Here is a 57,671-nt window from a genome sequence, read left to right on the forward strand (position 1 = left end):
GTTGTAGCTAAGATTCTTTAATCTAAGCAAACCAAAGCATAAAAAGAAGGCGCTCATTTGAGCGCCTTTTTTGTGTCCGTAGGTTTAGTCGCCAGTAGAAGCCCATGTGAAACGCGGCGTGAATCCATCCATGGAGCCTCCGCAGCAGCATCCATGCTGCTGAGGGTTTCACATGGGCTTCTACTGCCGCCTCTGTCAACACAGTAGACTGTTTTTGGTATGATAAAGGTAACGACGTAAACCCATCTATGGGGCCTTCGCTACAGCATCCATGTTGTAGAGAGTTTTCGAGGCGCACAAAGCCCTTCCTTCTAAACGTGCCATCGTACTCAGATAGTGATTAATCCCATCAGAAATGCGGCGTGAATCCATCAATGGAGCCTGTGCAGTCGCATCTATGCTGTGGAAGGTTGTAGATGGGGGATACTCCTTCCTTGTAAACGCTAGCATAAACTATTGGAATAGTAGGGATAACCCATCCATGGGGCCTTCGCTACAGCCCGCATGCTGTAGAGAGTTTCCGAAGTGCACAAAGCCTTCATTCTATGGTGCTACTCACCAGTTAACTCTTCAAGTTTTGTGCGGTTGCGGCGGGACAACGTGAGTGTATCGCCAGAATTTAAAATAACTGAATAATCCCCTTTTTCATTGGGGCGGAGTTCAGAAATAGCGTGGCGTTTAACTATAGTCGAGCGATGGATGCGAATAAAATCGTCTGGATTCAGTTGCTCTTCCAGAATGGTCAGCGTTTCACGGTGCAAAACGATATTACCGTCTTCGAGGTGAAGCTCTGCATAATTTCCGGCTCCATTAATATATAATATGCAGTCAACGTCAACTAGCCGAATTCTACCTGGATCACGAATGACTAATCGTTGCCGGTAGCTATTTTTATTATCAATAATCTCTTTGATTACTTCGCCAATCTGGCTGAAATTACTTCGGCTTCCTTCAAGGAACTTTTGCTTCACTTTACTCAGTGTTTTTTCGAAGCGTTCGTCATCAAAAGGCTTCAAAATATAATCGATGGCATTAAGTTCAAACGCGGTAACTGCATAATCGTTAAAGGCGGTAACAAAGACAATAATGCTATTGCTCGGAAGTTCTCGAGCCACTTCAATGCCGTTTGATATTGGCATTTCGACATCCAGAAACACCAAGTCGGGTGAATGCAGTTTTCCGAGCTCTATAGCTTGTCGGCCGTCACTCGCTTCCCAAATATTTCCCACACCTGGGGCATTAGCTAGCAGCAATTTAATCGTTTCTCTGGCTAGTCTTTCATCATCTGCAACGAGTACATTAAACATCCATTTCTCCCGTCGGTATTGCTAGTTGAGTTTCAAACATGCCATTTTCAAGCGTACGCTGTTCAAGGTTAAAGTTATCAAACATTTTGCTAAGGCGTTCTTTGGTTGTGGTTATGCCTATCCCGTATCCTTGATGCTTGTCTTGCTCACACACCGCATTTAATAGGTTTATTTGCAACATGCCTTTCAATTTCGTTATACGAAGTTGAAGCGGGTTTTTCTTTGTATCGGATTGCGCCCCGTGTTGCACCGCGTTTTCAACTAAAGGGTGTAATAACATGTTTGGAATTTTCAAATTCATACAGTCTTCTGAAACCTGTATGGAAATATCCAATTTATCTTCGAAACGTAGTTTTTGGAGTGCGAGGTAGTTTTCTATGAATACTATCTCGTCTTTAACCTTAATGTTTTTGTCACCTTTGTGTCCAAGTATGGAACGTAACATCACACTCAATGAAGACAGTGCTACGACTGCTTCTTGTTGATGTTGCAATCGCACTAAGCTAGAAATTGTGTTTAATGCGTTAAATAAAAAATGGGGGTTTAGTTGAGTGCGAAGTGACTTAAGTTGCTCCTCTACCAATTCAACTTCAAGTCTTCCAATTTCCATGGTGGCGTTGAGATTTCTTTGATAAAGGCGTGTGCCAAATGCAATGCAAAGAATACTACCGTAAATAAGTAAATCGATGTGCGCACTACCAGATAACACTTTTTGTAGCGAAGTAATATTGTCGTCCCAACTCCTTGATACCAATAATCCGCGTATAAAAGTAGATGCAGTGAAATAAGCGAGCAGGAGCAACGTTCCCCCAATGAGATGTCCGACAATTTGATGTAAGGGTTTTACATCGTCCTTATCTAGTGTTCTTGTCAGAATAAATACAGCAGCCGTCAACCAAATCCAATTTAAGTACCAAGGGCTTAACAGTACCCAAGTTTTGCCCCAACTTAAAGCATACTCCGTTCCCAAAGCACTATTGTACTGCACGTAGGTGACTACGCTTAGTAGCGCAAACCATGTACAAATACAAGCGATCCAAAAATACCTCCCTAATAGGGGAGCCTGGGTATTTTTTTGCATTCCAATTTGGCCTCTACAATTATTTCGCTTAGTAACGTATTTAGCAGAAATACGTTTTTGCTTTAATTGGCGCGAAGAGTAGTCAAGTTGCCCGGTTACGGAGTCAACCGCATCATTTTCTTGTGAGAAATTTGAATGTATTAGCTGTGCATTATAATCACCGCCTTAGGGATTCATGCAATACGTTTGTTGTTAATTTTCATGTTTTTTGTAAAAGAATGTATCTTAGATAAGTTGGGGGGAATGCTATATAATTGATATATATTACTTTATTGTCTTTTTAGCTCCTGTTTACAATCTAATTTCCATTTGTCCCTCTGTTTCCGCCTTTTGTCACACGATAGTGGCACTTTACGTATATCACGTAGCGCAAAACAGTATTTCTCCCTAGGTTCACTTCAGATAGCTGTGCTATCGAAAAAACACAAAAAATGAACTACCAAAGGTAGTCTCCCAGGGAGCTAAATATGTACACAAAAACCAAGTTGGCCAATACGATAAAGATGTCCCTAGCTATTGGAACCGCATGCACGTTAGCAATACCTATCAAAGTACTGGCGCAAGACACTGCTGAACAAGAGCAAGCCATCGAAAAAATCGCGGTTACAGGCTCAAGAATTAAGTCAGCGGAACTCGCCTCAGCCTCGCCATTGCAAATACTCGACGCAAGCGATATTCAAGCGTCGGGGGTGGCAAATATTCAAGATTTATTACTCGAAAATCCGGCGTTTGGTACACCTGCTATCAGTCGAACGAACTCGAACTTCTCAACGGCTAGTGCCGGGGTATCAACAATCGATCTACGTGATCTGGATACGGCGAGAACGCTTGTTCTGGTTAATGGTCGCCGCTTTGTATCAGGTGTGCCTGGTAGCTCAGCGGTTGATTTAAATACTATACCTGCCCAGTTTATCGAACGTATCGAAATACTCACTGGGGGGGCATCAGCGGTTTACGGTTCTGATGCTGTTGCAGGGGTTGTTAACCTTGTGATGAAAGATGAATTTGAAGGCTTAGAAATGAATGCCCAGTTTGGTCGTTCTGCAGAAGGTGATGCAGAAGAGCGTCAAATTGCACTGACCACGGGAACCGAGTCCTCGGACGGTCGCGCGAGTATAATGGCGCATATTTCTTATACTGATCAAGGCTCGGTATTCTCAAGAGATAGGGAGCGCTCTGCAATTGACCAATTATCTGGAATCTATTTTGAAGATGATCCTGTTGCTAACCCAGATTCTATTTTTGATGCGGTTCAGCCTTTCTTTTCTTCGTTCCCTCCACAAGGACGATTTGATGCCGGCGGCACCCGCTATACGTTTGATTCTGATAATAATCTTCAAGAAGGTTTTTCAACTAATGGAGATGGTACGATAGGACCAGATGGGTTTAATCGATCTGCGTTTAGAACTATTGCAATCCCAACTGAGCGCTATTTGATGGCAGTAAATGGGAAATACGAGCTCAATGATGAGCATACCTTATTTTTTGAGGGGACTTACTCGAACGGTTCTACCACCACCGAATTAGAACCTTTTCCTTTTGCGTCTGACAACATCTATTCAGATGGGCTTGTGCCTTTAGAGTTTCTGGTGAATGGTCAATTGGTGGCAAATCCATATGTTCCTGACGCCATACTTAATTCGGCTGTTGATGGTAACGGCGATGGTGTTAAGGACTTATTTTTTGCTAAACGTTTACAAGACGTAGGTAACCGTGGAAATACAGCCCAACGAGACACATTTAGAGTACTGGTGGGAATGGATGGCGAGCTTTTCGATGATTGGTACTACGATGTATTCTACTCGTACGGTCAAACGAAAGAAGCGCAAGTTTCGAATGGACTGGTTAATGTTCAAAACTTCCGATATGCATTGGAAGCAATAACAGATGTAGATGATTTTGATGGCGATGGTATTACCGATGAAGCCATTTGCTTAGATGAAACAGCGCGGAGTTTTGGCTGTGTGCCGATTAATATCTATGGATTCGATTCTATTTCTGCAGAAGCAGCAGCCTATGTTTCGGCCCCAGCATTATTGTCTACAGAAGTTACGCAAGAAGTCATCGGAGGAAACTTATCTGGTGAAGCGTTCCAGCTTCCCGCAGGCCCCTTGGGAGTGGCGGTTGGTTTTGAGTATCGAGAAGAGTTCTCGCGCAGTGAGTTTGATGCATTGCAACAAGCGGGGCTGAATGCTGGGAATGCAATACCTGCTACTCAGGGTGAATTTGATGTGACAGAGTTTTATGTGGAAACACATATTCCTGTGTTCGAAGGGTTTAACATTAAAGCTGCCGTTCGGGCGTCTGACTATTCTACGGTGGGCAGCACGTCTAGCTGGAATGTAGGCTTCAATTATGCGCCAAACGATCAAATACGCTTTAGGGTTATTCAAGCTCAATCAACGCGAGCGCCTAACATCGACGAGCTTTTCCAACCTGATAGTCAAACATTTCCGACTGGCTTAATCGACCCGTGTGTGTCAAATACGTCATCGCGCTGTTTAGCCGATACGGGTGTGGCTGCTAATATTGCTGAAAATGGCAGTTTTACGTTGAACCAATCTGATATTCAAGGGATCAGTGGTTTCGATCGAGGTAATCAAAGTGTGACCGAAGAGGTTGGCACATCTACCACCGTAGGTGTTGTGTATACGCCCGAAAATATCTCAGTATTAGAAGATTTTGATTTCACAGTCGATTACTTCGATATCGAGATTGAAGACGCTATTGTATCGACACCTAGGCAATTCATTCTTGACCAGTGTTATGGCGGAGGCGATGAATCTTTTTGTGATTTTGTGACGCGTCGTCCAACTGCAGTGGGTAACAATAGTGCTGGATCTATCGAGTTCATAGATAGTGCGGTTTCAAACAGTGGTGGCGTTACCTTAGAAGGTGTGGATGTTACGGTGAACTACAGTACTGATGTGGGTGGCGGTGATTTATCAGCAAGACTCGCCTACACCTACTTAATAGATGGCGCAACCACGCCATTACCTGGCGCGGCAGAAGATCCGTTCGTGGGCGAAATAGGAACCTCAGAGCACAAAGCGTTCTTTAATTTAGGTTATCGTTACGACGATTTGAACGTGGTTGCTAGACTTACCTACATTGGCGCCGCGGATTTTGATGATCAGTTTTTGGCTGGATTTGACATCGCGCCTGGCGGTGTAGGCATCGATGCAGTCACGTACGTTGACCTGCAAGCAAGCTATCAACTGACTGATATTATAGAAATATACGGCGGTGTTGATAACTTATTCGACAAAGAGCCGCCTAAAATTTTATCTGGGGTAACCGGTAGCGATACGGGTACAGAAACCGACGCAGGTACTTACGACCCTATTGGGCAAGAGTTCTATTTAGGTGTGCGTGCTACGTTTTAATACTTTGTTTTAAAGGAAGTTAGTGTTTTTGACTAAGGTTAAATTCACTTTTAAAAGCCAGCACATGTTGCTGGCTTTTATGATTTTTATAAGTCGTAAAAGCAGGTTACCTCGCGAAAAATACCCTTTATCACACTAGATGGTAGGTTTATCACAACACACTGGTTAACTATTGCGATTCTTTTACACTGGTCAGCGTCGAAATGCAGTTTCGGCAAATACATTACCAAGTAGGTATGTATGTTAAACTGGACCTTCGGGCTGAAGTGAAAAACTTCAGCCCATTTTTTTGCCCGCCAATACATTCCCACCTTTGGGCATTTTCTAATGGGTCAGCCCCACTTATCGAATAAGTTTGAGAATAAATCTCATTTGCATTGAGTCGCTGTGTAAAATCTGTATTATCAACCACCTCGAACGATTGAATAGCCATGAATAAGGAATAGTAAAACATCTATGCGCTTCTCATTAGGCAGTATTAGACAATGGCATTGGATAAGTGGAGCGTGGTGTCTTGTCGGCATATTACTGTTTTCCTTAACGGGTATAACACTTAATCACGCTGCAGATATTCCTGCCAATAAAAAAGTGACTGAAATAGAAGCTACGTTGCCTGCATCTGTAATAGATGACTTTGTGGCGTTGCCAGAGGGTGACGCTGTTATTCCTTATGTCTTGGTGGATTTCGTATCTGATAAGTATGGTGTTGCTATCCCTGCTTCGGTGGTGGGTGAATGGGACGGTATTGAATATTATGCGTCGTGGCCCGGTCCGGGTACAGATAGTTGGGTGGCTGTAGATAGTGAACTTAAAATGGTCACTTTTGAGAGTGTGGATAGAGGATGGATTTCGTATTTCAACGATCTGCACAAAGGTAGAAATACAGGAGTAGTGTGGCCTTGGTTTATCGATATTTTTGCTGTTGCCTGCATTATTTTTAGTGTCACGGGTTTGCAGTTACTTATGCGTCATGCACCCAGTAGAGTATCAACTTGGCCTGTAACTGTTCTGGGCGTATTAATTCCATTTGTCATTTTGCTGTTATTTGTACATTAGCGGTTTTGGGACGTGAACTTGAAAAGGAGTGAAAAGATGAAAGTGCGAAATGGTCTTGCGATAGCGTCTGGTGCGCTAGGGCTTATGTTAGCCTCGCCAGTCTCTATGGCTGCGCAGTCAGTAACGCTTGATATAGCCTTACCTCAGCTAGATGTAGCTGAGTATCATAAACCGTACGTGGCTGTATGGATTGAAAACAGTAAGCGTAAATCGACTCAAGTCGCGGTGTGGTATGACGTCGATATGCGTGAGCACGAAGGTAAAGAATGGCTTAAAGATCTTAGGCAATGGTGGCGTCGTGGTGGTAGAAGTTTAGATTTACCTTTCGACGGTTTAACCAGCGCGACGAAAGGTCCTGGTGCGCACGTCATCGATACTCAACTTAATAGCGCCTTAGCGCAGTTGAGTGACGGAGATTATACCCTTCGTGTAGAAGCATCACGTGAAGTGGGTGGCAGAGAAGTATTGTCTATTCCATTTAGTCTCCCTTTATCAGCAGAAATACTCCCCGTTACGGTGGAAGGCAAATCAGAAATTGGGCGCGTTTCATTGCGTCTGGAAGATGAATAAACTCTCAGAGGACATTATGAAAAAATTATCAGTTACTACATCAATCGTGGCAATAACCGCAATATTAGCCGTGTCATTTTCTGCCAGCGCTCACCGCGCATGGATATTGCCAAGTTCAACAGTGCTATCAGGTGAAGATTCTTATGTAACGTTTGACGCCGCTATCTCAAATACTATCTTTCACCCAGATCATTTTGCAATGAATACTGACAACTTAGTCGTGACCGCGCCAAACGGGGAAACGATTGAGACTGAAAATAGAACCCGTGGAAAATATCGCACCACTTTCGACGTAAAGTTGGAAGAGGAAGGGACTTTTAAGATCACGTCTTTCAGTTCGGGTATACGTGCCTTTTGGAAAGATGACGAGGGTAAACGCAAAATGTGGCCTGGTCGTGGTGAGGCTTATGTAGCTGAAGAGTTTGCTTCATCAGTACCGAAAGAGGCATCAGAATTACGTATTACCCAAGGCTCTCGTCGAGTGGAAACCTTTGTAACCCTTGGTGAGCCTTCAGAAAAGGTATTTACACCAACTAACGAAGGCTTAGAACTTATTCCAGTAACTCACCCGAATGATTTGTTTGCTACAGAAGCCGCTACCTTTACTTTGCTTATCGACGGCGAACCTGCAGTGGGTGCAGAAGTTGAAGTTGTTCGTGGTGGTATGCGTTACAGAAATGACCAAGAAACGATTTCGGTAACCTCTAACGACGAAGGTCAGTTTGAAGTTATTTGGCCAAAAGCAGGCATGTATTTTGTCGAGATTGGTTATAAAGATGATAAAGCTGAAAAGCCAGCAACGGTAAGAACGGGAAGTTACTCAGGTACTTTCGAAGTGCTACCGCTATAAGCTTAAGCATTTACTGAGATACTTTAAAAGTACTATGACTGAAACTCACCGTTTACTTATTGCACTATCTAGCATCACGCTTTATGTGTTGTGGGTAGCGGTGATTTTTTATAGTAATAGGAAAAAGCGCTCCGTCACCGATCCCCTAACAGACAATACACATGTAAAGAGCCGCGATAGTAAAAATCAAACCCTTATTGTTTATGCCAGCCAAACCGGCACCGCCGAAAAGATTGCGCGGGCTAAAGCGGCAGCATTGGCTGAGCATGAAATGATTACTTTGGTTTCCATGGCTTCGTTAAATCTTGCGATGCTCGGCAACGTATCGAAGGCGCTGTTTGTAGTTAGCACTTATGGTGAGGGTGAGCCGCCGGATGCAGGCACTCGCTTTTATCACGCTTTGCAGCGAGCCAAAAAGAGTGGGGCCACACCTTTATCGAACTTGTCATACGAAGTTATCGGTTTGGGAAGTCGGGAATACAAACAGTTTTGCCGTTTTGCAGTGGCTCTTTATGAGAACGTAAGCTTACTGGGCGGTACGCCATTAACATCACTCACCACATTAGATAGTGGAAAAGGTGAACATTTAGTCCATCTTGATTCTTTAACGACTGAACCATCTGAACAAATGCAACCTTGGGTATTAGAACACCGAAAACAGCTCAATCAAGACGATACCCGTGGCTTATATGCAATAACCTTAAAGCAGCCGCCATCAGCCCGTGAGGCTGGTAAAGTGCCAATAGCTTGGGAAGCGGGGGATATCATTGATATTTACCCTGCCATGGCGCATGGGTACCTTTCTATGAAAGAGCCTTCGAGCCGGAACTTAAAAGAGCCTTCGAGCGAGAACTTAAGAGAGCCCTCGAGCGAGCACTTAAAAGAACCCTCAAGCGGGCACCCAAGAAAACGAGTCGGACGTTCGTACACCATAGCCTCGGCACCGCAAGAAAATGACTTGAAGCTGATAGTAAGAGAAGTACGAAAAGAGCATGGTGAACTAGGCTATGGCTCTGGTTTTTTAACGAGCAAATTGGCGATGAACCAGCCCGTATATGCGCAAATACGTAAAAACACGAATGCGGTTATCACCGATACGCAGTGTCCATTAGTGCTTATAGCGGCCGGAAGCGGTATTGCAGGCGTTAGAGCGCAACTTGCTAAACGAGCCATGCTTAAAGATGGCGGGCCAGTGTGGATTTTTTACGGTGAACGAAGCCCAGAAAAAGATGACATTTTGCCCAAAGCGCTATCTCCTTTTCACAATGCATCGTGTATTCATAAACGCTCGGTGATTTTTTCAAAGCCTTCTTTAGAGCCAAATATTGCACCAAATCAATATGTACAACACTTGATAGTAGAACAAGCTGATGCTTTGAAGGTATTCCTAGGTGTTAATGATAGTAGCGGTGTCAATTCCGAGGCTAGTCGCAACGCGCAAATTTATGTGTGCGGTCATTTTGAAGGAATGGGTAAGGGGGTTGATGCTGCCTTACAGGATGTACTTGGTAAACAGTACTACAGTATGCTTGTCGATAAAGGTCGATATCACAGAGATCTTTATTAAAACTAAAAATCCGCTTATCACCGTCAACATCTCCTATGCGTTTATAACTATTAAAAGTTTACCTCCGAAATATGCCAGCCAATTGCGTCTTTAACAAACGCATTAGGAAGTTGTAGATAATACTATTGCGGATAGCTATGAGTAAAAATACACAGGGTTGATTGGTATGGAGGCTGAAGGCATAACATAATGAGTTAACATTAAATTAACAAGCAAGTGTTATGGCTAAGATCCCGCGAAGCAAATCCAATGACCAGAACTCCAGCGAGTACAGCACAGAGATGGCGGCAACTCGGCGTCAATTCGTGAAAGATAAGACTGGCGCTGAAATGAATCATGTCGGTACATTTTCAATCGAGCCAGATACTTTGCCGGGCAATATAGAACACTTCACCGGTGTCGCCCAAGTGCCTATTGGGTTAGCAGGCCCATTGGTCATCGAGGGCGTAGATGCTCACGGGGAGTTTTATGTTCCAATGGCAACTACTGAAGGGACGCTAGTTGCCAGTTATAACAGGGGTATGCGGTTAACTGCTGAATCGGGGGGCGTTAAAACTACCGTTATTGATGATGCCATGCAGCGGGCTCCCGTATTTGTGTTTGAAGATGCGCGCGCTGCACTAGCTTTCGGGAAGTGGGTAACTGACAACTTCGAATTAATCAAAGCCAAAGCAGAGGAAACGACTTCGGTTGGTAAGCTGCGTGATATCGAGCAGTATGCCGTATCAAAAATGCGTTGGTTACGTTTTAACTTTACCTGTGGCGATGCGGCAGGGCAGAACATGGTTAGCAAGGCCACGCGACATGCTTGCCAATGGATGCAAGCGCAACACATAGCTGGGCTTGAACACTTTGCCCTATCGGGTAATTTAGATACCGACAAGAAACACTCTTTTGTGAATTCCCTACATACCCGAGGTAAGCGTGTGGTTGCCGAGGCCACTATTCCTGCTGATTTAATGAAATCATTAATGCATTGCTCGCCTGAAGCGCTATTCAAGCAACGCCAGTTGTCTAACATGGGGGCATTTGTGGCAGGCAGCGTGAGCAATGGAGCCCACTTTGCCAATGGGATTACTGCACTGTTTATAGCCTGCGGCCAAGATGTCGCAAATGTAGCCGAATCATCAGCAGGGTATACCTACAGTGAAATTACCCCGAATGGCGATTATTATTTTTCTATTACTATCCCTTCACTCGTCGTAGCATCTTATGGCGGTGGTACTGGGTTAGCTACGCAGCGAGAGTGCTTAGAAACGCTAGGGTGTTATGGCAAAGGTGGCGTGAATAAGTTGGCTGAGATCATTGCTGCTACTGTATTATGCGGCGAGCTATCGTTAGGTGCGGCGGTAGTGGCAGATGAGTGGGTATCCAGTCATGATGAATATGGTCGCAATCGCCCATAGCTTTTTTCGTGCAAGCCACTCGCGTAACTATTAATAATAGTGATTATTGTTGAAAAGTAACAATATACGGGTGAGTCTATCGGTTATAACAATCTTGATAATATAAAAGCGTTTTACGCATGAACCTACTTACCTTTTCCTTCGCCTTTTTCATTTTGGTGGTATCAATGACCTTTTCGTCTTCTACATCTGGGGCTTCTGACCACAACACTGATACGGCCAGTGCGAGTAAACAAAAGGCCGATACAGTCAAAATGTCAAATGAATCTCCATTAACAGTGTCAGCTAAAACGGTACCGCTGCCAAGTGCCGCAAGCGATGAACTTAAAAGCGCTATTTCCCAATACCCGATGCCATCGGTTGATGAAGTCAGTAGGAATACTCCTGAATCTGTAGCGCAGTGGCGTGAAATGATTCAAACAAGAAATGGGGAGCAAAAAAAGAAAATCAAAAAAATGCGCAAGCAGTTTGATGTTGATGTGTCTTTGGAAAAAATTAATGGCGTACCGGTCAGGCGACTTACGCCAAAGACAATTGCCCCTGAATTTAAAAACAAGGTATTTATTGACGTACACGGTGGCGCTTACGTGTTTTTTTCCGGGCTGCCCAGCATAGAAGAAAGCTTGTTAATTGCCCATAGAGTGGGTATTACAGTGATTAGTATCGATTATAGCATGCCACCTCATGCGCCATTTCCAGCAGCACTTAACGATGTAGTGTCGGTTTATAGCAGCGTGGCTGCAGAACATGGCGCACAGAACCTTTTTATAGGTGGCACATCTGCAGGAGCAGGCTTAGTGCTTGCTGCCGTGCAAACGCTTATTGCTGACAAACAACCGTTGCCATCAGCAGTGTATGCCGGCACCCCATGGGCTGATTTGACGAAAACCGGCGATACCCTTTATACCAATGAAGGTGTTGATCGTATTTTGGTGACATACCAAGGATTTTTGGAAGCAGCGGCTAATCTATATGCTGGAAGCGAAAGCTTAACCCACTCCTCTATTTCCCCTCTTTATGGCAATTTTGATGGCTTCCCGCCTACGTTTTTAATATCAGGCACGCGAGATATGTTTCTAAGTGATACGGTGCGGGTGAATCGGAAGTTACGTGATGTGCAAGTACGCACTCAGTTAGAGGTTTTCGAAGGGTTATCCCATGCCGATTACGTTGTTGCTTATGAAACCCCAGAATCTCACTCTGTATACCAAGAGCTTAAGCAATTTCTACTAAGCGTGTGTACTAAAAGTAGCGACTAACCGCCGTTAATGACGGTTAACAACTTAAATGTACGACCTAGCCGGTTATTGAATAAGCATTACCGGTAATGCGATACAAATACCAATAAGCACAACACACCAAGTAATGAGTGCCGCTATATTGGTTTTAGTGAGTACATCCTGGCGGGTGTTAATAAAGGGCTGTTTAACCTTTTTGTGACTAAGCCAATACACTCCCAGTGAAACACCGAGCGCGGTTGAAAAACCAATCACGTTCCACCAAAACCAAAATACATCTGGTTGGGCTAGCCACAGATAGATGTTTAAAAGCACGCCAGCAATAAGCCCAGTATTCACCTGCTTTGCCGAAAGGTGTTTTGTGCACACACCAAGAAAGAATGTCGCAAGAATAGGCCCGTAACATACAGAGCCAATCTTATTGATGGCCTCAATAATAGTAGGGGCAATATCATCTACCACAAAGGACAAACCCAATGTAAGCAAACCCCAAAACATGCCAACATACTTAGCAACCTGAAGGGTACTCTCTGGTGACAGTGTTTTGCCCGCAACTCGGCAATAATCTTCAACAGATACCGCCGCTAAGCTATTAATTGCTGAACTTAAAGAGGACATGGCCGCGGCTAAAATGGCTACTAACAACAAGCCTAAAATACCATTTGGTAGATAGTTAACAATGAAAATAGGCATCAGCCAATCAGGTTGGTCGGCAGGAATTTGTGCTAAAAATTCAGGGGTGGTCAGAGCCAATGTACCAATGATTAAGCCTGCAAAACAGTAAATAAGGGTGATAGGGAAACGTAAAAAGCTGGCGGTCATGATTATTTTCTTTAAATCACCTAGGCTTCTCGCTGACAGCGAACGCTGGGCTTCTGATTGGTCGCAGCCGTAATACGAAGCGTATAACACGATGCCACCAAAAATCATGGGCAGCAGGCCGAAACCTTCGCCATCAAACCCATAAGATGCGGTGTTTAGTGTAGTGAGTCGTTCAGGCTGCACTTGCTCAAGAAAGCTTGTCCACCCGCCTATGTGATATAGCCCAAAACCTAAACATACCAAGGCCCCTGCGACTATTAATACCATTTGCACAGCATCACCATACACTACGGCTTTCATGCCACCTTGAAGGGAATAAATGAGGGTTATAACCCCAATTAACAACACGCTTTGCCAGAACGCTAAGCCCATGGTGCTTTGCAGGATGATAGAAATCGCATAAATCATGACGGCGGTGGCAAAAGAACGGCTTATTTGAAACACCACGCTAATGAGAACCCGAGAAGAGCGGCCAAAGCGTTGCTCTAAAAAATCATAGACGCTGACTACGCCTGAGCGATACAAGGTAGGCAAGATAAAATAGAGTAGGGCTAGCATGGCAAGGGGAAGGGCAAGCTCGTATGACAACCAAATAAGACCGCCACCTTCTCTTAACCCCACAAAAGCAGGGGCCGAAATAAAGCTAACTGCAGATAGCTGCGTGGCCATAATGGAAAGGGAAAGTGGCTTCCAGCCCAGCTGTCGATTAGCAAGAAAGTAATCTTTTTTACTCACTTGCTTTCGAAACACAAACCCCATGATTAACAAACCCACGAGGTAGATAGCCACTACCGTGAAATCGACAAAGTTCATAGACGCTCACCGAGCAGATGCACAGCTATATTTGAAGTGTGTTGTAACTCGAGTAAAGCTGAAGTGAGAGCACCAAATACAAGCGTGCTTACAGTGAAAAGAAGGTTGTACTGGCGCGGCATAAATCTTCCCTGATAGTGAGCGTACGAGTTCGTTACTATTCAGATACGTTACCACAGGGTTCAAGCATGTGCTAAAAAGTGTTCGAACCACACCACGGCGGTTCGAACACGTGAAGTTATGAGCCGAACATCACCACAAGTACAGCCACTACTGCACCTAATCCCGCTATTCTAAGCCCATTTTTATACATAGGCAGCTTAGGCATAAACATCAAAAATGCAGAGATGACGAAAAACAAAAGCGCAACGCCAAAGCTAATGTTCAACCAGAATAATGGGCTGTTATTCGTCGCCTTGTGAAGCTTAACCATTTTTGCCAAAACAAGAGGATAGTCTTTACGAGTAATAGTAGCGACACCATCTGCCTTGTCATAGGTTCCCATATTTAACACAACTTGGCTGGCATTCTCTTCAACCACCTTTAAACCTTTCACCTTAATTTTTGATGCTACTTGTTTTCCGTTCAAGTCTAGAGACAACTGACGGACTTCAGTTTTATCGAATTTCAGGAAATCGGTGGGGCGAAAAATGAGTAACACGCCACTGATAGCATAAATTGCCATTATGCCTGCTAAGAAAAAGCCTAACCATCGGTGATATTTACGGACGGCCATATGAAATTTTGGTGATGCCATAACTGCTTATTAATAGAATTATTTATTGATGAGCCTTTATAAACGAGACTGAGCGGTATTTGAAGGGTGTAGGTAAGATTAACGCTATATTTAGCAGCTATTTTCTTTAAGCCTGCTACTTTTGTTGTAAATGATTGGTAGAAGCCACAAAGCTAGCATGGTACGAGCAGTGTAAAAAAGCTGCTACCACAATAGACTTTGGTCTAATATGGCGACGTCAAAAAGTAAATAATGTTTTAATGTTTAGATAAGCGTTTTTTAACGACAGAAAAGCGTTGTATATGCGTTTAAAAAAGAAATTGAATAATGCGGTGCAACATCGACACAGGACAATAATATGCAGTCAATAGCCATAGTATTACTCGGGATCGTGGGCATGCTCCTCGGGTGGTTCGTTTATTCGAAATTTATTGCCACGAAAATATTTAAACTAGACGATAACTTCACTACGCCTGCTCACGAGCTGCAGGATGGTAAAGATTTTGTACCTACCAATAAAGTGGTGCTCTGGGGGCATCACTTTACGTCAGTTGCTGGGGCTGCGCCAATTGTAGGGCCAGCTATCGCCGTGTACTGGGGCTGGGTGCCTGCCGTACTTTGGGTGATTTTCGGCACCATACTGTTTGCGGGTGTGCATGATATGGGGGCCTTGTGGGCCAGTGCTCGTCACAAGGGTAAATCGATGGGAGCCTTGTCTGAAAGTGTTATAGGCAAGCGTTCTCGTTCATTGTTTATGATTGTTATCTTTCTCGTACTATTAATGGTTAACGCCGTTTTTGGTGTGGTAATAGCAAACTCGTTTGTCTCTCAGCCCAATGCGGTTTTCCCTGCTTGGACGGCAATTGCCGTGGCCCTTGTTATTGGTCAGTTATTGAAACGCAACTTTGGGTTAGTGCCTCTTTGCCTTGTGGGTATCGTGGTGCTTTATGCCTCGGTTTATGCCGGTAGCTACATTCCTATTAGCTTGCCAGAAACCATGTTTGGTTTAGCTGACAAAGCGAACTGGATTATTATCTTATTTATTTACGCTGCCATCGCTTCGTTATTGCCAGTGTGGATGTTACTTCAACCCCGAGACTTTATTAACGGTATGCAGCTGTTGGTTGGCTTATTCCTACTTTATGGTGCGGTCTTCTTTGCTATGCCAGACATTACCGCGCCTGCCTTTAATACACAGACGGCCATGGACTCTCCCAGCTTAATTCCCTTATTGTTCGTTACAATTGCCTGCGGTGCAGTCTCAGGTTTCCACGGTATTGTGGCCTCAGGCACCAGCTCTAAGCAGTTAGATAAAGAAACTGATGCACGCTTTGTCGGTTATTTAGGGGCGATTGGCGAAGGTTCTTTGGCATTGATTACCATTGTTGCGGTTAGTGGTGTGGCATTTGCGGCCTCTCCAGAAGAATGGCATGAAGTCTACAGTCACTTAGGTGCAGGTAGCGTAGGTGCGTTTATTAGCGGCGGCGCGGCGCTTATCCATCAAGGATGGGGGCTGCCCGAAGCCTTTTCATCAACCATACTGGCGGTAATGGTCGTGCTGTTCGCGGGCACAACCATGGACTCTGGTGTTCGTCTTCAGCGTTACATTATTCAAGAGTGGGGCGATATTTATAAATTGTCAGCACTTAAAAATGGTGTGGTAGCCACTTTCTTAGCGGTTGCTTGTTGCTTACTGCTAGCCTTCGGTGCGGGTGGTTCTTCAGGCGGTGGCGGTATGATCATTTGGCCGCTGTTTGGCTCTACAAACCAAATACTGGCTAGTCTTACCTTGTTGGTTATTTCAGTCATGCTGATTAAGATGGGAAGACCAGCCCGTTACACATTAATACCCATGGTATTCGTTTTGGTCATGGCTTTCTTTGCTGGGCTAATAAAGCTTAAAGAGTATTATCTTGCTGAAAATTACCTATTAGTTTTCCTAGATGCTGTGGTGCTAGTGGTGTCTGTGTTGGTGATGCTCGAAGCATGGTCTGTTGTGGCTAAACTTCGTAGCGGACATCAAGACGAAGTGGGTGAGAAGGAATAGCAACAGCGGTAAAAATAGTGGCTAGCGGCTATCACAACATTGTTGAGTGCTAGCTTTATACAAAGCCGACGTAGAGCGTTATTCTCTGCGTCGGCTTTTTTGTAGGCAATCGGGTTATTCGATGAGGTGGATTACTTATCGTTCATTCACGGTAGGCGCGTAAATTTGCTATCATACGCATTCGCCTGATTTGGTAAATTTGCCGCCAAGTAAATTGGTACATTAAGTCGGAAGTCGGAAGTCGGAAGTCGGAAGTCGGATAGCAAGTCAGCAAAGCAAATCAGCAAGTGAAAAATATAAATGTTCAACGCGGTTCGTTTGGAGTGGTATGACTGACCTAATGCTATTAGTGCAAAATTTTATCAGCCTATTTATGGAGTCTGCTCCGTGGCTGTTACTTGGCCTGCTGGTGGCGGGGATTATGCACGAATTGGTGCCGGTTAGCTTTTTAGAACGTCATATGGGAAGCAGCTCTACAGCCTCTATCACCAAAGCCGCAGTAATAGGTGCTCCATTGCCTTTGTGTTCTTGCGGCGTTATCCCTGCGGCCATAGGGCTGCGCAGAAGTGGCGCGTCTAAACCATCGACAATTTCATTTTTAGTTTCTACGCCTGAAACAGGGGTAGACAGTGTCTCTGTTTCTTACGCATTACTAGGCCCCCTGTTCGCCATTGTTAGACCAATAGCCGCTATTGCTAGCGCAATCTATGCCGGTCTTATGGTGAGATGGTTTGATGACGCTAAGCGTCAGAAAGCAGAGCATTCAGATGCTCACTCTCTTAAGAGCTCTCATCAGCACCCTCATAAACACGCGGGCAATGTATCTTGCTGTTCAAGTGAAGCCTCTATAGCTCCAGAGCAAGAAGAAGCCGCATCGCTGGATAAAGTACAAACTAGTTGTTGTGCCAGTGAAAAGCCAACCACAAGTTGTTGCGACGACACGCCAGCTATTCAGGGTAAATCAGTAAAACAAGCGAATAAACTCACCCAGGTGCTTCGTTATGCCTCGGGTAAGTTGCTAGAAGATATTGTGGTATGGCTACTTGTGGGCCTAGCTTTAGCCGCGGCCATTAAAACTTGGGTGCCAACGGATTTTCTCACTCAATGGGGCGATGGGGTTATCGCGATGTTAGTCATGGCCGTCATTGGTATTCCAATGTATATTTGTGCTACGGCATCTACGCCGCTCGCGGTGGGCTTTTTAGCTGCCGGATTATCACCCGGTGCGGTGTTGGTATTTCTCATGGCGGGGCCGGCTACTAATGTTTCTACCATGGGCATGATCAAGCAAGAAATGGGTTTTAGAACCCTTTGTTTATATTTGTTTAGCGTTATTTCTGCCAGTATTGGGTTTGGCTATTTGCTTAATTACGGAGTGTCAGCATTGTCGTTAGAAGGCCTAATTCACATGGAAAGCCAACTGCATAGTCATGGCGCTAACATTCAAGCGCTCTATGCAGCGTGCGCCATTCTACTTGCTGCACTAATGGCTCGATTAGGCGTTAAAAAAGTTAGCGCCAGAGTAGCGCAGCGTGAAGATAGCCACCAAGACTGTTGCGGCTAAGATAAAGCTCAAGATTATTGAGTAACTTCCGCTCATATTTACCTATATTTTAAGTAAATTGTTCGGTATTCGTAATTAATTCACTTGTGCCCTTGTAAGTCCCGTTAAGGCTTGCATAATGGTCGTTTGCTTCATACTCCGATTATCGGAAAGGACTCATGTTTTTACTCATCGTTTATGTACTGATTGCCTTGGGCTTTTCTTTTTTATGCTCAATTGCTGAAGCAGTCATTTTAAGTGTGTCCTCAGCCTACATCTCTGTTTTAGAAAAAGAGAATCGTCCTAGCGGTATCTTGCTACGAAAGCAAACCGATAATATTAATACGCCGTTATCGGCAATTTTAACGTTAAATACTATTGCGCATACCATGGGTGCTGCTGGCGCGGGTGCACAAGCGGCTAGTGTATTTGGCGAAGCATACTTAGGCGTGATTTCAGCGGTATTAACACTACTTATCTTAGTTTTTTCTGAAATTATTCCTAAAACCGTCGGTGCAACCTATTGGCGTGGATTGGCGCCAGTAACAGCCTATTTCCTTAAGTATCTTATTATAATTCTTAAACCCTTTGTGGTGCTGTCTGAACTGCTCACCCGTGGATTTAAAGATGACAGTCCACTTCGAGGGTTAAGTCGCGGAGAACTTCACGCCATGGCCGAGCTATCGGGTCAAGAAGGGCAGTTGGCCAACCACGAGGCGGTATTTTTACAAAGCTTGTTAAGCTTGCACGAATTAAAAGTAAAAGATGCCATAACACACCGTACAGTGTTGTTTTCAGTGGCAGAGTCGATGACGGTAGAAGTGTTTTTCCACAAACACGCGCATATCGAGTATTCACGAATACCCATTTATGAAGACAAAGACTCGGAAAACATCACCGGTTATGTCATGCGTTCAGACTTATTAGTAGCGCAAGCTCGCGGGAATACTGATAAACCCTTATCTGAATATGCTAAAGACATGGTAACCATATTAGGCTCTATGCCTTTGTCGGTAACCTTCGACCATTTTATCGATAAACATGTTCATATGCTTTTAGTGGTAGATGAGTATGGTGGATTGGAAGGGGTGATTACTCTTGAAGATTTGCTAGAGCGCTTGCTAGGTGTGGATATTATTGATGAAAAAGACACAACGGTAAGTATGCGCAGGCTGGCGAAAATGATGACACGCCGCAAAGAGCGAATGATGGTCAAAAACGTACCCGATGAGTCACTCGATAAGTCTAAATCCAATGGTAACGCTGATTAGTTCTGTTCAGTCGATTCGGTAGGTAACCGCAAGCTGAAGCAGATTTTCGTGGAAGGCCTCGCTAGATACCGATGCAGCGTTTAAAAATCTCAAGTTTTCTTGGCGGCCTCGATTCACTTGCCACTCGGCAGATAATGCTATTTTCGAGCTCATTGCATAAGTGTAATTAACGGTAATGGCTTCCCCTCGGCTGTTATTGGGGTCATTTATGGTGTTGTCGTTATCTATCACTTGATACCAATCTAAACGTGTAGAAAGTTGATGTGCTTCATGGGTATACGTTGCAGCAATGTAGGCCGCGTAAAAGTCATTGTTGACAATATTTTCCCCCATCAAGGTATCACCTATCAGCGCTTGCCCGAAAAAGGTTACATTGCGGTTACGCATATGGCGAAGGGTTAACGCGTGAAATCGCGTGCGCCAAGCATATATCCTGTCAGGGTCGAAAATGAGTGGGTTGGCACGGTTATCGTAATAATAGTAACGTAGCTCTGAACGGCGCTTATGGGCTAAATGCACACCTGCGTAATAACCTATTTTAGTATCAATTTCACGAAAGGGATCTGTCCATGCCCAAGCGCCTATTCCTTCTTCAGATACCACGCCAGGAATGGGAGTGAATTTCACTCTATCATTGTTCAGCGACTGCCTGTCGTGTAGCGCAAAACCACGCCAAGATAACACGGTGCCTGTGGTGTCGTTACCCTTAAATAGGCTTCCTACCACTTTCCATGACCAGTCACGCCTTACTTGCCTGCCGTTTTGTCTTAAGCTTGCCTCTACACCGAACGTACGAAGTTCTTCGCCAAACCAGCTATTAATGGCTGAATTAGATAGAAAGTGTGGTGACAGCCACCCCATGTCGGTGTTTTCGGCAGAAATTGCAGGGTAGAAAAAGCCAAGCTTAACTTCTGGTTTAATCGTAGATGGAGTGAGTGGTCGGTATTGAGTATAGAGTTGGCTAACCCCGAGTTTTTGTTCTCCATCACTATACCCATTGGCCACAGCATGAAACTGCCAATCATCGCTGAGCACTTTATTGTACGCCAGGGCCGCTTGAGATAACGCGACTGCATTATTTTCAAAGCGCTGGTGGGAAGCGCCATTTTTTTGAAATGTACCAGCATTATCTGCTGAAAGAATGCTACCTCTAAGCAACAACCTTGTATCTGAAAAAGCGTGAAAACTGATGAAGCAAAAAATAGCGAGAATACAGCGGCTGAACATTAATAATCACCAAAACCATCGTCGAAATCATCATCGCTTGCTATCACTTTTGTTAAGGTTAGTGTGAAGCTTTTATCGCTGGTTAACTCAACTTCAGATTCAATAAAGGGCTTCTCGTTTGGCGCGTTAGGATGCCAAAACTCAACACTGTACTTGCCAGCGGGAAGTGAGATACCGGCGTTACCGTCATCTGCGGTTTTTACAAAATAAGGGCTATCGGCAATAACGATGTAACCTAGCATCCAATCGTGAATATTACAGCCAATATCCACAATTCCAGCTTGCTCAAAGAACAATGGTTCGGCGGTAAATTCTTTGTAGAGCTTTAGCTCAAACTGCTTAGTGGGTGAAAAAGAATAAACATGATGGAACACGTTATCGGCGTTAGGGAAGGTAACTTCTGTGTTCTTCTGTACTACAAGTACATGAGGGGCAAACTGCTTATTGATTTGATTCATAATTGCAGTTTTAGGTGTTGATTCTGCTTCTGAGTTTTTAGTTTCTGTGCTGGGTAAATCAAACAAAGGGGTGAAGATAACTACGCCGTCTTTTACGGGGGACTGTTCGGCGTCTAATAGGGTTATTGATGCGGTTACATTATCTGCAAGCGCATTAAATGGCGCAAGCATTACAATAAAGGCTAGCACAGCACGCTTATTGAAGTTTTGCGCCACGCGGTTAAACCAGCAAATGTTCGGTGTAAAAAAGCATAATCCACACATTAGTTCATTCATCTAAGAGTAACCCTATCTTTTGCTAAAAGCTGTTTTTTCAGTCATATAGAGACCGGAGGTAAAGCTGGTTTATTTCACAGTATTCTAAGCGTTTATATGAGCATCTATGTAAGTGTTTAAATAAGCGCATTGATTAATAATCTTTCTTTACGCTGCCTAACTTTATGGATGACGTTAGGCCAATCTTTAAGGTGCATTTACACATAAACGAGGAAAATACCTAGCAAGATATAATTATTAATAAAATAAGACTGTCAAAACATACCTACAAGAATAACCTTGCGTGACGGGTAAGGTTTTGTCCAGTTTAAACGATGGAGAATTTTCTAATGAGGTTGTGGTATACGTGATGAAGTTTATCGAGTTCTTCTCTATCGGCTTTACCGCCTTGCACCAAAGACTGAATGCTTTGGTCTAGCTCATATAAGCTTTCACGAATGTCTTGGTCAGCTATCATGCTTTGCATCCATGTAATCGCTGCAATTCTCTCGCCGCGAGTTACTGGTGTAACCTTATGCAAACTTGAGGAAGGGTAGAGTACAGCGCTACCTAGGTTACCTTTGACTTTCTGCTCGCCGAATCCGGTCTGAATAACTAACTCTCCACCTTCGTAATCGCTTGGGCTAGATAGAAACACCGTCATCGACATATCGCTACGCAAAACATCAGGGGTATTAGGAATACGCATAATAGCGGCATCTACATGATAGCCGTAAGTTTGCGATTCGCTGTAACGGTTGAAACAAGGAGGAAAAATGCGCTGAGGTAGCGCAGCAGAGACTACTTGCGGGTGGTTGCCTAGGCTTGCCAACAAGTTGTTGGCAAGCGCTTGAACCGTAGCGTGCTGCGCATCAGCTTGACCATTATTTTTAACCCCTGCTGCCATGCCCATTGCGGTCGCTTTTCCATCGTTAAATGGTACATCGGCTAAAGCAGCCCGATATTGCGCTACTTGGTCGGCGTCTAGTAGGTTATCAATAATGATCATCTTTTTGCGTTTCTCTTTAAACTAACTTAGAACTCGTAGTTTACCGTACCAGTTACGTTACGGCCGTCACCAATGTACATGAAGGCACCAGAGCGATAAGCGGCAGTCCAGTATTCTTCATCAAACAAGTTTCCAATGTTAACACGGAACGTTAGTTTTTCAGATGCGTAGTAGTTTGCAAACAAGTTAAATACTTGATAGTCAGGAACGACAATTGAGTATTCCCCAGTATCTGCGCTGTAACCTGCCGCAGTGTCAGGCTGACCACCGAACATTTCCGACTTGTACGTGTAGTCACCACCAAACGCGAATTTCTCATTGGGTTGATAACGCAACTGCAAGTAGAAACTTTCATCAGCGAAGTTACTTAATGCAAGACCAATATTAGACTCTGTGAATGAGTCTAGTACTTCTGAGTCCATGAAGGCGGCAGAGGCTTGAACACTAAACTTCTCAGTAATATCACCACTAACACCAAACTCAACACCTTCAACGCGGTTTTCACCCGTGTTTAATGTACCAATGGTTGAGTAGTCATCTTCACCGATACTTTCATGTACATCGCTTTTCGTAATGCGGAAGATTGATGCATTTGCCATCAATTTTTCATCAAATAGCATCCATTTTGTGCCAATTTCGATGTTTTCAACATGCTCTGGATCAGCTTGCGCAGCTTGTTCAGGCGTACCACATAGTCCACCGTAACCACAGTTCGCGCCAAGGTCAGACTCGCCGCCATTGATGTTCGTTGCAGTGCTGTAAGAGGCGTAAACATTACCGTGTTCAGTAATGTCATATACTAAACCTAAGTGCCCGTTAAACAACTCATCAGAAAACTCATAAAGGTCGCGACTTGTTTGGTTGCTATAGTCGTAGCTATCCATACGTAGGCCAAAGAACACGTCTAACTTATCGGTTAACGCAAAGGTATCCATGGCGTAAATGGCATAGGTTTCAATATCGAAAAGGGCATCTTCATCACCACGTTCAATGGTTCTGTCCATTAATGACCCGATGTTATCGATAAGGTTTCCATCACCATCAAGGATACAATAGCTTTGTGATACGCCACGACGACCACCAATTGCACAGTTAGTATTTAGGTTTTCAATATCAAAAACACCGTTATCAACCGATTCATCGCTGTACTCAAAACCAAATACTAAACGGTGATCTAAGCCTGCAAATGACGTGTCCCAGAAAAGGTTAAATTGAGTCGTGAAGTAATCTACTTCTTGCCAGCCTTGGTGAGTGCTAAGTCGAAGTGTATCTACACCTGGTGCGGTTTCATCAGAATCATCACGCGTTGTCGCGCTCATACCGGTCGTTACGTATTCGTTTTCAGTGTTACCTGCACGAGTCGCGTTATAAAAACGAACATTGTCGCTAATTTCATATTCGGTACGGAAGGTAAAAGTGGTGACTTCTGAGTTTTGGAAGTCGTCATCTTGTGCATAAACAGGAATATCTTCTAACGGATAACCCGCATCACGGTCGTAGTAACTCCCTAAGTCAGGCTTATCTTCTGCATTAAGGTAATAAACATCACCAATGAAAGACAACCTGTCGTTAGGGTTTAGTACGTAAGAAAGCTGAACACCATCACGTCCACGTTCAATGCCTTCGCGACCCGGCTTGTCTTCTTGAGACGTGAGTGCATTAACACGAATTGCACTGTTTTCCGTTAAGGTCTTGTTCAAATCTACCGTTAAGCGCGTGTGCTCATCGGTACCAACGGCAGCATCAACACGACCAAAGTTATAGCTAGTAGAGGCTTTTTTCGTAATGCTGTTTACCGCACCGCCTGAAGAGCCACGGCCAGCAAATGTTGAACTTGGGCCTTTAGTAATTTCAACACGCTCGGTGGCGAAACTTTCACGGGTAGTCATACCTGGGTCACGCAAACCATCAACAAACACATCGCTGCGTGCTTCGTGGCCACGTATTACATAGCGATCACCAAAAGCATTACCATTCTCACCTGTGCCAAGAGTTACACCGGCTTGCGCAGCAAGAATATCTTTAAGGTCAGTTTTACCACTTTCTTGAATTTGGTCTTGTGTAAGAACACTAATGGTTTGTGGTGTATCAACAAGGTCGGCTAAACGACGAGGATCGCCAGACTTGTCATAGCGATAGATAGACTGCTGAACACCATGGATGCGAATTAGCTCAATTTCGTCTTGTTGCGCTTTACATTCCGCTTCGGTTTTATCTTTACAGATTTCAGTTTCTTGAGTTTGTGCAATTGCAGCGCCGTGTCCGAAAGCTAAGGCCGCAGCAATGGTTTGTGCACCCATCGTTAACGTTTTATTTATCATTGTGTGTGTTTTCCCTATGTGTGTTGAGGCACAGAAGTGTATTCAAGTAGTAAATGAATGTAAATACTAATGAGAATAATTCTCATGCGTTATTTATTGGAGGGTTTTTAGAAAAACTTAAAGGGCTGCTTTAAAGGGGATATAACAGAAAATGGAAGGTGGTTTGCAAACCACCTCAAATAGCGTAGCGCATCATATCTTTGGGAAGTTAACGGAGACAATCACTCCGCGTTTGTCATCTCGATTGGCCAGGGCGAGCGTACCTTGATGAAAAGCGACAATAATGTCAGCGATATAGAGCCCCAAACCTAGATGCGGTGAACCTGCTGATTGCGCCGCCTCAGAATCAGGGCGAACCGATACCATTGATTGTACGAGTTGTTTTTTCATGCCTTCGGGCAATAGGGGGCCAGGGTTGTTCACAGTGAGGATAATTCTTTTATCTTTGGTATAAACTGCCACATCTATGATGTCGTCGGGTTGACTAAAATCGACCGCGTTAGAAATAATTTTATCAAACATTTGCGCGATAAGGTCGGGGGCGCCCTCGAGAACGGCAGCGTCTGATGCACAAGACAGTGCAAATTGCCTATCGGTGTAAGCATGTTGATACCCACCCACGCAGCCTTTAATTACGTCAATCAGGTTGAATGTAGTCACATCTTCCTGCGCAATGGCTTGCTCTAGTCGGGTGGCTTCACTCATGGCATTTAAAATAGAACTTAACCGACTTATACCGGACTGGGCACGTTGAACGAATACATCTTGTTGTGTACTGCTTTGCACGACCGCGTTTGCTTGGTCTTCTTGAGAAGTATTAGGCTGCTGAGTTTTGGCTTGAGTACTGTCTTGGGCACTCACTTGAGACAACGCGTCAAGAGACGACTTCACCACGGCTATTGGGGTTCTAAGTTCATGGGAAAGCCGAGAAGCCATGTTCTCTAAATAGGAGTTATATTGCTGTAATCGCGTTAAAACATCGGAAAACGCTCGCGACAGATCGCCAATTTCATCACCCTCTTTGGCAACCGGTAATTTACCGACAATCTTACCGTTGGCATCAATGATTGCCTCGGTGTTATCTCGAAGCCGCCTAATACGATTGGATATTCTGCTGGCAAAAAGTAATAAACCTAAAGTACCCAGTAACATGACTGCCAAAATCACGTGAAATAATTGCTCTAAAGCGCGGTTTCTCAATGTGCGGATACCGTTCGTGGTTTGCTCTACCACCACAGCACCCATTACTGCGCCCTCAATAAAAATAGGGTAAGCGGCAGACACCACCACGGCTTTGTTATCGGGTGTTAACCGCCATAATGAATCCGGTTGACCGTTAAGGGCTAAGCCTATATCTCGGCCAGCCAACGCGTACGCATCTTCCAGTTCATCCACAAAGTCGGCGGGTGGCTTTGTGAGAATATGGTAATACAAGGGCAGTAGCCAATGGGTTTCCACCCATTGCCATACCGGGTTTTCGCTTGCCTCTCGCTTGGCAGTATTTAGCCCTGAAGCCGTTTGTATATCGCCTGCTCGCGCCAATACCCGCTTATGGTTGTCTATCACCCACACTCTGGAATCAGCATATTTTAGCCCTGCCAATATGCGCTCAATTTCTGGTGACGGTGTTACCACAGTCCCTAGCTCATCAATATTATTGGTGTTGGCGGTGCCTATGGCATAGCGTTTCTGCCTTGTTACTGGGTCGTCAACATCAACAATGGCAAAGGCGAGTGCACCTGATGTCATTGAAAGGGGAAAGCGAAGTTCAATATTATAGCCAGTAGCGGTTTCTTGCCAGCGACCTTGAATGCTAAGCGCATTTTCTACAGCGCGATATGCTGAGCCAGATTCTGCTAGTTTAAACGCATTTACCCAGCCACTTTCATAGGGGGCTACTACGTATCGTGCTAAATTACCTGCTGGGGTTTGCATACCAATAAGTAAATGGTCACCCCGCTCCACACTTAAACTATTTGCCTGTCGCCACAACAAGGCATCGTCGGTAACGTTGAACATGGCATACAGAAACTGATCATATCGGCCTACCATATGCTCGAATGAGAGGCTAATCGCTTTATCTACACTAGCGGTGCCTCTATTCTCGCTAGCGGCGCCCTTGTTTTCGTCGTTAGTGTGAAGGTTAGTAAAGCGCTCAACAATTTCACTTGCGCCATAGTGGGTAAGCAAGTCGTCAATTTGTTGCCAATCGTTTAGTTCACCGTCAAGCTGAATAGGATAAGGAATGGGCGGGGCGTATAAGTCAGTGCCAGGGCGTACGTCTTTTAAATAGGCCGATTCGCTGTCGAATAACGCAGGGCGCTCATGTAGGGCGGTTGCTACCGCCCGCGCCGTACCTATCATGGTTTGTTCTTGGCCTGTGCGAAGGTATTGCTCTAGCTCCCATACGTAATTATACCCAAGGTAGGGAATGGCAAAAAAGAACAGCGACAACACAAGCAACTGTAAGCGTATGGAGAACCTTAACCGCATATTAGCAATACCTTACAACTGCCATCTGTACCCCATACCGTAAACGGTATCTATGTGGTCGAACTGCGGGTCTAATTGAATGAATTTTTTGCGCATACGTTTTATATGAGAAGTAATGGTGGTGTCATCTACTACCATGCGCGACTCATCCATTAATTGTTGCCTACTTTTAACATGGCCTGGGTGTTTAATCAGCGCGTGTAACATCCAAAATTCTGTCACTGTCAGGGCGACAGGCTCGCCGCTCCAACTTACTGTCATACGAGAGGCATCCACTTTTAATTCGCCTATACGAAGCTCGTCCTTTTGCTCGACAGGGGCTGACATTAAATCGCTTCGTCTGAAAAGCGCGGCGATACGGGCAAGTAGGTGAGCCATGCTGATATCTTTAGTTAAGTAGTCGTCGGCACCCATGCGAAGCCCGCTGATGGTGTCTACGTCGTTGTCTCTAGCGGTAAAAAAGATAATAGGCAAAGTGGGCGACAAACCTCGCAACTGCTGACATAGCAAAAAACCGCCTTCCATTTCTTCTTTTAAACCAATATCAATGATGGCTAAATCTGGCAATGCTTCGTTAAACGCCTGAGTTGCCGAGGGGCGATCTTCAAACGCATTCACCTTGTAGCCTTGTGCTCTTAGGGCAACAAGGTAGTTTTCTCTGATAGCAGCATCATCTTCTACTAGCGCAATTGTTTTAGGCATGGGATCTACTCTCAATCATTATTGGCACTACTATACCTTGGCAAAAGCGCGCGTGCCTGAGTTCGGCGCAAATTCCATAAAGTCGCCCGCTTTTGGCCATATTTGCCATTAAACAAAATAGCTTTTCCATTATTGTGCCCTGATATTGCCTTGTCTGCTTGGTTAACTATATCTGTGCTTGGGAAGACAGATTGACTCAAGTATGACTCACTTTGGTACGCCAACCCCTTGCACTGTGCCTAACCCCCAACTAGGTGCAGTGCTTTTTTATACCTGCCACCGTTGGTTAAGCCTCCTATATCTCGTTCTCTTCCTATTTTTGTTTGCTTGCGATAATCGTTAATCACCCTGAATAGTCTGTAACCCAGTCAGTAAACGACAGGGCAAAAATGCTCAATATCGATAAAGGAATACATTGAGGCTTCGATAAAAAATCGATAAAAATAGCAAAATAATCGGCAAGCTCAGGGGAGTTGCAGACAGATGGGATAATAAGTGTGACATAATTACCCCCTTTTTTATTTCGTCTTTGAATTAGTGATAGCATGAGTGGAATGGGTATTGAATATCCCTATTACGGCAAGGGTTGAATTACTAACATTTGCCAGCACTATGCTTAAAACACGCTTACGGTAGGTATACCGTCATATTATCACTGTTGTCGGTGTATTATGGCAGATTGGTAATCACTTCAACTTGCGTCAAACTGAATTTATAGAGCATTTGATTTACAGGGCTCTCGATTTACAGAGCACTCCATTTCTGGAGGCCTCAAATTACGAGCAACTTACGAGCAACTTACGGGCAGCACATGAAAGCGTTGGATATATCAGGCTTAACCAAAACGTATAAAGGTGGCGTACAGGCACTTAAAGGCGTAGATCTCACTGTCGATAAAGGTGACTTTTTCGCTTTACTTGGGCCTAATGGCGCGGGTAAATCTACCACTATCGGGATTATCAGTTCTTTGGTTAATCAAACCGATGGCAAGGTATCGATTTTTGGCTACGACCTTCATACCCAAAAAGAGCAAGCCAAAGCATGTATTGGTTTAGTGCCACAGGAATTCAACTTCAATCAGTTCGAAACCGTGATGCAAATTGTGCTCAATCAAGCGGGTTATTACGGCGTGCCCCGAAGCATAGCGAAAGAACGGGCTCAGAAGTATTTAGCTCAGCTCGATTTATGGGAAAAACGCGATGCCAGAGCCCGCGAACTATCAGGCGGCATGAAACGCAGGCTAATGATTGCCCGCGCGCTTATGCATGAGCCTCGTTTATTAATACTTGATGAGCCTACCGCCGGTGTAGATATAGAAATTCGCCGTTCAATGTGGGGCTTCTTAGAGGAGATTAACCGCCAAGGTATTACCATTATCTTAACGACGCATTACCTTGAAGAAGCAGAAATGCTGTGCCGCAACATTGCCATTATTAACAAAGGCGCCATTGTGGAAAACACCAGCATGAAGGCCTTATTGTCGAAGTTGAACACAGAAACGTTCGTGCTGGACATTAACCTTGGTCAACAAAAGCCGTCCCTGATGGGTTACGAAAGTCGTTTACTTGACGACCATACTTTGGAAGTCGATGTGGAAAAGGCAGAAGGGTTAAACCCTGTTTTTGCTCAATTGACCGAACAAGGCATTCAAGTATTGAGTATGCGTAATAAATCAAACCGATTAGAAGAGCTGTTTGTGCGTTTGGTTGAAACGGCAAAGGCAGAGGGTTAAACATGAATTCACAGGCAAACACACAGTCTGAAGAAAAGATTGGCTGGTTCAAGCAAAACTACGTGGCGCTAACCACTATTTGGATAAAAGAGTGCACTCGCTTTTTACGCATTTGGATCCAAACCTTAGTTCCACCCGCTATTACCATGAGTTTGTATTTCGTGATTTTCGGTAGCCTTATCGGTAACCGAATAGGCGAAATGGGCGGCTTTTCTTACATGGAGTTTATTGTTCCAGGCTTGATCATGATGTCGGTTATCACCAACTCATACGCAAATGTATCGTCGTCTTTTTTCAGTGCGAAATTTCAGCGAAATATTGAAGAGTTATTGGTTTCTCCGGTGCCCACTTCGGTGATCATTCTAGGCTTTGTAGGGGGCGGTGTAGCAAGGGCAGTGCTAATTGGCATTATTGTTACTTTGGTATCGCTGTTCTTTGTTGATGTGCAGATACACCATATCGGTATCATTATTCTTACCGTACTACTGACCTCATCATTGTTTTCAACGGCAGGGCTAATTAACGCCATTTTTGCAAAAACTTTCGATGATATTAGTGTTGTACCTACCTTCGTATTAACCCCGTTAACCTACCTTGGCGGCGTATTTTATTCCCTTACTCTTTTGCCTGAGTTTTGGCAGTGGGTAAGTAAAGCCAACCCTGTTGTGTATATGGTGAATGGGTTCCGCTACGGGTTCTTAGGGGTTTCAGATGTTGACGTTACCTTATCGTTAGCATTATTAGTGGGCTTTAATATTGTGCTGTTCGCTGTTGCTTATTACCTGCTTAAAACAGGTAAAGGAATACGTAGCTAATGGCTAGCGGGAACTCCAGAGGGATTACAACAAATCAAGAAGGTGTGCACGAAAAGCTCGATGAACTAGTAAAGCGTTACAAGTCATCTGAAAACCAGCGCCCCATTGGCGAGCATACGCAGCTCGCCTTCAATGAAGCAACCGAATGGCTTGACGGGTTTACCGGCTATATTATTTTAGACTCTTGCTGTGGCGTGGGTGAAAGCACAGCAAATATTGCTAAAGCGAACCCTGATTGCCGCGTTATTGGCTTAGATAAATCGGCGCTGCGGGTGGACAAGCATCAGCATTATTCAGCTGGGCAAGATAATTATCGGGTTATTCGCGCCGATGTGAATGATTTTTGGCGATTGGTTCACCGGGCAAATTGGAAGGTAAGTCAGCATTGCTTGTTCTATCCAAATCCTTATCCGAAGAAAACCCAGGTGCAAAAACGCTGGCACGGTAGTGCAGCCATGGCTGATTTAATGGCGATAACCTCGAATATTGAGGTACGTAGTAATTGGTTGGTTTATCTAATGGAATTTGCTCAAGCTGCTACGCATTATGGCTTGGTGTCGAATTTAGCTGAAATTACGTCTGATAACGCCATGACGCCATTTGAACGCAAATATCGCGCTAGCGGCCAACACTGTTGGTCGCTCAATTGCTATTCAGAAGAGGCCGATGGCGGTGCGTAGAATAGGCGAGAATCGTTAACGGCGCCTAGTGATGGGGAGTATTTGGTTGTGGAGGGCTAAAGACATAGCCTTGGGCATACTGAATGGGCAGTTTGTTCACGCTTTCCAGCAGTAAATCTGTTTCAATATGTTCTGCTACCACGCTAATAGCACGCGCTTGGCAGAGAGCGAGCAAATTGTCGACGTAATCTTGTACGGCGTCATCTTTTTCATAGTGGCTAATCAAACCTCCGGCTAATTTAATGCCGTTAATCGGCATATTCAGTATTGCATTAATATTGCCGGGGTTTTCACCCACGTTATCTAAGAAAACCCCGAGTCCTGCCTCAGTGCTTCTCTCAACAAACGCTTGCATTAACGCTGGGTGGGTTAATGCACTGGCGGCGCTTATCTCAACACTGACTCTTTCCGGGTTGGGGTAGTCTATTAAATGGGATAGAAGCGTATTGGTCAGGCTTTCGTTTAGTAAATCTCGCGCACTAATATTAATGCTCCAAGGCACTTGTACATGGCGAAAATAACGGGCACTTTGGCAAAACATGGCTTCAGTAAGGGCTTTAACGTGTTGCTCACGTTCAATCAGGTAGAGAAATTCGCTAGGTAAAAAGGTTTTGTCTTCGGCGGTAATTAAACGAGCTAAGCACTCGTAACGCCACACACGCTTCGACCTTAAATCTATGATAGGTTGGAAGTAGGGCACGATATTATTGATAGAAACGGTTTCACTTACGGCTCTTATTGGCACACTGCAGCCTTTATTTTTATTCGTATGTATAGCCAAAATATAGCATTACCCGTCATCATTTGAGAAGTTTAGGTTACTTCACAGTAATGATAGCGAATTATCACCACAGAATATCTTGCGCTGATACACGGTCAAATCATCGGGATACGCTTGGCGTAGTGGGCAATCTGAGGTAAAGTTCGTGACCCTGAAAGTATTATGATCGCTTTCAGCGTAGGCAACGAAGTTGGGTTGTGTTTTCTTGATAAAGAGTCATTTCAAAGTGAGGTTGGTTGAGTGGGTGAAGCGCAAGTTAGTCTAGAGCACCTGTTTAGGGTCTTTACCAAGCCTGAACACAAAGACTCAAAGATGGCTCAAATTGAACAGCATTTATCTGACAATATCTTAGATTTTTTGTCGCAGCACGTTGTTACCAAAAAAACCTCACTGGAAGAGATTGAGAAAGACTTCTCGGACTCAAAAGTACCTGAATCGCCAGAGTTTGTTTCAACCCACGCTGAAAGCTTACTAGATAAACTGGTTGCCCATTCGGTAAATACTTATTCACCCACGTTTATCGGTCATATGACCTCTGCATTACCGTATTTTCATTTGCCCCTGTCTAAGTTGATGGTGGGACTTAATCAGAACTTGGTAAAAATAGAAACCTCGAAAGCCTTCACGCCCCTTGAGCGTCAAGTGCTAGGTATGATGCATAACCTCGTTTATGACGAATCAAAAAACTTCTACGATAGTCACTTACACAGTGCTAAGCGTTCTTTAGGCGCTTTTTGTTCCGGTGGTACCATTGCCAATATTACCGCCTTGTGGGTAGCTAGAAATAAAATTTTGGGCCCGCAAGAGGGGTTTGCTGGTGTAGCAAAAGCAGGGCTTGCTGCGGCTTATCGCTTCCACGATATTAATCATCTTGGTGTCATGTGCAGTAAGCGTGGGCACTACTCCCTATCAAAAGCAGTCGATGCATTGGGGTTAGGTCGTGAGCAATTACTATCCCTACCTGCCCCGAATCAAACCCTCGACCCTGAAAAAGCACTCGCCGCAGGTAAACGTTATCAGGAAGAAGGCAACAAGTTGCTGGCCATTGTTGGCGTTGGTGGTACTACTGAAACAGGGCATGTCGATCCGCTTAACGAATTGGCTGATGTAGCTAAAGAATTAGGATGTTGGTTCCATGTTGATGCCGCATGGGGTGGGGCAACCTTGTTCTCATCGCAATATAAACACCGCTTAAAAGGCATTGAGCGTGCCGACTCAGTTACTATTGATGCCCATAAACAAATGTATGTGCCCATGGGGGCAGGTATGGCGTTGTTCAAAAACCCTGAAGATGCCAATGCAGTGCGCCACCATGCCCAATACATACTGCGTGCAGGATCTAAAGATTTAGGCGCGACTACCCTTGAAGGTTCGCGTAACGGTATGGCCATGATGGTGTACTCTGCCATGCATATTTTTGGTCGTAGGGGCTATGAGTTGTTAATCGACAGAAGCATCGAAAAAGCGGTCACCTTTGCCGATATGATTGCCAAGCACCCTGACTTTGAGTTGACCACGTCACCTACACTGTCATTGCTGACTTATCGAGTCTGTCCTGCTGGCCTTCAAGAAAAGGTTAAACATGCGGATGAGGCCACTAAGCATAAGATTAACGAGAAGCTTGATAGGCTGACTGTAATTGTACAGAAGCAGCAACGTGAGGCAGGGAAGTCTTTTGTCTCTCGTACACGCTTAGAAGCGCCAGAATACCCCACTAACTGTATTACTGTATTCAGGGTGGTGTTAGCGAACCCGCTTACCAGTACTCAGGACTTACGCAATATACTTAACGAGCAGCACGTTATTGCTACCGGTACTAAACTTTATAAAGAGTTAGTGAAGATGATAGAGACAATACCTGTTGTCTGATAAATCGCGCTGACTATTCGGGTTATTAGGATGACTCATTACTAGCAAATGAAAGCAGATACAAAAAAGCCCCCGCATTCGTACGGGGGCTTTTTTTTAATGCGTCATTAACAACGTAAGCTTTAAAGCGCGGTATTAATACCGGAGCCTATACGTGGGTTTGTACCTAAACTTGGATTTGGAGGTTGTCGATAAGACGGGTGTTACCCAGAAACGCCGCCACCAAAATAACCAAGTGTGTATCGGTTTGTTTGGCAGGCTTTAAACTTTGAGCATTAACAATATGCACATAGTCATTGTTGAAGCCTGAATCGGTGAGGCTATCTGCAAGGTCGGCTGCCAAGGCGACATAATTTCTTTCGCCCGCTTCTATACGCGCTTTCAATGCCGTCATTTCACTGTAAATAGTGGCGGCAGTATGGCGTTGCTCGTCGGTCAAATAACCGTTGCGTGAGCTTAAGGCTAAGCCAGAAACGTCTCGCTGTGTGGGAATACCATGAATGGTCACACCCATAGAAAGGTCGCGCACCATGGTGCGAATAACCTGCAACTGCTGAAAGTCTTTCTCGCCGAAAAAGGCATCATCAGGGTGAACCATATTAAATAATTTGCTCACCACGGTGGCTACGCCACGAAAATGCCCTGGGCGACTTGCTCCGCACAAGATATCTGAAATGTCAGGTACTTCTACGACGGTTTGATGTTCAACGCCGCCGGGATACATATCAGACACGCTCGGTAAGAAGACGGCATCAACACCGGCTTCAATAAGCTTGGCTTTGTCTTCTTCAATGGTACGTGGGTATGCATCTAAATCTTCATTAGCACCAAATTGCATAGGGTTAACAAAAATGCTCACCACCACCCGGGCATTATGTGCCTTGGCGCGCTTAACCAGTTTTAAGTGCCCATTGTGGAGATTCCCCATGGTAGGGACGAATCCTACGGTGTTGCCACTGCGTTTCCATTCGCCAGTAAGTTTTCGTAATGACGCAATGTCGTCAACAACCTTCATATTTAAACCTCGTTACTCAAAGCTGTGCTCAGGGGACGGGAAGGCACCACTTTGTACTTCTGCGATATACTGCTGAACGGCCTTGCGCATATCGCCCGTCTCGGCAAGGTAGTTTTTTGAAAACTTCGGCATGTAATTGGCGCTTATACCAAACATGTCATGCATCACCAGAATCTGGCCATCAGTATCATTTCCGGCACCAATACCGATAACGGGTACGCTCAACGCTTCGCTTACGGCTTTGCCTAACGAAGACGGTACGCACTCAAGCACTAGTAGCTGAATGCCTGCCGCTTCAAGCGCTTTCGCTTCAGCTAGCAGTTTTTCTGCTTTGTCGGCTTCACGGCCCTGTATTTTAAATCCACCAAAAACGTGAACCGACTGCGGCGTGAGCCCTAAATGACCACATACAGGCACGCCACGCAAATTCAAACCCTGAATGGTTTCACATAACCAGCTCCCGCCTTCCATTTTAATCATGCTTGCACCCGCTGCCATAAGCTTGGCTGCATTCGCATAAGTTTGTTCTGGCGTCGCGTAGGACATAAACGGCATGTCAGCTAATACGAAGGCACGTTCGGTGCCTTTCCTTACGCTGCGCGTATGGTATTCAATATCTTCAATGGTCACCGGTAAGGTGTCGCTTTCTCCCTGAAGCACCATACCCAGCGAATCGCCAATTAGTAAGGCATCAATACCTTGCTCATCAAACATTTTAGCAAAGCTGGCATCGTAAGCTGTTAGTGAGGTAATTTTTTCGCCGGCTTGCTTCTTTTTGAGCAAGCCAGAAACAGTAATTTTCTTCATAGCAACCTTCCAGGGAAAGAGTAATGTGGCGAACTATACGGATTTTGAAGCTAAATGGAAGGGCGCAGGCGTTTAAGGCCATCAAGTGAGCACTTAGCAACCCAGTGAGAAATAGGTTTTCCGTCGGGCATGACCATAGATTGGGCTATTTCAAAGAGAGGAACTAACACAAATTCCCGCTCAGACATGCCAATATGTGGCACAGTAAGATCAGGCGTAGAAATAGTTTGGCTACCGTAAAGTAATATGTCCAAATCTAGGGTTCTTGCGCCCCAGCGTTGGCCCTTACGTTCACGGCCAAAATCGTGTTCGGTACGCTGGAGTGCACTTAACAACTTATCCGGTGCTAGCGTTGTTTCAATTAGGCATACCGCGTTAATGTAATCCGGTTGGTCTTGCGGGCCCATAGGTTTACTTGCATACAGCGACGAGCATGTCAGCACCCGAGTACCTTCAAGTAAACCCAGCGCAATAAAGGCATCTTCAACGTGTTGAACTGGGTCACCTAGGTTACTGCCTATAGCAATATAAACGTGCTCTTTATGCATCAGTATTTCTCGATGCTGGGCGGCGTTTACGCTTTCTTGGTTTTGGGCCATCACCTTCTTGGCGTCGTAAGTCGTTTAACATTTTCTTTTGCTTACCGGGTTCGCCGTGTTGAAAATGCGTCCACCACTGAGCTAGCTCCAATAGGGCTCCGCCTTCAACTTGCCCGCGAACGAGTAGAAAATCGTAGCCAGCACGAAATTTAGGGTGGGTTAACAGCTGAAAGGCACGACGGCCGAAACGCTTAGGAAGGCGTTGCTGCAAAATCCAAATGTCTCGAATAACCGTGGAAAAACGCTTAGGGATCATAATGCGTTGTGTTTGCTTCGCAATCACTTCTGTTGATGCGAGATTAAAAGCATCGTGTGCGTTTAAGCCAGACTCCGCTTGCAAGATTTGCGCGCGCTCCTCTAATGGGTACCAAAGCAGTGCAGCATACAAAAATGCAGGTGTTACCCGTTGATCGTTATTAATTCTTTCATCGGTGTTTTGCAGTACTTTCAAAACAAACTGCATTTCACGACTGTTTTCGTCTTCGATAAGTGGCGCAAGTTGCGGGAATAACGGTGCAATTAAGCCGTACTCACGCAGCATCATAAAGGTTTTTTCACCTTTTCCAGATAAGAATAGTTTTAACGTTTCTTCGAACAAACGGGCGGCAGGAATATTATTTAATAACCCAGCCAGCTTTTTGATTGGTGTAGCAGTGTCGTCGCTTATACGCATTGAAAGCTTAGTCGCGAAACGCACGGCGCGAAGCATTCGAACCGGATCTTCACGGTAGCGAACTTCAGGGTCGCCAATTAAACGTACTTCACGCTTCTCAATGGCTTCTAGGCCATTCGCAAAGTCTTTTACCGTGAAATCAGCCACACTGTAGTACATGGCATTAAACGTAAAGTCTCGGCGTTCGGCATCTTCTTCAATACTGCCAAAAACATTATCTCTAACCAGCTGCCCATGGGCATCTCGTTTCGACACTGCTTTGTTCTTCGGTACTTCTTTAGCCTCAGGCTCTTCGTTGTGATGGCCACGAAAAGTTGCTACTTCTATTACTTCACGGCCAAATACAATGTGAGCGAGTCTGAAACGACGGCCAATTAAACGGCAATTTCTAAACAGCCCCTTAATTTGTTCCGGTGTGGCATTGGTGGCCACATCAAAATCCTTTGGCTCATGCCCCATCAAAATATCGCGAACACAACCTCCGACCAAATAGGACTCGAAGCCTGCTCCGTTAAGGCGATACATGACTTTCAACGCATTAGGGCTCACGTCTTCGCGAGAGATGCCGTGCTCCCCACGAGTCATAACACGAGGCTCTAGTACATTGTCAGCGGTATGTTCCTTAGTAAAGGCTCGCTTAACAGAATTGAAAACACGATGAATGATGGTGAAGTCTCCGAAGGTTATAAAGGATGGCTATAATAAGTGGATTCGTGCTCGCCCACAATAATTTCGGCTATTTTAGGTACTAATTTCCTATCCCAGCGTGATATTGCCATAGTAAGCAGTTGTGTGACATTTTCAAATTCGTTCGCGTGATAGTTACCTTGGCCTAAAAAAGACAGGCCGTGAACGATATTTTCCAACGCATTTTTGTTGTTAATGGGTGCAGCATGGTTTTGTTTGCTCAGTTTTCGCCCTTGGGACACAGCTGCAACCGGAATATGCCCATATCGTGGCACACTGCAGCCTAACGAACGATAAATAGCGTATTGAAGCGGGGTGACATCTAAAAGGTCACTGCCCCGAATAATGTCCGTTACACCCTGATATTCATCGTCTAATGCTACTACAAAGTTATAAGCGAAAAGACCATCACTGCGCTTAATTAAAACATCTTCTGGTACTGTACTTAATGGTGTTGCTTCGCTAGCGCTTATTGAGCCATCGTCGCTATTGCTATTGCTTTTGACTCTGTGTTGTTCCGCTTCGGCAAAGCTAGATGAAGTTAAATCAGGCGAGATTGAATGGGCTGCAGATATTGCCCCTGTTTTATCAACCCTGCCCATAATACCGTCATCAAAGGCACTTAAGTGGCAATCAAGTTTTAATCGTATTGCTAAGCCACGGGTATTTGGCGCTGATTCGGACACTGCCTGAGCGGTTAGGCCTAGTTCTCGACAATAGTGATTGTCGTGCCCGCCATTTGCTTTTATTTGCTTGCGAGTACAGGCACAAAAATAGGCTGACTTTTCTGCTAATAAATTATCAAGTTTTGCCTGATACCTTGCATGCTGTTGTTGTTGATATAAAACGGTACCATCCCAGTGAAGGTCGTGGCATTCAAGGGTATGCAAAATATCGCTATCGACACCAGGTAAACATCGAGTTGCGTCAATGTCTTCCATTCGAACTAACCATTGCCCATTGTGATGACGTGCATCTAGGTAGCTAGCGAGCGCGGTAACTAAAGAGCCGAAATGAAGTTGACCTGACGGCGAAGGCGCGAAGCGGCCGACATATAGAGGCGAGGAATCGATTTTAGTTGGCATTAATAGAAATACTGTTACACACCTCTATAGTAAATACTATGAGGCGTGTAACTTACTACGAAGGTTTATTAACCCTGTAGTTGCTTTTCTTTGATTTCTGCCATGGTCTTACAGTCGATACATAGATCGGCGGTAGGACGAGCCTCTAAGCGACGAATACCGATTTCAATGCCACATTGGTCACAAAAACCAAAGTCATCTTCTTCAATACGCTTAAGGGTCTTCTCAATCTTCTTGATTAATTTACGTTCGCGGTCACGAGTACGTAATTCAAGGCTGAACTCTTCTTCTTGCGCAGCGCGGTCTACCGGGTCTGGAAAGTTTGCTGCTTCGTCTTTCATGTGCGTAACGGTACGGTCAACTTCTTCACGAAGTTGATTGCGCCATGCTTTAAGCAGTAAACGGAAGTGCTCCATTTGCGGCTCGCCCATGTACTCTTCGTCAGCGGTAGCCTGGTACGGCTGCAATCCTGCTAGTGCTAATAGCCCTAGGGATTTTGTTTCTTTTCCTGTTGGCATCTGCCACATCTCCTACACTACGACATCCATCTTGTCCTGAATGAATCGATTAACTAAATCAAAGCCGTTCATTACAAGCAATTGCTCGTGTCTATGTAATTATTATGCTGATGATATTGATTATAAGTCAGCACTGTTACTAGTCTACGTGTTTCACGTACTTCCAGTAAAACAAGGCGCAAATATGAAGGCGAAATGAAAAAAATCAACCTCTTTTTCACACGTTTACTGGTAGTGTTTGATTTATAACTATTTTTTGTTCATCAATTGAACAGCTGGCAGCGAGGATCTTCACTCCGGATGCAACCGCGGTGTTTACGGCGTCGGCGTAAACAGGATCAATATCTCGCGCTACTTGTACAGAATGCACGGCCGTATGCTGAACACAAAATAATAAGCAGGTACTTATACCTTGTTGAGAAAGTTCTGCAAGTTCTAAACAGTGTTTTGCACCTCTAGCGGTTACCGCATCAGGAAAATATCCTTGGTTGCCTCGCGCCAGTGTGACAGATTTCACTTCAACATACTCACGGGTGTCACCTTGACCACAGGCAAAGTCAAAACGACTATTACCACCAGGCGGTGTTACTTCAGCTTTCCAATGACTAATGTTAGAAAATGCGGACAAGACCTTGTTATTTAGTGCCTCTGCCACCAATTTATTAGCATTGTGAGTATTAATGCCAATGAAGTCGCCTTCGAAGGTTTGGGCAAGCTCCCAGGTATATTTTAATTTTCGCTTAGGATTGTCAGACTCGCTCAAATAAACGGTGTAGCCAGGTTCGGCACACCCTGTCATTGCCCCTGTATTAGGGCAATGTGCAGTCACTATTGAGCCGTCCTCAAGTTCTACGTCGGCAAGAAACCGTTTATAGCGTTTAATTAAAGTGCCACGTAGTAGTGATGGCGAAAAAAGCATAATAATAGACCTGTAACGACATACATTTACATGCATTGCTAGAACTAAATATCTACCCCAGCAATGAAACGCAAAAATATATAAGGATTAAAACGTAATGGCAGAATTTACCGTAAGCTTATCCTCAGATAAAGCCAATAGTGCGTGGGGAGAAAATACTAAGCTCTCTTTTAGTGAAAATGGCGCAGTGATCCATCTATCTGATGGTGATAGCAGTCAGGGTGGAAAGAATGAACGTACCATTCAGCAAGTGGCGCGTAAGCTTGATGGGTTAAATATTCCCGAAGTGGCCTTAACAGGCGAGTGGACCAAAGAACAGCAATGGGCTTTCGCGTTAAGTTTTACCCGTGCTCGCAATCCTTCAATTATCAAATGGGCTGACAACGACGACAAGCAGTGGCTAGAACAAAACTACGCTGCTTTACTATTTACCCGTCAGTTAGTAAACGATACGCCTGAAGATTTAAGCCCTGAAACCCTAGCACAGCGTGCAGCAGTTTGGTTGTCTGAATTAGGTAAAGAGCATGTGTCTTATACCATGACAGTGGGTGAAGAATTAAGAGATGCGGGTTGGACAGGCATTTATAACGTGGGTAGAGGCAGTGAACGCCCGCCTGTGATGTTAGAGCTTGATTACAACCCAACCGGTGATCCTGATGCGCCTGTTGAAGCGGTTCTGGTAGGGAAAGGGATTACTTTCGACAGTGGTGGTTACAGCATTAAATCAAGTGAAGGTATGCTTGATATGAAATGTGATATGGGCGGCGCAGCTACCGTAACCGGCGCACTAGGCCTTGCCATTAGCCAAGGTATTAGTAAGCGTTTAAAACTCATTTTATGCTGTGCGGAAAACTTAATTAGCGGTCATGCTTATAAATTAGGTGATGTACTTACCTACAAAAATGGCGTGACCGTTGAAGTCGTTAATACCGATGCAGAAGGGCGTTTGGTATTAGCTGATGGGTTAATGGCAGCAACGGAAACGGGCGCGCCACTCATTATTGATGCGGCTACCTTAACGGGGGCAGCAGTGGTGGCGCTAGGCGCTGATTATCACGCAGTATTTTCAATGGATGATAGCGCGCGTTCACAAATGCTTGCGGCGGCAAGCGCTGAAAACGAACGTTTTTGGCCATTACCGATTGAATCATTTCATGCAGAGCGATGCCCATCTGCCTTTGCAGATACAGCAAACAGCCGACCTATGAAAGGCGGTGGCGGTGGCGGTGCTTCTAATGCGGCAGGCTTTTTATCACGGTTTGTAAACCCTGAAGGGAAAGGTTGGGTGCACTTAGATTTAGCGGCAGCTTATCATGGTGGAGCAACGGCAGAAATGCCAATAGGTGCAACGGCCAAAGGAATTCGAAGCATTGCAAGAATGCTTCAAGACTTTAAATAAGTCATAAACGGATGTCGCCACCCTAAGGTGGCGACATCACTTAATTCAGTTTATCTGTACAGATAAATGTTTGCGGGCAGTTAAATACCGCCTAAGCGCTCAGCAAGCACTTTGTAACGCTCTACATCCGCGCTATCAAACAGGGCATTGCCGTCTGTGTCTTTTTCTTTTGCTACTAATAAGCTTTCTCTTTCTAAGCGTTCAACTCTCACTTCTTGAACACCTAAATAGGCCGCTACTTCTTTTACAGTCATCAAACTCATTCTGCTGGTTCCCAACGTTATTTTGTTTTTAAATTCATTCTCGTTGTAAGCGCAGCTACCGCTGCAATACCTCGGTGCGCTCAATTATTGAGGTACATATTATTAATAAAATGACTCAATACAGAAATACGAGAATAGCTCAATTGTGCAGCTTTGCACTAGATGTATTTTGGCCCGCCACGATTTCAACGCGTTATATTTAATATTTAAGCCTAAAATTGACAAATTACGAATGCTTTTTTGTACAATGCTGAAAATTGTTTTATAAAAAATATTCTTGCTGCCAATGATACCCAGCAAGCTATTGGAGAATAAGAAAAAATGGATACTTGGTCAGCAGCCGTCATGTTATTCTTGATCATGGATCCTCTTGGCAATTTGCCTGTGTTCATGTCGGTTTTGAAGTCAATAGAACCCCGAAGACGGCAAATGATTCTTATTAGAGAATTACTGTTTGCATTAGGAATTTTGTTTTTATTCCTATTTAGTGGTCAGTCGGTGTTAAATTTTCTCAATGTTGAACAAGAAACGGTTAGCATTGCTGGTGGTATCATCCTATTTTTGATTGCACTTAAAATGATTTTTCCGTCAGCAGGCAACCCTAGCGGGCTTGCCGTAGGTGAAGAGCCGTTCTTGGTGCCGCTTGCTATTCCAATGATTGCAGGGCCCTCAACATTAGCGGCTCTCATTCTTCTGGCAAACCAAAACCCAGAACGTATGTCTGACTGGGCACTCGCGCTTGGCGCCTCTTGGTTGATAAGTGCAGTAATTTTGATGTTTTCAAATGTGTTTCATAAGCTATTAGGCGAACGTGGTCTTATTGCGATGGAACGACTAATGGGGATGATCCTCGTCATGATAGCCATTCAAATGCTTCTTGATGGTGCTACTCAATACTTTATGCATGCCACCGGAGCTAATTAATGGCAAAGCAAAAACTTAATACATTTGGGCGCGTGCGCGCGCTTGAAGGATTTAAAGCAGTTGCGTTTAGTGCAGCCTTGCTTGAGCGAATGATCCCTAACTACGAGCTGTTCTGTGACCTTACCGAATTTGGTGATAAAGAAGGTATTCGCAACTGTCTCAATCTTGTATGGGAGTCGGTGAAAGCACCTAAAAGTAAATTTAACCTTGCAGTACAGCTTGAAAAAGTGGAAGTGGCGACGCCCGATACTAGCGATTTTGATACCTACGGTGTTTACCCCGCGATTGATGCCGCAATTGGGTTAGCCGCTGTGCTTAATCTTATCGCAGGCGACGATCCGCAAGGTGCGGTGGTCGTTAGCAAGCTTTCTCAAGGGAGTGTAGAAGCTTACTTGTTAGAAAGCGGCGAAGCCGACGATGAAACGGTAAAAGAACACCCACTAATGGTGTTTGAAGTAGCAGTGCAAGAAGCGTTGCTTGATTGTGTTGAAGCTGGAAAGTCTCCTGCTAGCACTGCTGATGCGCTTAAAGTGATTGCGCTAGAAGAGGGTATTTCGAATATAGGGCTCGATTTGGCTTAACGCTTTCACCGCGAGACAAAAAGCTTACTACACAGCCTTTATCAAATAATAGCAAAGCGCCGATGTGCGCTTTTCTTTTATAATTTGCCAGTGGCTCGGCAAGGCAATAGGCGCAAGGTTCGCTTCGTGTTCTACGTATAGTACCCCATCGTTAGACAATAAGTTATTACTTGCAATAGCCGATAAGGTTGGTTCAACCAGTCCTTTGTTAAAAGGCGGGTCGACAAACATAATGTCGAAATTTTTACCTGAAAAGGTAGGCAGTATTGCTAAGGCATCGCCCTGATGGACACTAGCATTTTGAGCATCATTAGGTGATAGCAACGCCAAATTCTTCTTTAACTGCGCACTTGCCGATTTATCCAATTCAATAAAGTCACAAGAAAGGGCATAGCGCGATAGGGCTTCTAACCCTAAACCTCCAGAGCCTGCGAATACATCTAAGCACGTTGCGTCATTCAAATAAGGCATAAGCCAATTGAACAAGGTTTCTTTATTTCGGTCGGTGGTGGGGCGTAAACCTTCGGCGTCGAGAACCGGTAGCTTTCTTCCACGCCATTGACCGCTAATAATGCGAATATGCCCGCCATTCGCTTTTGAGTGGGTAGAATGGGTTTTTTTTGTAGTTGAAGGTGCCCTGAGTGGGCGAGAAACTCGCTTCATAGTCGCTGACAATGGTATCATGGGGTTATTCAATATTCGGCAAGTGTAGCCGAAATTGCCCAGTATTTATAAGGATTTGTCTTAACAATGTCGAAACTTTTTGGCTGGTTCGGTAAGAACAAAAAAGCAAATAAGCAAAAAGCACAGGAAAACCAAGATCAAAAATCAGTTGATCAAAGCACCGTTTTGCCTGATGAATCACAAACTTCAGATGCTGAGCAGTCACATAGCACTGCCAAGAGCGATCTACCTGAAACTGCCAAGAGCGTTTCAACAGATACAGCCCAGAGCGATTCAGTAGAAAGCGTTGCACCAGTGGCTGACGAGCCAGTGCCAGTACCTGTAGAGAAAGAAGACGCTACGCCATTGAGTGTGGTACCAGATAAGTTAGATGCTGTAGAAATAGCCGATGAAGCAAGCCCGTCAGCGCCAGCAAAAGATGGCGACAATGCCGAGGAGTTACTTTCAACGCCTGTTCAAGATCTTGAACCAAAGCAAGAAAGCGAAGTATTTGTTGTTGAATCTTCTACTCAAACGGCTAGCGTTTTAGAAGCAGAAGCAGAAGCAGAAGCAGAAGCAGAAGCAGAAGCAGAAGCAGAAGCAGAAGCAGAAGCAGAAGCAGAAGTTACTGAAGTCGTCAGCGAGCCTGTTGTTGAGGAAGCGCCAGCTCCGAAAGAGAAAAAATCACTCTTTTCGCGCCTTAAAGAAAGTTTGTCTCGCACTAAAGCAAACTTAGGTAGCGGGCTAGTTAGCCTTTTCAAAGGCAAGGCGATAGATGATGAATTATACGAAGATTTAGAAACCCAGCTATTGGTTGCTGATGTGGGAATGGATACCACGCAAAAAATCATTACTCACTTAACAGACAGCGCGAGTCGTAAAGATCTTAAAGACGCAGAAGCCTTGCTGGATATCTTGAAACAGCAAATGGCGGGTATGCTCTCAAAGGTAAATGAACCGTTGAGTGATGCCATTAATGCTCATAACAGCGATGAAGGACCCTTCGTTATTTTAATGGTTGGTGTAAATGGTGTAGGTAAAACCACCACTATCGGTAAGTTGGCTAAACAATTCCAGCAGCAAGGCAAAAAGGTCATGCTGGCAGCGGGTGATACCTTTAGGGCTGCTGCAGTAGAGCAATTGCAAGTATGGGGTGAGCGAAATAGTATTCCAGTTATTGCGCAGCATACGGGAGCGGATAGTGCGTCAGTACTTTACGATGCGCTAGAAGCCGCGAAATCGCGCAAAACAGATATTCTTATCGCCGATACCGCAGGTCGTTTGCAGAATAAAGATAACTTGATGGAAGAGCTCAAGAAAGTGGTTCGCGTGATGAAAAAGTTGAACCCTAACGCGCCTCACGAAGTTATGCTTACCCTTGATGCGGGAACGGGGCAAAATGCCATTAGCCAAGCGAAGTTATTCAATCAGGCTGTTGGTTTAACCGGTATTACCCTTACCAAACTAGACGGTACTGCAAAAGGTGGCGTTATCTTCTCAATTGCTGATAAGTTTGGTATACCTATCAGATATATAGGGGTTGGCGAAGGTATTGATGACTTACGCCAGTTCGACGGCCAAGAATTTATTGATGCGCTATTTAGTGAAATTGAGAGCGGCGAGTAGACAGCATTAATAGCTAATTACGGGAATAGGGTAGTAGGAAACATGCATGATAAAGTTTGAGCAAGTAAGCAAAACCTACCCCGGCGGACAACGTGCGCTGAGTAAGGTCGACTTTCACATCGCCCCTGGAGAAATGGCTTTTCTTACTGGCCATTCTGGCGCTGGGAAAAGTACGCTGCTTAAACTTATCAGTATTATGGAACGCCCAACCGTAGGTCGTGTACTGATTAATGGTCATGATCTAAATGCTATTACCCGAAGAGATATTGCCTACATTCGTCGCGATATAGGCATGATCTTTCAAAGCCATCAATTGTTGATGGACAAGTCAGTTTTCGACAATGTGGCGCTACCACTTGTGATAGAAGGTTACACCCACAAGGAAATTGGCAAGCGTGTCGATGCTGCATTAGAAATGGTAGGCCTGCGAGATAAAAGCCGTAACTTACCCATTATGTTATCGGGCGGCGAACAGCAGCGTGTTGGTATAGCCCGCGCCGTGGTAAACAAGCCACCATTACTTCTTGCTGATGAACCTACCGGAAACCTCGACCCGAAACTGTCTATGGAAATTATTCGCTTGTTTGAAGATTTCAACCAAGCCGGCGTGTCGGTGTTCATCGCTACTCATGATTTAGGGCTAATTGCTCGAATGAAATATCGCACACTGACGTTGAAAGATGGCCAAATGATTACCGACGGCTTAACCGATGATTTAAATGGGAATTGGCAATGAGTATTCTATTTAAAGGTAGGAGCCAAGGCGCGTCGTCTAGAAAAGTAGGGCTAGTACAATCTATTGTAATGTTCTTCGTAAGCCATGTCAGGCAAGCCCTTTCAAGCTTGGGCGAACTATGGCGTCAGCCTGCTGCATCACTAATGACCATAGGGGTGTTGGGGTTAAGTATTACCCTTCCCAGCACCCTTTATATCATGGTTAAAAATACCGAAAAAATTACCGCAGGGTGGGAGCAAGCATCAGAGATATCTTTGTTTTTGAAACCTGATATTTCAGCCGCCAGTTCACAGCAATTGGTCGCTAGGTTAAACACATGGGAAGAAATCGATTCTGTGGTGTTTATACCTGCTGATGATGCCTTAAAAGAGTTTCAGCATTTATCAGGGCTAGGCGACGCTATTGCGTATTTGCAAAGCAACCCACTGCCTGATGTTGTTTTAGTGACACCCATTGATAAACATGCCACGCCGAATGCGGCTAAAACACTGCTTGATAAGCTTAAGCAGCAGCGTGAGGTTGATATAGGTAAGTTAGATATAGAATGGCTGGAGCGCTTGTATGCCGTTATTGATATCGCAAGCGACCTTGTCACCTTTATTGGAATTTTGTTGTTCTTCGCTGTGGTGCTGATCATTGGCAACACTATTCGACTGAACATTCTTAATAAGCACGATGAAATAGTAGTAATGAAGCTAGTGGGTGCAACCGATGCCTTTATTCATCGGCCATTTTTATATACTGGTTTTTGGTATGGTTTGCTTGGCGGGCTGATGGCATGGTTTGCTGTCATTATCATTTTATGGTGGATGGATAGCAGTATTGAGACCTTTGCCGCCATGTATCAAAAAGATTTCAATATCACTGGCCTGACCGGTACAGCACTATTAACGATGTTGGGACTATCTATTGCATTAGGGTTGCTTGGGTCGCTTATTTCAGTGCAACGCCATGTAAGACAAATCGAACCAAAGTAAGCATTAGTTTACTGGCTAGCTTTGAACGGCAGCACGTGGGAAGTGCGCAGAAATGGCGCTTCTCACACCGTTACCCCAAACAATGGCTTGGTTATAAAGAATATGCAGCTGCTTTTGGTCAATATCTAATACTTTCGCCTGCTTAATCACATTCATCCAAAGCGCTCCTTCAAAAGCGCGTACTAGGCTCATGTAGCTATTGAATTCAGGCGTCTTTCCTAAAATAGCGTCATTTAGGTCTTCAGATAGCGGAAGTTGTTTAAGCACAGCTTCTATGGATTGATCTAATAGCGCATCGAGTAACGAAAATAACCCAACTAAAAAGCCGATAGGTGGGTTAGCTTTTAAGCCACGCTTTGCTGACAATAAGTCGAAAAATTTGGCCCTAACTAACGACATGTGAATAATCTCTAACGGCTTATCATCACCTAAATTAGTTAGGCTGAGCAGAGCGATAAACTTCTTCACCTCCACTTCACCCATATAATTAAGGGCATGTTTGAGCGAGGTTATCTTGTGGCGCTTGTTTATCATTGGGTTATTGATAAATTTAAGCAATAGGTAGCTCAGCGCGGCATCACGCTCAACAATTTGGCTAACTCTATTAATATCAAATTTATCATTTGAACATTCGCCAATAAGGTCGACAATATTCATCTTTGACGCAGGTAATTGGCGCAGGATGCGGGCTTCCGGTTGGGCAAAGAAATACCCTTGGAAGAAATCAAAACCTAAATCCATGCTGGTAGCAAATTGGTCTTGGGTATCAACTTGTTCGGCCACTAGTTTAACGTTTGCATCAAGGTATCGTGGGATATTCTTCTCTATATTTTCGAAACGAATTTGCGAGACATCCACTTTTACAATATCAACAAGGGGCAGAATTTCATGCTTGGCACTTAGCATCATAGGGTCGTCAATAGCAATACGAAACCCAAGATGCTTAATGTGTTGGCACGCTTCTAACAACCCGATTTGAGCGAAAGGATTGTCAGCTAATTCAACCACAACTGACTCTGGGTTCAGTGTGGTAGGAAAGCGAGAAATAATGGTTTCAGATGAAAAGTTGATAAACGAGGTCTTTTCACCGCTAATGTCGTCTAGCCCTAAAGGATGAAAGTGCTCAGAAATATATTGCGCTTTTTCAGGAGAGTGTTCGGGGTACGCGCCAGCCTTGCCATCTCGAAACAAAAGTTCGTAAGCAAATACATCCTTTGTTTTATCCAAAATTGGTTGGCGAGCGATAAACGCGAACATACGAGTTCCCTACTGGCACGTTGAACAATCATCAACGAATATTATTGCAATTTACACCACCATAACATGCATTTACGGAAATCGCGTTAATTTGCGCATTACATTTCGTAACTTATATTAATGAATGGATATTCCTCAGTGTTATTTCTCTACCTGAGCTGAAACATGTACGTGATGAGCCCATTTCATCGCTTCATTATAGTAGCCGTGAAGCAGAGTCTGCTGAATTTTATATTTACCTGAAAATTTCTTGATGCCTGCCCAGTTTGCCCTTTCAAAGTACTTAGCCAGAGTAAGACAGTCTTTCAACACGCCAGGCTCACCACAAAGCGCATCTTTTACATTATCGCTAATGGGTACTTTGCTAACCAACTCGTCGATATGCTGTTCCATCATGGCATCAAGCATAGATAATAGACCGGTTAGAAAGCCGGTGAGCGGATTTTCTCTTTCTTTAAAAGAGATAAACACAAGCTCACAGAATTTTGCCCGCACAAGGGCCATCTGCATCAACTCTTGAGGTTGACCGTCATTAAGGTTGGCCAGAGCAAGCAGCGCGATAAATTTTTTAACTTCAACTTCACCCATAAAGTTAAGCGCATGCTTAAGGGATGTAATCTTATTTCGCTTATTAATAAGCGGGTTATTGATGAAGCGTAATAGCAAATAGGTAAGGGAAGGATCGCGCTCAATGATTCGATTTACTTCATCAAAATTTAGCTTGGATTGGCTACTTAATGTGAGTAGCTCCATCATGGTAAGCGCACTTGGACCTAATTTGCGATGACGTACTATTTCGGGTTTAGCTAGAAAGTAACCTTGAAAATAGTCGAAGCCCATTTCTTTGAACTTGTGAAACTCTTCGTAGGTTTCAATTTTTTCGGCCACAAGTTTGATGTTATGCGATTTGAAGCGTTTAACCAACGAAGGTATGGTTTCGTGAGCAATTTCCGTAATGTCGATTTTAACAATACTGGTGAACGGGACAAAGGCATCCCATTTATCCTTCATATCGTAATCATCAAGTGCAATGGGGTAGCCGAGCCCTCGAATGTGCTTGCATGCGGCAATAAGGGCATCATCTACATCAACGGTTTCAACAATCTCAATAACCACTTTGCTTGCATCTAACGAGGTAGGAAATCGGTACATTAAGGTATCGCGGTGGAAATTAATAAATGCTTTTTTATCACCTGTTATTTCTTCAATACCCAAGCTTAAATGGGTAGACGTTAGAATTTTAGAGGTCGCCTCATCGGGCGGAATATCTGGAAAGCAATTATCTTCCCCTACCCGAAAAAGTAATTCGTAAGCGTAAACGTTCCTGTTTACGTCGAATATGGGTTGTCTTGCTACGTATGCGAACATCGAGTGCCTCTTTGCTCTCGCCGCGTAAAAACGCGATTGAAGTCGTTAAAAAGAAAATGAAAATCTTATTATTGTTATTATGCCGAGCGATTCTAAAACATAAAATTTATATCTCATTGTAAGTAAAAAAGCGATGCTAGCAATCGAAACTTTGTAATAGTCTTCGTATCTGAGAGTGGGTAATATAGATTTGTTGATACAGGAAAAGAATACGACCGAATTTAAGGTTGATATAACTTTTTGAAAGATGAATGGCATGTTTTATATACATTTTGAATGTATAATGGTGGCGTATCGTGAATATCTGCTTCGATAAGCTGTTTCCTCTGGGGAAGCGCTTATTCTTCTGTGAAGCGTTCGGCGATATTTATTGAGCGTTGTAGCGTAATAATGAATTCGATATACAACGTATGAGTGATTTGGAAAGAGATAGACGCTAATTGAACTGTTTTTTGGGTTTGTGGTCTTGATCTTTAGAAGATGGGTACTACATACCAATAACTGGTTTAGTTTCTCATCGCAATTAAGTCTCGCGCGGCTGATGTTACTTTGCTAATATCGAGTTGCAACGAATGAGGTGAATAATGAGCAATAAATTGCAATCCCTAGCACTATCAGTTCCTCACAGCGGTAGCATTGAAGGCTACGTACAAGCTGTAAGTCGTATTGATATGCTAACTGCAGAAGAAGAGCGCGCATTAGCGGTGCGTCTTCGTGAAGATGAAGATTTAGAAGCAGCACGTAAGCTGGTTATGTCTCATCTACGCTTTGTTGTGCATATAGCAAAATCTTATTCAGGATATGGTTTGCCACAAGCCGACCTTATTCAAGAAGGTAATATTGGTTTGATGAAGGCGGTTAAGCGTTTCGACCCAACAGTGGGCGTTCGTTTGGTTTCTTTTGCCGTACATTGGATCAAAGCTGAAATTCATGAATTCGTACTTAAAAACTGGCGCATTGTTAAAGTTGCTACTACGAAAGCGCAACGTAAATTGTTCTTCAATTTACGTAAAGCGAAAAAACGTCTTGGTTGGTTTACCCACGAAGAGGTGCAAACGGTAGCTAGCGAGCTGGGTGTGAGTACGAAGGAAGTGCTTCAAATGGAAGCGCGAATGAGCAGTCAAGATCAAGCATTCGATCTTTCTGCTGACGAAGACGAAACGGGCAATTTTGCGCCGGTTCAATTTCTTGAAGATAAATCAACTGATGTTGAAATGGACGTTATCAATAACGATTGGGATACTAATGCGAGCAAGCGTTTGTATTCAGCCATTAAAACGTTAGATGACAGAAGCCAAGATATTATTGAGACTCGTTGGTTGGCTGACAGCAAAATTACACTTCAAGATCTTGCTGATAAGTACGAAGTATCTGCTGAACGTGTTCGTCAAATTGAAAAGAACGCGATGAAAAAACTTCAGGCTGCCATGGTGGCTTAAGTAAGAGCTGCTTAAAAAAGGCTGCCCTAGTTAAACTTAATTGAAAAAAGCGCCTATTGGCGCTTTTTTTGTACGTGTCAATTATGAAAGCAAGAAGCGGTTAATAATATACCTTTGCACGTTACGCCTCAGTTTGCTCTGGAAGCACCCAAAACACCCCTTCAAACTCTGCCACGGCATTATCGCCATCTAAGATATCTACGTTCAAAGCGAATCGCGCCTTTTCCCCTTTTTCCAAAGGCTTAAATTTGCCCGATAAGGTTTCTATATTACAGATTGCACGAGGCTTCATGGTAATAGGCTTATGATAGTGGATATCGCCGTCTCCCAATACAATATCACCGGTTAGCCCACGCTCTTTTAGCTGTAAGTAAATCATTCCCCAGCCAGTTAAGGTGGCTAACGAAAAAATACTGCCGGCAAACATAGTGCCGTGAACATTAATATTCTTATTAAGTGACGCGCGGGTTTCTAATGTCCTGCCTGTATATTGATATAATTTAATGCCCATATGTTCTGTAATGGGAATGGTATCAGTCCAGGTTTGCTGTAATGATTTACACCATTTAGGATGCAGCACTAAGGTGTTATTTTCAGTTAGCTTTTTCACCATTTGCTGGCGTCTTAGCATGCCTAATTCGTTAGGCGCTTCACGTTCAACAACGAAGCCGCAGGAACTGAAAAAGTCGATAGAAACTTCTCGGCTGTTTGTCACCGCACGTATAGCACCCAATTCTTTCGCCACGTTCTCTAAAGCATCCATTATCATCTGTCCAAGCCCTTTACGCAGATGGTCAGGGTGTACGGCGATATGACGAATTTGTGCTTCTTCAGCGGTATTTAAATGGACACGGCCACAGGCAACAATGTCGCCTTTACCATTCACTATGGTGCGGTGCTCTGCCACCTGTTCATATTCATCTTTCTCTGAACCAGGAGGAAAATTCCATGGCTGGCGAAGGTAAGCCCAGCGAAAATGAAAATAGGCTTCGAATTCAGTATCGCTTTTAGGAGTTACAACCTTATACACAATAGAGAGGCCTTGTATGAAAGAGTGAAAAAACTATTTAACCTTACGCATGAAAACTGCACAAGATTAATTCTGGTATGTTCATTATACCTGAAACTGGAAGGTAGCGGGTCCGTCATTCACTAAGGCCACTTTCATTTCAGCGCCGAATTGACCTGTTTCCACGGGAATGCCTTTCTGTTTAAGAGATTCCACAAATTGCAGATATATAGCATTACCATGTTCAGGTGTCGCGCCCCTAGAAAAGCCAGGACGATTTCCTTTTTGCGTGTCGGCCACAAGGGTAAATTGCGATACTACAAGAATTTCTCCCCCAATTTGCGCGACGTTTAAATTCATTTTTCCATCGCTGTCGGAAAAAATACGGTAGCGGCATAACTTATTAGCTAGTTTTTCTATTTCTTCAGGGCCGTCATCTTTCTCAACACCAAGCAGCACTAGCATACCTTGCGCAATTTCTCCGATGATTTCATTGTTCACTGACACGCTCGCTTCAGACACCCGTTGAACTAACCCAATCATTGCTTTTGCTCCTTTAAAAACTTTGCCATATCTTTGGTTGCGCGGCACAGCGCATAAGCAATGCCCGGCTCAGACGTGCTGTGGCCAGCATCAGGAATGATTTGAAGTTGGCTTCCTGACCACGACTTATGTAATGATTCTGCCGCTTCAGTTTTGCATATCATGTCGTATCGACCATGGATAATAGTGCCAGGAATATCGCGTATTTTTTCTATATTATCAAGTATGTAGCCTTCGTCTATGAAGCACTTGTTCGTTAAAAAATGGCATTCGAGAGTGGCTAAGCTGGTGACAAGGGATAGGGGGTATTGGCTGGTGGAATCGCCAGTGCCAGGAGGTAAGGATATCCGAGAAAGCCTCTCCTCCCACTGATACCAGCGCTTTAACGCTGCATGACGCTGTACTTCGTTATCGGCTTTCAATGTAGTGAGGTAGTGCGCACAAATAGTGGAAGTACTTAGTGGGGCGTCTACCCCTTTAACAAACTGGCGATAGTATTCTGGAAAAAGCTGAGCAGCGCCACCTTGCGGTGACAAGAACCAGTCTCTGTCTTGCTGGCGGGCTAAGAATACGCCACGAAGAATAAGGCCGCTGACATGAGCAGCATACCTAAAAGCATAAAGGAGCGCTAACGTTGAACCCCATGACCCCCCAAACACTAACCAACTCGGTACGTTGAGCTGGCGCCTTAGTATTTCAATATCTTCTACATTTAGCCATGTATCGTTGTCTTTTGTACTCGCTAACGGCGTTGAACGCCCACATCCTCTTTGTTCGAATCCAATAATACGGTATCGGTTACTGTCGAAGAAACATTTATAATTCGGCGGTAAACCAGCACCTGGACCACCATGAATAAATAGTACTGGAATACCCTCAGGGGTGCCGCTCTGCTCGTAATATAGAGAGTGCCCACATCCCACCTCGATAAATCCATTTTGATAGCAGGTAACATCTGGGTAAAGTCGTTTCATTTTATTTCCGCGCGTTGTGCGGGTGCCTGTTTTAGTTTAGTTTATTCTTATGAAATACTACATAATCATATTCTGATAACAATTGCGAGGAAGTTTATATGTCAGGGCAAGGATCTGGCGGCAATGTAATTGCTGCAATTTGTAACTTTTTTATCCCAGGGTTAGGGCATTTAGTACAAGGGCGAATACTTGGCGCGCTATTTTATTTTATTGTGGTGGGAGTGAGCTATGCGCTTGCCGCAACCGTAGTATTAGCAATTGTATTTTGGCCACTTGGCGTTATTTTGCACATTATTTGTATTATTAGCGCGGCCCGCTATCGAGGGAGAGAGATGTTATGAGGCTAATAGCAACCGCTATTATTGCTATGTTGGTATTAACTGGCTGCCAATCTGCGTATTACGCAGCGTGGGAGAAAGTAGGCGTTGAGAAACGGGATATCCTTGTTGACCGTGTTGAAAACGCAAAAGAGTCGCAAGAAGACGCTCAGGAAGAGTTTAGCTCTGCGCTGGAAGCTTTTAGTGCTGTGGTGGCATTTGAAGGTGGTGAGTTAGAAGATGTTTATAACAAGCTTAACAGCGAGTATGAAAACAGTCTTTCTGCTGCTAATGACGTAACTGATCGTATCGATAAAGTAGAAAGCGTGGCTGAAGCGTTATTTGATGAATGGGAAGACGAGCTTGATAAGTATCAAAATGCATCGTTAAAACGAGAAAGTACTGCGAAATTGCGTGATACTGAGCGCAGATACAGCGCACTCATTAAAACCATGCGTAAAGCAGAAAGTAGAATGGCCCCAGTATTAAGTGCGTTTCAAGACAACGTTTTATACTTAAAACATAACTTGAACGCTAGCGCGATTGGCGCGTTGCAAGGTGAACTTTCAACTATTCAAAATGATGTTGACCAACTTATCGAACAAATGAATTCAGCGATTGCTGAATCTGATGCGTTTATTGCCGCTATGTCTAACTAATGAGTGTCTAATTAAAGCGTGTCCGACTACAGAGTGACAGGCTCGCTATTACCGATAACACGCCAGTACCCTACTAAAAAGGCGTTGTAGTTCCTACAACGCCTTTTCTTATTCCTCTGGTATTTGCCTTGGCTCGTCTTCCGCTTTTCGGTTTTCAAACGCTTGGCCTAAGCTACACGTAAACTCGGCGCCTAATAGCACCAATATCCATGAAATATAGACCCACAAAAACAAGATAGGCACCACAGCTAGCGCTCCGTAGATCAACTCATAGGAAGGGAAGTTGGTAATATATAGGGCAAAGCCAGACTTCGTTAACTCGAACGCGACAGTGGCCAATATGGCTCCTGAAATAGCGTGGCGGGCAAAAACGCGTCGGTTGGGTACTATCATGTATAAAATAAAGAAAGCCAGCATGGCTGCGAAGCTAGGTACAAGAGTAAGTAAAAATGTGCCTAACCCTGGCGTATATTCTTCCGCAAAAGCAGCAAGGCCTGCTAAATAAGAACTGATAATAACGCTAGAGCCAATCAGCATGGGGCCTAAGGTAATTACCATCCAATAAATGGCAAACGTATAAATGATAGGTCGATCGCTTTGCGTACGCCAAATCCGGTTGAGGGTTTTATCAACGTTGGATATCAACATTAGTGCCACTACCAGTAGCGATAGAATACCAATTGCGCCCATTTCAGAAGCATTGCCAACAAAGTCAGACATATACTCATGAACCGTATCGCTAGCGGTAGGCACAAAGTTATTAAAGATAAAGTATTCTAATTTACCTCGCACAGAAGCAAACGCAGGAAACGCTGACATGATGGTGAAAGTCACCATGATAAAAGGAACGAGAGAAAGTAGCGTAACGTAGGCTAAGTGGCCTGCGGAAATGGTAATATTGTCTTCACGGCAACGCTTGATGAAGATAGTGAAAAGATCGACAACTTGTGGTGCGAGCTTATGATAGATGGCTTTTACCCGATCCCAATTCACACTTTACTCCTAGTTATAACTCGCCTTGGTCATTAGCTACTCACCTTGGCATTTAAGCAGCGCAGGAAGGTGACAACGAGGCAAACGAGTCGTTCAAATACCCAATAATAGGTAAATGGTATACTGGTCTGCCCTATAGGAGCAAAGGTTTAATCGAAATTAACCTGCTCGAACACCTAGCATGTGGCAAATAGCGTAGCTTAATTCACTTCGGTTAAGGGTGTAAAAGTGAAAATGCTTCACGCCTTCTTTGGCGAGTACCTTAACCTGATCCATTGCGATGTTAGCACCAATGAGGTTCCGAGTAGCTTGATCGTCATCGTCAAGGCCATCGAACATTTTGTGCAAAAAACCAGGTACGTGCACATTGGTGAAACCAGCGAATTTTACCAAGGTTTGGTAGTTAGTTACTGGCAGTATGCCAGGTACTAAGTCTAGGTCGATACCCGCTGCTGCCGCACGGTCACGAAAACGCAAGAATACACTGGTGTCGAAGAAAAACTGTGAAATTGCTTCGCTCGCACCGGCTTCTGCTTTGCGCTTAAGGTTCAGTAAGTCGAATTGGGCATTAGGGGCTTCAGGGTGCTTTTCAGGGTAGGCGGCCACTGATATATCGAAATCAGCCACGTCTTTTAGTAGTGCTACCAAATCAGAGGCATACATTTCGGTATCTTTCACGCCAGGCGGTAAATCACCGCGCAAGGCAACAATACGACGAATGCCAGAATCCCAGTAGTCTTTTGCAATCTGCTTAAGTTCGTCTCGGCTAGCATCAACACATGTAAGGTGAGGCACGGCTGCAACACCAGTTTGTTGTTGGATACGTTTTACCACGTCATGGGTGCGATCACGCTCACCACTGTTTGCACCATAGGTAACCGACATGTAACTCGGCTTTAATGGTGCTAAACGTTCAACTGACTTCCACAAGGTTTGTTCCATTTTCTCTGATTTTGGCGGAAAAAACTCAAATGACACATCAATGTCACGCAGTTCCGAAAGGGACTGATTGAGTGCATCAACACCTTGTGCGTAAGAAACCATGGTAAATTACTCTTTTATAGACGTTTAGACGTCTAAATTAAAGAATTTACGTCTAGACGTCAAGAGGTTTACACTGCTCAATTGACCTTTTCGTCAACTTGTTTAGAATTTCTCTTCATAACATAAATAAGATCAGACAGAGTTAGCATTATGGCAGAGTGGAACGGTAAGTATATACACCCCTACGCAGAGCACGGTAAAAAGAGTGAACAGGTTAAGAAAGTTACCGTTTCTATTCCTATTAACGTGCTAAAAGCATTAACCGATGAGCGTACCCGTCGGCAGATAAACAATTTACGTCATGCGACGAATTCAGAATTATTATGTGAAGCATTTCTTCATGCATTCACAGGTCAGCCTCTACCGGATGACGAAGATTTGCGAAAAGACAACCCTAACCGTGTACCAGCTGAAGCTAGACGTATAATGGAAGACATGGGTATAGACGTTTCTATCGAGAACGAACAAGAAGATTAAAAAAAACGGCAATGAAAATTGCCGTTTTTTATAATATTTGAATACTAAGCTGCGCGCTAAATTCTACTTCTATATTGCCTTTAC

Annotated in this window: 52 protein-coding genes (1 of these 52 running past the window's edge); 24 read left to right on the forward strand and 28 right to left on the reverse strand. The window is 44.3% G+C overall.

Features of this window, described 5'->3' with window-relative positions:
• Window positions 1-551: 551 nt before the first annotated feature.
• Both KYS23_RS17995 and KYS23_RS18000 read right to left on the reverse strand, forming a co-directional pair.
• On the reverse strand, window positions 552-1,307 hold the full coding sequence (locus KYS23_RS17995; RefSeq protein ID WP_159533651.1) for a LytR/AlgR family response regulator transcription factor: 756 nt from the start codon (window positions 1,305-1,307) through the stop codon (window positions 552-554).
• On the reverse strand, window positions 1,300-2,388 hold the full coding sequence (locus KYS23_RS18000; protein ID WP_218419684.1) for a sensor histidine kinase: 1,089 nt from the start codon (window positions 2,386-2,388) through the stop codon (window positions 1,300-1,302). Before KYS23_RS18000 ends, KYS23_RS17995 begins: the two co-directional genes overlap by 8 nt.
• Window positions 2,389-2,855: 467 nt before the next feature.
• On the opposite strand from KYS23_RS18000, the gene KYS23_RS18005 reads away from it, so the two are divergent.
• The 7 genes from KYS23_RS18005 (at window position 2,856) to KYS23_RS18035 (ending at window position 12,482) form a co-directional block, all read left to right on the forward strand.
• Complete coding sequence (locus KYS23_RS18005; RefSeq protein WP_159533647.1) at window positions 2,856-5,774, forward strand: TonB-dependent receptor domain-containing protein; 2,919 nt, start codon at window positions 2,856-2,858, stop codon at window positions 5,772-5,774.
• 456 nt (window positions 5,775-6,230) lie between these two features.
• Window positions 6,231-6,830 (forward strand): PepSY-associated TM helix domain-containing protein, encoded by a 600-nt coding sequence (locus KYS23_RS18010; protein ID WP_218398448.1) that lies wholly within the window; start codon window positions 6,231-6,233, stop codon window positions 6,828-6,830.
• 36 nt (window positions 6,831-6,866) lie between these two features.
• Complete coding sequence (locus KYS23_RS18015; protein ID WP_218419686.1) at window positions 6,867-7,400, forward strand: DUF2271 domain-containing protein; 534 nt, start codon at window positions 6,867-6,869, stop codon at window positions 7,398-7,400.
• A gap of 16 nt (window positions 7,401-7,416) precedes the next feature.
• On the forward strand, window positions 7,417-8,250 hold the full coding sequence (locus KYS23_RS18020) for a DUF4198 domain-containing protein (RefSeq protein ID WP_159533641.1): 834 nt from the start codon (window positions 7,417-7,419) through the stop codon (window positions 8,248-8,250).
• 34 nt (window positions 8,251-8,284) lie between these two features.
• Complete coding sequence (locus tag KYS23_RS18025) at window positions 8,285-9,817, forward strand: NADPH cytochrome P450 oxidoreductase family protein (protein WP_218419688.1); 1,533 nt, start codon at window positions 8,285-8,287, stop codon at window positions 9,815-9,817.
• Window positions 9,818-10,038: 221 nt separating this feature from the next.
• Entirely contained in the window at window positions 10,039-11,223 is a 1,185-nt protein-coding gene (locus KYS23_RS18030; RefSeq protein WP_159533637.1) for a hydroxymethylglutaryl-CoA reductase, read from the forward strand.
• A 119-nt stretch (window positions 11,224-11,342) separates the two neighbouring features.
• Complete coding sequence (locus KYS23_RS18035) at window positions 11,343-12,482, forward strand: alpha/beta hydrolase fold domain-containing protein (RefSeq protein WP_159533634.1); 1,140 nt, start codon at window positions 11,343-11,345, stop codon at window positions 12,480-12,482.
• 45 nt (window positions 12,483-12,527) lie between these two features.
• On the opposite strand, the gene KYS23_RS18040 is transcribed toward KYS23_RS18035, so the two are convergent.
• Complete coding sequence (locus tag KYS23_RS18040; RefSeq protein ID WP_218419690.1) at window positions 12,528-14,096, reverse strand: sodium:solute symporter family protein; 1,569 nt, start codon at window positions 14,094-14,096, stop codon at window positions 12,528-12,530.
• A 238-nt stretch (window positions 14,097-14,334) separates the two neighbouring features.
• On the reverse strand, window positions 14,335-14,853 hold the full coding sequence (locus tag KYS23_RS18045) for a PepSY domain-containing protein (RefSeq protein ID WP_218419691.1): 519 nt from the start codon (window positions 14,851-14,853) through the stop codon (window positions 14,335-14,337).
• Between the two features lie 337 nt (window positions 14,854-15,190).
• Between KYS23_RS18045 and KYS23_RS18050 the strand changes: the two genes are divergently transcribed.
• The 3 genes from KYS23_RS18050 (at window position 15,191) to KYS23_RS18060 (ending at window position 19,693) form a co-directional block, all read left to right on the forward strand.
• Entirely contained in the window at window positions 15,191-16,879 is a 1,689-nt protein-coding gene (locus KYS23_RS18050) for a carbon starvation CstA family protein (protein WP_159533628.1), read from the forward strand.
• A 328-nt stretch (window positions 16,880-17,207) separates the two neighbouring features.
• On the forward strand, window positions 17,208-18,443 hold the full coding sequence (locus KYS23_RS18055; protein ID WP_218419693.1) for an SO_0444 family Cu/Zn efflux transporter: 1,236 nt from the start codon (window positions 17,208-17,210) through the stop codon (window positions 18,441-18,443).
• A 158-nt stretch (window positions 18,444-18,601) separates the two neighbouring features.
• Window positions 18,602-19,693 (forward strand): CNNM domain-containing protein, encoded by a 1,092-nt coding sequence (locus KYS23_RS18060; RefSeq protein ID WP_218419701.1) that lies wholly within the window; start codon window positions 18,602-18,604, stop codon window positions 19,691-19,693.
• 6 nt (window positions 19,694-19,699) lie between these two features.
• Here KYS23_RS18060 and KYS23_RS18065 read toward each other — a convergent pair whose 3' ends face one another.
• The 6 genes from KYS23_RS18065 to pdsR all read right to left on the reverse strand — a co-directional run bounded on the left by KYS23_RS18065 (window position 19,700) and on the right by pdsR (window position 28,158).
• Window positions 19,700-20,920, reverse strand: a complete 1,221-nt coding sequence (locus KYS23_RS18065; protein ID WP_159533622.1) for a hypothetical protein — start codon at window positions 20,918-20,920, stop codon at window positions 19,700-19,702.
• The gene (locus tag KYS23_RS18070; RefSeq protein WP_159533620.1) at window positions 20,920-21,654 is read right to left on the reverse strand and encodes a methylamine utilization protein; all 735 of its coding nucleotides are present in this window, start codon (window positions 21,652-21,654) and stop codon (window positions 20,920-20,922) included. The genes KYS23_RS18065 and KYS23_RS18070 overlap by 1 nt, the downstream gene beginning before the upstream one ends.
• 307 nt (window positions 21,655-21,961) lie before the next feature.
• Window positions 21,962-22,642 carry a Fe2+-dependent dioxygenase gene (locus tag KYS23_RS18075; RefSeq protein ID WP_159533618.1) on the reverse strand — a complete coding sequence of 227 codons (681 nt, stop codon included), beginning with the start codon at window positions 22,640-22,642 and terminating at the stop codon, window positions 21,962-21,964.
• A 26-nt stretch (window positions 22,643-22,668) separates the two neighbouring features.
• The gene (locus KYS23_RS18080; protein ID WP_159533616.1) at window positions 22,669-24,963 is read right to left on the reverse strand and encodes a TonB-dependent receptor; all 2,295 of its coding nucleotides are present in this window, start codon (window positions 24,961-24,963) and stop codon (window positions 22,669-22,671) included.
• Window positions 24,964-25,155: 192 nt separating this feature from the next.
• Window positions 25,156-27,456, reverse strand: a complete 2,301-nt coding sequence (gene pdsS, locus KYS23_RS18085) for a proteobacterial dedicated sortase system histidine kinase (protein WP_218419703.1) — start codon at window positions 27,454-27,456, stop codon at window positions 25,156-25,158.
• Between the two features lie 12 nt (window positions 27,457-27,468).
• On the reverse strand, window positions 27,469-28,158 hold the full coding sequence (gene pdsR / locus KYS23_RS18090) for a proteobacterial dedicated sortase system response regulator (RefSeq protein ID WP_129740251.1): 690 nt from the start codon (window positions 28,156-28,158) through the stop codon (window positions 27,469-27,471).
• An 811-nt stretch (window positions 28,159-28,969) separates the two neighbouring features.
• Between pdsR and KYS23_RS18095 the strand changes: the two genes are divergently transcribed.
• The 3 genes from KYS23_RS18095 to trmB are packed head-to-tail and all read left to right on the forward strand — an operon-like array spanning window position 28,970 to window position 31,385.
• On the forward strand, window positions 28,970-29,890 hold the full coding sequence (locus KYS23_RS18095; protein ID WP_159533610.1) for an ABC transporter ATP-binding protein: 921 nt from the start codon (window positions 28,970-28,972) through the stop codon (window positions 29,888-29,890).
• A 2-nt stretch (window positions 29,891-29,892) separates the two neighbouring features.
• Window positions 29,893-30,705: an ABC transporter permease gene (locus tag KYS23_RS18100; RefSeq protein ID WP_159533608.1), complete on the forward strand. Its 813-nt coding sequence runs from the start codon at window positions 29,893-29,895 to the stop codon at window positions 30,703-30,705.
• Window positions 30,705-31,385 carry a tRNA (guanine(46)-N(7))-methyltransferase TrmB gene (gene trmB / locus KYS23_RS18105; protein WP_218419705.1) on the forward strand — a complete coding sequence of 227 codons (681 nt, stop codon included), beginning with the start codon at window positions 30,705-30,707 and terminating at the stop codon, window positions 31,383-31,385. The genes KYS23_RS18100 and trmB overlap by 1 nt, the downstream gene beginning before the upstream one ends.
• Before the next feature lie 25 nt (window positions 31,386-31,410).
• On the opposite strand, the gene KYS23_RS18110 is transcribed toward trmB, so the two are convergent.
• Window positions 31,411-32,130 carry an EAL domain-containing protein gene (locus KYS23_RS18110; protein WP_159533604.1) on the reverse strand — a complete coding sequence of 240 codons (720 nt, stop codon included), beginning with the start codon at window positions 32,128-32,130 and terminating at the stop codon, window positions 31,411-31,413.
• Between the two features lie 276 nt (window positions 32,131-32,406).
• Here KYS23_RS18110 and panP point away from each other — a divergent pair, with 276 nt between their 5' ends.
• Window positions 32,407-34,035 (forward strand): pyridoxal-dependent aspartate 1-decarboxylase PanP, encoded by a 1,629-nt coding sequence (panP, locus tag KYS23_RS18115; protein ID WP_159533602.1) that lies wholly within the window; start codon window positions 32,407-32,409, stop codon window positions 34,033-34,035.
• 166 nt (window positions 34,036-34,201) lie between these two features.
• On the opposite strand, the gene panC is transcribed toward panP, so the two are convergent.
• From panC to sfsA, 7 genes are all read right to left on the reverse strand, one after another.
• Window positions 34,202-35,050 carry a pantoate--beta-alanine ligase gene (gene panC, locus KYS23_RS18120; protein WP_159533600.1) on the reverse strand — a complete coding sequence of 283 codons (849 nt, stop codon included), beginning with the start codon at window positions 35,048-35,050 and terminating at the stop codon, window positions 34,202-34,204.
• A 12-nt stretch (window positions 35,051-35,062) separates the two neighbouring features.
• A complete protein-coding gene (panB, locus tag KYS23_RS18125) occupies window positions 35,063-35,857 on the reverse strand; it encodes a 3-methyl-2-oxobutanoate hydroxymethyltransferase (protein ID WP_159533598.1) in 795 nt (264 codons plus the stop codon).
• Between the two features lie 50 nt (window positions 35,858-35,907).
• Window positions 35,908-36,405, reverse strand: coding sequence for a 2-amino-4-hydroxy-6-hydroxymethyldihydropteridine diphosphokinase (gene folK / locus KYS23_RS18130; protein WP_218398475.1), 498 nt, complete (start codon window positions 36,403-36,405; stop codon window positions 35,908-35,910).
• On the reverse strand, window positions 36,398-37,714 hold the full coding sequence (pcnB, locus tag KYS23_RS18135; protein WP_159533594.1) for a polynucleotide adenylyltransferase PcnB: 1,317 nt from the start codon (window positions 37,712-37,714) through the stop codon (window positions 36,398-36,400). Before pcnB ends, folK begins: the two co-directional genes overlap by 8 nt.
• Before the next feature lie 98 nt (window positions 37,715-37,812).
• Window positions 37,813-38,901, reverse strand: coding sequence for a tRNA glutamyl-Q(34) synthetase GluQRS (gluQRS, locus tag KYS23_RS18140; protein WP_218419706.1), 1,089 nt, complete (start codon window positions 38,899-38,901; stop codon window positions 37,813-37,815).
• A gap of 68 nt (window positions 38,902-38,969) precedes the next feature.
• A complete protein-coding gene (gene dksA, locus KYS23_RS18145) occupies window positions 38,970-39,419 on the reverse strand; it encodes an RNA polymerase-binding protein DksA (protein WP_013786299.1) in 450 nt (149 codons plus the stop codon).
• A gap of 217 nt (window positions 39,420-39,636) precedes the next feature.
• Window positions 39,637-40,338 (reverse strand): DNA/RNA nuclease SfsA, encoded by a 702-nt coding sequence (gene sfsA / locus KYS23_RS18150; protein WP_159533591.1) that lies wholly within the window; start codon window positions 40,336-40,338, stop codon window positions 39,637-39,639.
• Between the two features lie 97 nt (window positions 40,339-40,435).
• Between sfsA and pepB the strand changes: the two genes are divergently transcribed.
• Window positions 40,436-41,737: an aminopeptidase PepB gene (gene pepB / locus KYS23_RS18155; RefSeq protein ID WP_218419707.1), complete on the forward strand. Its 1,302-nt coding sequence runs from the start codon at window positions 40,436-40,438 to the stop codon at window positions 41,735-41,737.
• 80 nt (window positions 41,738-41,817) lie between these two features.
• On the opposite strand, the gene KYS23_RS18160 is transcribed toward pepB, so the two are convergent.
• The gene (locus tag KYS23_RS18160; RefSeq protein WP_013786295.1) at window positions 41,818-42,000 is read right to left on the reverse strand and encodes a MerR family transcriptional regulator; all 183 of its coding nucleotides are present in this window, start codon (window positions 41,998-42,000) and stop codon (window positions 41,818-41,820) included.
• A gap of 321 nt (window positions 42,001-42,321) precedes the next feature.
• Between KYS23_RS18160 and KYS23_RS18165 the strand changes: the two genes are divergently transcribed.
• Together KYS23_RS18165 and KYS23_RS18170 are read left to right on the forward strand one after the other, a co-directional pair.
• On the forward strand, window positions 42,322-42,924 hold the full coding sequence (locus KYS23_RS18165) for a YhgN family NAAT transporter (protein ID WP_159533587.1): 603 nt from the start codon (window positions 42,322-42,324) through the stop codon (window positions 42,922-42,924).
• Window positions 42,924-43,505 (forward strand): YjaG family protein, encoded by a 582-nt coding sequence (locus KYS23_RS18170; RefSeq protein ID WP_159533585.1) that lies wholly within the window; start codon window positions 42,924-42,926, stop codon window positions 43,503-43,505. The genes KYS23_RS18165 and KYS23_RS18170 overlap by 1 nt, the downstream gene beginning before the upstream one ends.
• 27 nt (window positions 43,506-43,532) lie before the next feature.
• Here the strand turns inward: KYS23_RS18170 and rsmD are convergent, their stop codons facing one another.
• Entirely contained in the window at window positions 43,533-44,189 is a 657-nt protein-coding gene (gene rsmD / locus KYS23_RS18175) for a 16S rRNA (guanine(966)-N(2))-methyltransferase RsmD (protein ID WP_218419709.1), read from the reverse strand.
• 66 nt (window positions 44,190-44,255) lie between these two features.
• Here rsmD and ftsY point away from each other — a divergent pair, with 66 nt between their 5' ends.
• From ftsY to ftsX, 3 genes are read left to right on the forward strand one after another with little or no spacing between them, the layout of a single operon-like run.
• Entirely contained in the window at window positions 44,256-45,794 is a 1,539-nt protein-coding gene (gene ftsY / locus KYS23_RS18180; protein WP_218419710.1) for a signal recognition particle-docking protein FtsY, read from the forward strand.
• A 46-nt stretch (window positions 45,795-45,840) separates the two neighbouring features.
• The gene (ftsE, locus tag KYS23_RS18185; RefSeq protein WP_129740240.1) at window positions 45,841-46,530 is read left to right on the forward strand and encodes a cell division ATP-binding protein FtsE; all 690 of its coding nucleotides are present in this window, start codon (window positions 45,841-45,843) and stop codon (window positions 46,528-46,530) included.
• Complete coding sequence (ftsX, locus tag KYS23_RS18190) at window positions 46,527-47,507, forward strand: permease-like cell division protein FtsX (RefSeq protein ID WP_159533579.1); 981 nt, start codon at window positions 46,527-46,529, stop codon at window positions 47,505-47,507. The genes ftsE and ftsX overlap by 4 nt, the downstream gene beginning before the upstream one ends.
• Window positions 47,508-47,522: 15 nt before the next feature.
• Here ftsX and KYS23_RS18195 read toward each other — a convergent pair whose 3' ends face one another.
• Window positions 47,523-48,764: an EAL and HDOD domain-containing protein gene (locus tag KYS23_RS18195; RefSeq protein ID WP_218419712.1), complete on the reverse strand. Its 1,242-nt coding sequence runs from the start codon at window positions 48,762-48,764 to the stop codon at window positions 47,523-47,525.
• A gap of 141 nt (window positions 48,765-48,905) precedes the next feature.
• A complete protein-coding gene (locus KYS23_RS18200) occupies window positions 48,906-50,132 on the reverse strand; it encodes an EAL and HDOD domain-containing protein (RefSeq protein WP_159533575.1) in 1,227 nt (408 codons plus the stop codon).
• Between the two features lie 584 nt (window positions 50,133-50,716).
• Here KYS23_RS18200 and rpoH point away from each other — a divergent pair.
• Window positions 50,717-51,571, forward strand: coding sequence for an RNA polymerase sigma factor RpoH (rpoH, locus tag KYS23_RS18205; RefSeq protein ID WP_013786286.1), 855 nt, complete (start codon window positions 50,717-50,719; stop codon window positions 51,569-51,571).
• 121 nt (window positions 51,572-51,692) lie between these two features.
• Here the strand turns inward: rpoH and KYS23_RS18210 are convergent, their stop codons facing one another.
• From KYS23_RS18210 to pip, 3 genes are all read right to left on the reverse strand, one after another.
• On the reverse strand, window positions 51,693-52,601 hold the full coding sequence (locus KYS23_RS18210) for a bifunctional GNAT family N-acetyltransferase/hotdog fold thioesterase (protein ID WP_159533573.1): 909 nt from the start codon (window positions 52,599-52,601) through the stop codon (window positions 51,693-51,695).
• A gap of 84 nt (window positions 52,602-52,685) precedes the next feature.
• Window positions 52,686-53,123 carry a D-aminoacyl-tRNA deacylase gene (gene dtd / locus KYS23_RS18215; protein WP_159533571.1) on the reverse strand — a complete coding sequence of 146 codons (438 nt, stop codon included), beginning with the start codon at window positions 53,121-53,123 and terminating at the stop codon, window positions 52,686-52,688.
• A complete protein-coding gene (gene pip, locus KYS23_RS18220) occupies window positions 53,120-54,097 on the reverse strand; it encodes a prolyl aminopeptidase (protein WP_159533569.1) in 978 nt (325 codons plus the stop codon). The genes dtd and pip overlap by 4 nt, the downstream gene beginning before the upstream one ends.
• Before the next feature lie 98 nt (window positions 54,098-54,195).
• Between pip and KYS23_RS18225 the strand changes: the two genes are divergently transcribed.
• On the forward strand, window positions 54,196-54,438 hold the full coding sequence (locus tag KYS23_RS18225; protein WP_013786282.1) for a hypothetical protein: 243 nt from the start codon (window positions 54,196-54,198) through the stop codon (window positions 54,436-54,438).
• Window positions 54,435-55,073, forward strand: a complete 639-nt coding sequence (locus KYS23_RS18230; RefSeq protein WP_159533567.1) for a DUF2959 domain-containing protein — start codon at window positions 54,435-54,437, stop codon at window positions 55,071-55,073. Before KYS23_RS18225 ends, KYS23_RS18230 begins: the two co-directional genes overlap by 4 nt.
• 108 nt (window positions 55,074-55,181) lie before the next feature.
• Here the strand turns inward: KYS23_RS18230 and KYS23_RS18235 are convergent, their stop codons facing one another.
• Together KYS23_RS18235 and metF are read right to left on the reverse strand one after the other, a co-directional pair.
• Window positions 55,182-56,066, reverse strand: coding sequence for a virulence factor BrkB family protein (locus KYS23_RS18235; protein WP_159533565.1), 885 nt, complete (start codon window positions 56,064-56,066; stop codon window positions 55,182-55,184).
• Between the two features lie 159 nt (window positions 56,067-56,225).
• A complete protein-coding gene (gene metF, locus KYS23_RS18240) occupies window positions 56,226-57,110 on the reverse strand; it encodes a methylenetetrahydrofolate reductase (RefSeq protein ID WP_159533563.1) in 885 nt (294 codons plus the stop codon).
• 150 nt (window positions 57,111-57,260) lie between these two features.
• Here metF and metJ point away from each other — a divergent pair, with 150 nt between their 5' ends.
• Window positions 57,261-57,587, forward strand: coding sequence for a met regulon transcriptional regulator MetJ (metJ, locus tag KYS23_RS18245; protein WP_013786278.1), 327 nt, complete (start codon window positions 57,261-57,263; stop codon window positions 57,585-57,587).
• Between the two features lie 80 nt (window positions 57,588-57,667).
• On the opposite strand, the gene KYS23_RS18250 is transcribed toward metJ, so the two are convergent.
• On the reverse strand, window positions 57,668-57,671 hold the final stretch of the coding sequence (locus KYS23_RS18250) for a malic enzyme-like NAD(P)-binding protein (protein ID WP_218397817.1). The gene runs 1,238 nt beyond the window's last position; the window shows 4 of its 1,242 coding nt (coding positions 1,239-1,242); its start codon lies beyond the right edge, outside the window; it ends in the stop codon at window positions 57,668-57,670.

Origin of the sequence: Alteromonas lipotrueae, from assembly GCF_019249255.1 — a bacterium.
Classification (GTDB): domain Bacteria; phylum Pseudomonadota; class Gammaproteobacteria; order Enterobacterales; family Alteromonadaceae; genus Alteromonas; species Alteromonas lipotrueae.

Coding starts and splice junctions, on each gene's coding strand:
- KYS23_RS17995 (WP_159533651.1), bottom strand. CDS start 1,307: ATGTTTAATGTACTCGTTGCAGATGATGAAAGACTAGCCAGAGAAACG.
- KYS23_RS18000 (WP_218419684.1), bottom strand. CDS start 2,388: ATGCAAAAAAATACCCAGGCTCCCCTATTAGGGAGGTATTTTTGGATC.
- KYS23_RS18005 (WP_159533647.1), top strand. CDS start 2,856: ATGTACACAAAAACCAAGTTGGCCAATACGATAAAGATGTCCCTAGCT.
- KYS23_RS18010 (WP_218398448.1), top strand. CDS start 6,231: ATGCGCTTCTCATTAGGCAGTATTAGACAATGGCATTGGATAAGTGGA.
- KYS23_RS18015 (WP_218419686.1), top strand. CDS start 6,867: ATGAAAGTGCGAAATGGTCTTGCGATAGCGTCTGGTGCGCTAGGGCTT.
- KYS23_RS18020 (WP_159533641.1), top strand. CDS start 7,417: ATGAAAAAATTATCAGTTACTACATCAATCGTGGCAATAACCGCAATA.
- KYS23_RS18025 (WP_218419688.1), top strand. CDS start 8,285: ATGACTGAAACTCACCGTTTACTTATTGCACTATCTAGCATCACGCTT.
- KYS23_RS18030 (WP_159533637.1), top strand. CDS start 10,039: ATGGCTAAGATCCCGCGAAGCAAATCCAATGACCAGAACTCCAGCGAG.
- KYS23_RS18035 (WP_159533634.1), top strand. CDS start 11,343: ATGAACCTACTTACCTTTTCCTTCGCCTTTTTCATTTTGGTGGTATCA.
- KYS23_RS18040 (WP_218419690.1), bottom strand. CDS start 14,096: ATGAACTTTGTCGATTTCACGGTAGTGGCTATCTACCTCGTGGGTTTG.
- KYS23_RS18045 (WP_218419691.1), bottom strand. CDS start 14,853: ATGGCATCACCAAAATTTCATATGGCCGTCCGTAAATATCACCGATGG.
- KYS23_RS18050 (WP_159533628.1), top strand. CDS start 15,191: ATGCAGTCAATAGCCATAGTATTACTCGGGATCGTGGGCATGCTCCTC.
- KYS23_RS18055 (WP_218419693.1), top strand. CDS start 17,208: ATGACTGACCTAATGCTATTAGTGCAAAATTTTATCAGCCTATTTATG.
- KYS23_RS18060 (WP_218419701.1), top strand. CDS start 18,602: ATGTTTTTACTCATCGTTTATGTACTGATTGCCTTGGGCTTTTCTTTT.
- KYS23_RS18065 (WP_159533622.1), bottom strand. CDS start 20,920: ATGTTCAGCCGCTGTATTCTCGCTATTTTTTGCTTCATCAGTTTTCAC.
- KYS23_RS18070 (WP_159533620.1), bottom strand. CDS start 21,654: ATGAATGAACTAATGTGTGGATTATGCTTTTTTACACCGAACATTTGC.
- KYS23_RS18075 (WP_159533618.1), bottom strand. CDS start 22,642: ATGATCATTATTGATAACCTACTAGACGCCGACCAAGTAGCGCAATAT.
- KYS23_RS18080 (WP_159533616.1), bottom strand. CDS start 24,963: ATGATAAATAAAACGTTAACGATGGGTGCACAAACCATTGCTGCGGCC.
- pdsS (WP_218419703.1), bottom strand. CDS start 27,456: ATGCGGTTAAGGTTCTCCATACGCTTACAGTTGCTTGTGTTGTCGCTG.
- pdsR (WP_129740251.1), bottom strand. CDS start 28,158: ATGCCTAAAACAATTGCGCTAGTAGAAGATGATGCTGCTATCAGAGAA.
- KYS23_RS18095 (WP_159533610.1), top strand. CDS start 28,970: ATGAAAGCGTTGGATATATCAGGCTTAACCAAAACGTATAAAGGTGGC.
- KYS23_RS18100 (WP_159533608.1), top strand. CDS start 29,893: ATGAATTCACAGGCAAACACACAGTCTGAAGAAAAGATTGGCTGGTTC.
- trmB (WP_218419705.1), top strand. CDS start 30,705: ATGGCTAGCGGGAACTCCAGAGGGATTACAACAAATCAAGAAGGTGTG.
- panC (WP_159533600.1), bottom strand. CDS start 35,050: ATGAAGGTTGTTGACGACATTGCGTCATTACGAAAACTTACTGGCGAA.
- panB (WP_159533598.1), bottom strand. CDS start 35,857: ATGAAGAAAATTACTGTTTCTGGCTTGCTCAAAAAGAAGCAAGCCGGC.
- folK (WP_218398475.1), bottom strand. CDS start 36,405: ATGCATAAAGAGCACGTTTATATTGCTATAGGCAGTAACCTAGGTGAC.
- pcnB (WP_159533594.1), bottom strand. CDS start 37,714: ATGACTCGTGGGGAGCACGGCATCTCTCGCGAAGACGTGAGCCCTAAT.
- gluQRS (WP_218419706.1), bottom strand. CDS start 38,901: ATGCCAACTAAAATCGATTCCTCGCCTCTATATGTCGGCCGCTTCGCG.
- dksA (WP_013786299.1), bottom strand. CDS start 39,419: ATGCCAACAGGAAAAGAAACAAAATCCCTAGGGCTATTAGCACTAGCA.
- sfsA (WP_159533591.1), bottom strand. CDS start 40,338: ATGCTTTTTTCGCCATCACTACTACGTGGCACTTTAATTAAACGCTAT.
- pepB (WP_218419707.1), top strand. CDS start 40,436: ATGGCAGAATTTACCGTAAGCTTATCCTCAGATAAAGCCAATAGTGCG.
- KYS23_RS18160 (WP_013786295.1), bottom strand. CDS start 42,000: ATGAGTTTGATGACTGTAAAAGAAGTAGCGGCCTATTTAGGTGTTCAA.
- KYS23_RS18165 (WP_159533587.1), top strand. CDS start 42,322: ATGGATACTTGGTCAGCAGCCGTCATGTTATTCTTGATCATGGATCCT.
- KYS23_RS18170 (WP_159533585.1), top strand. CDS start 42,924: ATGGCAAAGCAAAAACTTAATACATTTGGGCGCGTGCGCGCGCTTGAA.
- rsmD (WP_218419709.1), bottom strand. CDS start 44,189: ATGATACCATTGTCAGCGACTATGAAGCGAGTTTCTCGCCCACTCAGG.
- ftsY (WP_218419710.1), top strand. CDS start 44,256: ATGTCGAAACTTTTTGGCTGGTTCGGTAAGAACAAAAAAGCAAATAAG.
- ftsE (WP_129740240.1), top strand. CDS start 45,841: ATGATAAAGTTTGAGCAAGTAAGCAAAACCTACCCCGGCGGACAACGT.
- ftsX (WP_159533579.1), top strand. CDS start 46,527: ATGAGTATTCTATTTAAAGGTAGGAGCCAAGGCGCGTCGTCTAGAAAA.
- KYS23_RS18195 (WP_218419712.1), bottom strand. CDS start 48,764: ATGTTCGCGTTTATCGCTCGCCAACCAATTTTGGATAAAACAAAGGAT.
- KYS23_RS18200 (WP_159533575.1), bottom strand. CDS start 50,132: ATGTTCGCATACGTAGCAAGACAACCCATATTCGACGTAAACAGGAAC.
- rpoH (WP_013786286.1), top strand. CDS start 50,717: ATGAGCAATAAATTGCAATCCCTAGCACTATCAGTTCCTCACAGCGGT.
- dtd (WP_159533571.1), bottom strand. CDS start 53,123: ATGATTGGGTTAGTTCAACGGGTGTCTGAAGCGAGCGTGTCAGTGAAC.
- pip (WP_159533569.1), bottom strand. CDS start 54,097: ATGAAACGACTTTACCCAGATGTTACCTGCTATCAAAATGGATTTATC.
- KYS23_RS18225 (WP_013786282.1), top strand. CDS start 54,196: ATGTCAGGGCAAGGATCTGGCGGCAATGTAATTGCTGCAATTTGTAAC.
- KYS23_RS18230 (WP_159533567.1), top strand. CDS start 54,435: ATGAGGCTAATAGCAACCGCTATTATTGCTATGTTGGTATTAACTGGC.
- metF (WP_159533563.1), bottom strand. CDS start 57,110: ATGGTTTCTTACGCACAAGGTGTTGATGCACTCAATCAGTCCCTTTCG.
- metJ (WP_013786278.1), top strand. CDS start 57,261: ATGGCAGAGTGGAACGGTAAGTATATACACCCCTACGCAGAGCACGGT.